This is a genomic window from Kitasatospora sp. NA04385 (genome assembly GCF_013364235.1).
Taxonomy (GTDB): domain Bacteria; phylum Actinomycetota; class Actinomycetes; order Streptomycetales; family Streptomycetaceae; genus Kitasatospora.
In genome coordinates this window covers 1,780,552-1,836,176 of record NZ_CP054919.1, presented here as the reverse complement: position 1 = coordinate 1,836,176, position 55,625 = coordinate 1,780,552, and the positions used below count along the sequence as shown (strand labels likewise).

At 75.0% G+C, this 55,625-nt stretch carries 53 protein-coding genes and 2 pseudogenes (2 of these 55 only partly in view); 23 read left to right on the top strand and 32 right to left on the bottom strand.

Annotated elements, in window-relative coordinates:
- Positions 1-1,980, top strand: partial view of a 3-hydroxyacyl-CoA dehydrogenase NAD-binding domain-containing protein gene (locus HUT16_RS07945; RefSeq protein ID WP_176186813.1) — the 3' portion only. It extends 183 nt beyond the left edge of the window; only the last 1,980 of its 2,163 coding nucleotides appear in the window; the start codon falls outside the window, past its left edge; the stop codon is at positions 1,978-1,980.
- On the opposite strand, the gene HUT16_RS07940 is transcribed toward HUT16_RS07945, so the two are convergent.
- The 6 genes from HUT16_RS07940 to HUT16_RS07915 all read right to left on the bottom strand — a co-directional run bounded on the left by HUT16_RS07940 (position 1,974) and on the right by HUT16_RS07915 (position 7,429).
- Positions 1,974-2,714 (bottom strand): MerR family transcriptional regulator, encoded by a 741-nt coding sequence (locus HUT16_RS07940; protein ID WP_176186811.1) that lies wholly within the window; start codon positions 2,712-2,714, stop codon positions 1,974-1,976. The genes HUT16_RS07945 and HUT16_RS07940 overlap by 7 nt on opposite strands.
- A 169-nt stretch (positions 2,715-2,883) precedes the next feature.
- On the bottom strand, positions 2,884-3,819 hold the full coding sequence (locus HUT16_RS07935; RefSeq protein WP_176186809.1) for a hypothetical protein: 936 nt from the start codon (positions 3,817-3,819) through the stop codon (positions 2,884-2,886).
- Positions 3,820-4,414: 595 nt separating this feature from the next.
- A complete protein-coding gene (locus HUT16_RS07930; protein ID WP_176186807.1) occupies positions 4,415-5,431 on the bottom strand; it encodes an isopenicillin N synthase family oxygenase in 1,017 nt (338 codons plus the stop codon).
- Between the two features lie 242 nt (positions 5,432-5,673).
- Positions 5,674-6,240 carry a DinB family protein gene (locus HUT16_RS07925; RefSeq protein ID WP_176186805.1) on the bottom strand — a complete coding sequence of 189 codons (567 nt, stop codon included), beginning with the start codon at positions 6,238-6,240 and terminating at the stop codon, positions 5,674-5,676.
- A gap of 111 nt (positions 6,241-6,351) precedes the next feature.
- On the bottom strand, positions 6,352-6,783 hold the full coding sequence (locus HUT16_RS07920; RefSeq protein WP_176186803.1) for a VOC family protein: 432 nt from the start codon (positions 6,781-6,783) through the stop codon (positions 6,352-6,354).
- Between the two features lie 127 nt (positions 6,784-6,910).
- The gene (locus HUT16_RS07915; RefSeq protein WP_176186801.1) at positions 6,911-7,429 is read right to left on the bottom strand and encodes an N-acetyltransferase; all 519 of its coding nucleotides are present in this window, start codon (positions 7,427-7,429) and stop codon (positions 6,911-6,913) included.
- 136 nt (positions 7,430-7,565) lie between these two features.
- On the opposite strand from HUT16_RS07915, the gene HUT16_RS07910 reads away from it, so the two are divergent.
- Complete coding sequence (locus HUT16_RS07910; protein WP_176186799.1) at positions 7,566-8,615, top strand: NADP-dependent oxidoreductase; 1,050 nt, start codon at positions 7,566-7,568, stop codon at positions 8,613-8,615.
- A 191-nt stretch (positions 8,616-8,806) separates the two neighbouring features.
- The gene (locus HUT16_RS07905) at positions 8,807-9,172 is read left to right on the top strand and encodes a MerR family transcriptional regulator (RefSeq protein ID WP_176186797.1); all 366 of its coding nucleotides are present in this window, start codon (positions 8,807-8,809) and stop codon (positions 9,170-9,172) included.
- An 84-nt stretch (positions 9,173-9,256) separates the two neighbouring features.
- Here HUT16_RS07905 and HUT16_RS07900 read toward each other — a convergent pair whose 3' ends face one another.
- Both HUT16_RS07900 and HUT16_RS07895 read right to left on the bottom strand, forming a co-directional pair.
- Complete coding sequence (locus HUT16_RS07900) at positions 9,257-10,090, bottom strand: HEAT repeat domain-containing protein (RefSeq protein WP_176186795.1); 834 nt, start codon at positions 10,088-10,090, stop codon at positions 9,257-9,259.
- A 641-nt stretch (positions 10,091-10,731) separates the two neighbouring features.
- A complete protein-coding gene (locus tag HUT16_RS07895; RefSeq protein WP_176186793.1) occupies positions 10,732-13,239 on the bottom strand; it encodes an excinuclease ABC subunit UvrA in 2,508 nt (835 codons plus the stop codon).
- A gap of 136 nt (positions 13,240-13,375) precedes the next feature.
- Here HUT16_RS07895 and HUT16_RS07890 point away from each other — a divergent pair, with 136 nt between their 5' ends.
- Together HUT16_RS07890 and HUT16_RS07885 are read left to right on the top strand one after the other, a co-directional pair.
- Positions 13,376-15,805, top strand: a complete 2,430-nt coding sequence (locus HUT16_RS07890; protein WP_176186791.1) for a hypothetical protein — start codon at positions 13,376-13,378, stop codon at positions 15,803-15,805.
- Entirely contained in the window at positions 15,795-17,237 is a 1,443-nt protein-coding gene (locus tag HUT16_RS07885; protein ID WP_254897697.1) for a hypothetical protein, read from the top strand. The genes HUT16_RS07890 and HUT16_RS07885 overlap by 11 nt, the downstream gene beginning before the upstream one ends.
- A 27-nt stretch (positions 17,238-17,264) precedes the next feature.
- Here the strand turns inward: HUT16_RS07885 and HUT16_RS07880 are convergent, their stop codons facing one another.
- Positions 17,265-17,753 (bottom strand): hypothetical protein, encoded by a 489-nt coding sequence (locus HUT16_RS07880; RefSeq protein ID WP_176186789.1) that lies wholly within the window; start codon positions 17,751-17,753, stop codon positions 17,265-17,267.
- A 231-nt stretch (positions 17,754-17,984) separates the two neighbouring features.
- Complete coding sequence (locus HUT16_RS07875) at positions 17,985-18,416, bottom strand: DUF5959 family protein (protein WP_176186787.1); 432 nt, start codon at positions 18,414-18,416, stop codon at positions 17,985-17,987.
- A gap of 263 nt (positions 18,417-18,679) precedes the next feature.
- Here HUT16_RS07875 and HUT16_RS07870 point away from each other — a divergent pair, with 263 nt between their 5' ends.
- Positions 18,680-19,513, top strand: coding sequence for a hypothetical protein (locus HUT16_RS07870; protein WP_303392071.1), 834 nt, complete (start codon positions 18,680-18,682; stop codon positions 19,511-19,513).
- Between the two features lie 38 nt (positions 19,514-19,551).
- Here the strand turns inward: HUT16_RS07870 and HUT16_RS07865 are convergent, their stop codons facing one another.
- The 3 genes from HUT16_RS07865 to HUT16_RS07855 all read right to left on the bottom strand — a co-directional run bounded on the left by HUT16_RS07865 (position 19,552) and on the right by HUT16_RS07855 (position 20,554).
- Positions 19,552-19,800, bottom strand: coding sequence for a DUF397 domain-containing protein (locus tag HUT16_RS07865; RefSeq protein ID WP_176186783.1), 249 nt, complete (start codon positions 19,798-19,800; stop codon positions 19,552-19,554).
- Complete coding sequence (locus tag HUT16_RS07860; protein WP_303392070.1) at positions 19,797-20,123, bottom strand: DUF5753 domain-containing protein; 327 nt, start codon at positions 20,121-20,123, stop codon at positions 19,797-19,799. Before HUT16_RS07860 ends, HUT16_RS07865 begins: the two co-directional genes overlap by 4 nt.
- 95 nt (positions 20,124-20,218) lie before the next feature.
- Positions 20,219-20,554, bottom strand: coding sequence for an NUDIX hydrolase (locus tag HUT16_RS07855; protein WP_368662675.1), 336 nt, complete (start codon positions 20,552-20,554; stop codon positions 20,219-20,221).
- Positions 20,555-20,706: 152 nt separating this feature from the next.
- Here HUT16_RS07855 and HUT16_RS07850 point away from each other — a divergent pair, with 152 nt between their 5' ends.
- From HUT16_RS07850 to HUT16_RS07840, 3 genes are all read left to right on the top strand, one after another.
- Positions 20,707-21,489 carry a GntR family transcriptional regulator gene (locus HUT16_RS07850; protein ID WP_176186777.1) on the top strand — a complete coding sequence of 261 codons (783 nt, stop codon included), beginning with the start codon at positions 20,707-20,709 and terminating at the stop codon, positions 21,487-21,489.
- Between the two features lie 414 nt (positions 21,490-21,903).
- Entirely contained in the window at positions 21,904-22,218 is a 315-nt protein-coding gene (locus HUT16_RS07845) for a hypothetical protein (protein ID WP_176186775.1), read from the top strand.
- Positions 22,215-22,496 carry a hypothetical protein gene (locus HUT16_RS07840; RefSeq protein ID WP_176186773.1) on the top strand — a complete coding sequence of 94 codons (282 nt, stop codon included), beginning with the start codon at positions 22,215-22,217 and terminating at the stop codon, positions 22,494-22,496. The genes HUT16_RS07845 and HUT16_RS07840 overlap by 4 nt, the downstream gene beginning before the upstream one ends.
- Before the next feature lie 15 nt (positions 22,497-22,511).
- Here the strand turns inward: HUT16_RS07840 and HUT16_RS07835 are convergent, their stop codons facing one another.
- Positions 22,512-24,074: a multicopper oxidase family protein gene (locus HUT16_RS07835; protein ID WP_176186771.1), complete on the bottom strand. Its 1,563-nt coding sequence runs from the start codon at positions 24,072-24,074 to the stop codon at positions 22,512-22,514.
- A gap of 529 nt (positions 24,075-24,603) precedes the next feature.
- On the opposite strand from HUT16_RS07835, the gene HUT16_RS07830 reads away from it, so the two are divergent.
- Together HUT16_RS07830 and HUT16_RS07825 are read left to right on the top strand one after the other, a co-directional pair.
- A complete protein-coding gene (locus HUT16_RS07830; protein ID WP_176186769.1) occupies positions 24,604-25,395 on the top strand; it encodes a hypothetical protein in 792 nt (263 codons plus the stop codon).
- An 88-nt stretch (positions 25,396-25,483) separates the two neighbouring features.
- Positions 25,484-26,125: an NAD(P)-dependent oxidoreductase gene (locus tag HUT16_RS07825; RefSeq protein ID WP_176186767.1), complete on the top strand. Its 642-nt coding sequence runs from the start codon at positions 25,484-25,486 to the stop codon at positions 26,123-26,125.
- 85 nt (positions 26,126-26,210) lie between these two features.
- On the opposite strand, the gene HUT16_RS07820 is transcribed toward HUT16_RS07825, so the two are convergent.
- Complete coding sequence (locus HUT16_RS07820) at positions 26,211-26,993, bottom strand: dioxygenase (protein WP_176186765.1); 783 nt, start codon at positions 26,991-26,993, stop codon at positions 26,211-26,213.
- A 102-nt stretch (positions 26,994-27,095) separates the two neighbouring features.
- Between HUT16_RS07820 and HUT16_RS07815 the strand changes: the two genes are divergently transcribed.
- The gene (locus HUT16_RS07815; protein WP_176186763.1) at positions 27,096-27,560 is read left to right on the top strand and encodes a MarR family winged helix-turn-helix transcriptional regulator; all 465 of its coding nucleotides are present in this window, start codon (positions 27,096-27,098) and stop codon (positions 27,558-27,560) included.
- 12 nt (positions 27,561-27,572) lie between these two features.
- Here the strand turns inward: HUT16_RS07815 and HUT16_RS07810 are convergent, their stop codons facing one another.
- Both HUT16_RS07810 and trxA read right to left on the bottom strand, forming a co-directional pair.
- The gene (locus HUT16_RS07810; protein WP_176186761.1) at positions 27,573-28,676 is read right to left on the bottom strand and encodes an exo-alpha-sialidase; all 1,104 of its coding nucleotides are present in this window, start codon (positions 28,674-28,676) and stop codon (positions 27,573-27,575) included.
- 202 nt (positions 28,677-28,878) lie between these two features.
- Positions 28,879-29,316, bottom strand: coding sequence for a thioredoxin (trxA, locus tag HUT16_RS07805; RefSeq protein ID WP_303392069.1), 438 nt, complete (start codon positions 29,314-29,316; stop codon positions 28,879-28,881).
- 473 nt (positions 29,317-29,789) lie between these two features.
- On the opposite strand from trxA, the gene HUT16_RS07800 reads away from it, so the two are divergent.
- Both HUT16_RS07800 and HUT16_RS07795 read left to right on the top strand, forming a co-directional pair.
- Positions 29,790-29,963 carry a hypothetical protein gene (locus tag HUT16_RS07800; RefSeq protein WP_176186759.1) on the top strand — a complete coding sequence of 58 codons (174 nt, stop codon included), beginning with the start codon at positions 29,790-29,792 and terminating at the stop codon, positions 29,961-29,963.
- 155 nt (positions 29,964-30,118) lie between these two features.
- Positions 30,119-30,406, top strand: coding sequence for a DUF1876 domain-containing protein (locus HUT16_RS07795; protein WP_176186757.1), 288 nt, complete (start codon positions 30,119-30,121; stop codon positions 30,404-30,406).
- Between the two features lie 63 nt (positions 30,407-30,469).
- On the opposite strand, the gene HUT16_RS07790 is transcribed toward HUT16_RS07795, so the two are convergent.
- Complete coding sequence (locus tag HUT16_RS07790; RefSeq protein WP_176186755.1) at positions 30,470-31,675, bottom strand: NAD(P)/FAD-dependent oxidoreductase; 1,206 nt, start codon at positions 31,673-31,675, stop codon at positions 30,470-30,472.
- A 212-nt stretch (positions 31,676-31,887) separates the two neighbouring features.
- Between HUT16_RS07790 and HUT16_RS07785 the strand changes: the two genes are divergently transcribed.
- Positions 31,888-32,673: a VOC family protein gene (locus tag HUT16_RS07785; protein ID WP_176186753.1), complete on the top strand. Its 786-nt coding sequence runs from the start codon at positions 31,888-31,890 to the stop codon at positions 32,671-32,673.
- A gap of 25 nt (positions 32,674-32,698) precedes the next feature.
- On the opposite strand, the gene HUT16_RS07780 is transcribed toward HUT16_RS07785, so the two are convergent.
- Positions 32,699-33,457, bottom strand: coding sequence for a DUF2470 domain-containing protein (locus HUT16_RS07780; protein WP_176186751.1), 759 nt, complete (start codon positions 33,455-33,457; stop codon positions 32,699-32,701).
- Between the two features lie 74 nt (positions 33,458-33,531).
- Positions 33,532-34,158, bottom strand: a complete 627-nt coding sequence (locus HUT16_RS07775; protein WP_176186749.1) for a TetR/AcrR family transcriptional regulator — start codon at positions 34,156-34,158, stop codon at positions 33,532-33,534.
- A gap of 124 nt (positions 34,159-34,282) precedes the next feature.
- Here HUT16_RS07775 and HUT16_RS07770 point away from each other — a divergent pair, with 124 nt between their 5' ends.
- Positions 34,283-35,038 carry an SDR family oxidoreductase gene (locus HUT16_RS07770; protein ID WP_176186747.1) on the top strand — a complete coding sequence of 252 codons (756 nt, stop codon included), beginning with the start codon at positions 34,283-34,285 and terminating at the stop codon, positions 35,036-35,038.
- 142 nt (positions 35,039-35,180) lie between these two features.
- Here HUT16_RS07770 and HUT16_RS07765 read toward each other — a convergent pair whose 3' ends face one another.
- The 3 genes from HUT16_RS07765 to HUT16_RS07755 form a co-directional block, all read right to left on the bottom strand.
- Positions 35,181-36,410 (bottom strand): acyl-CoA dehydrogenase family protein, encoded by a 1,230-nt coding sequence (locus tag HUT16_RS07765; RefSeq protein ID WP_176186745.1) that lies wholly within the window; start codon positions 36,408-36,410, stop codon positions 35,181-35,183.
- A gap of 3 nt (positions 36,411-36,413) precedes the next feature.
- Positions 36,414-37,433, bottom strand: coding sequence for a phosphotransferase family protein (locus HUT16_RS07760; protein WP_176186743.1), 1,020 nt, complete (start codon positions 37,431-37,433; stop codon positions 36,414-36,416).
- Between the two features lie 167 nt (positions 37,434-37,600).
- A complete protein-coding gene (locus tag HUT16_RS07755) occupies positions 37,601-39,052 on the bottom strand; it encodes a catalase (protein WP_176186741.1) in 1,452 nt (483 codons plus the stop codon).
- Between the two features lie 414 nt (positions 39,053-39,466).
- On the opposite strand from HUT16_RS07755, the gene HUT16_RS38020 reads away from it, so the two are divergent.
- Complete coding sequence (locus tag HUT16_RS38020; protein ID WP_254897695.1) at positions 39,467-39,700, top strand: hypothetical protein; 234 nt, start codon at positions 39,467-39,469, stop codon at positions 39,698-39,700.
- A 32-nt stretch (positions 39,701-39,732) separates the two neighbouring features.
- On the opposite strand, the pseudogene HUT16_RS39690 reads toward HUT16_RS38020, so the two are convergent.
- Positions 39,733-40,197: pseudogene (locus HUT16_RS39690) on the bottom strand (hypothetical protein); the annotation flags it as partial.
- 189 nt (positions 40,198-40,386) lie between these two features.
- On the opposite strand from HUT16_RS39690, the gene HUT16_RS07745 reads away from it, so the two are divergent.
- Together HUT16_RS07745 and HUT16_RS07740 are read left to right on the top strand one after the other, a co-directional pair.
- Positions 40,387-41,382 carry an ATP-binding cassette domain-containing protein gene (locus HUT16_RS07745; protein WP_176186737.1) on the top strand — a complete coding sequence of 332 codons (996 nt, stop codon included), beginning with the start codon at positions 40,387-40,389 and terminating at the stop codon, positions 41,380-41,382.
- Positions 41,379-42,182, top strand: a complete 804-nt coding sequence (locus HUT16_RS07740; protein ID WP_176186735.1) for an ABC transporter permease — start codon at positions 41,379-41,381, stop codon at positions 42,180-42,182. Before HUT16_RS07745 ends, HUT16_RS07740 begins: the two co-directional genes overlap by 4 nt.
- A 152-nt stretch (positions 42,183-42,334) precedes the next feature.
- Here the strand turns inward: HUT16_RS07740 and HUT16_RS07735 are convergent, their stop codons facing one another.
- On the bottom strand, positions 42,335-42,934 hold the full coding sequence (locus tag HUT16_RS07735) for a nuclear transport factor 2 family protein (protein ID WP_303392068.1): 600 nt from the start codon (positions 42,932-42,934) through the stop codon (positions 42,335-42,337).
- An 87-nt stretch (positions 42,935-43,021) separates the two neighbouring features.
- Between HUT16_RS07735 and HUT16_RS07730 the strand changes: the two genes are divergently transcribed.
- Positions 43,022-43,900: a LysR substrate-binding domain-containing protein gene (locus tag HUT16_RS07730; protein WP_176186731.1), complete on the top strand. Its 879-nt coding sequence runs from the start codon at positions 43,022-43,024 to the stop codon at positions 43,898-43,900.
- A 19-nt stretch (positions 43,901-43,919) separates the two neighbouring features.
- On the opposite strand, the gene HUT16_RS07725 is transcribed toward HUT16_RS07730, so the two are convergent.
- The 6 genes and pseudogenes from HUT16_RS07725 to HUT16_RS07705 all read right to left on the bottom strand — a co-directional run bounded on the left by HUT16_RS07725 (position 43,920) and on the right by HUT16_RS07705 (position 48,941).
- Complete coding sequence (locus tag HUT16_RS07725) at positions 43,920-44,156, bottom strand: hypothetical protein (RefSeq protein WP_176186729.1); 237 nt, start codon at positions 44,154-44,156, stop codon at positions 43,920-43,922.
- 116 nt (positions 44,157-44,272) lie between these two features.
- Positions 44,273-45,299 (bottom strand): annotated as a pseudogene (locus HUT16_RS07720) (NAD(P)/FAD-dependent oxidoreductase).
- Positions 45,296-45,823 (bottom strand): isoprenylcysteine carboxyl methyltransferase family protein, encoded by a 528-nt coding sequence (locus HUT16_RS07715; protein WP_176186727.1) that lies wholly within the window; start codon positions 45,821-45,823, stop codon positions 45,296-45,298. The pseudogene HUT16_RS07720 and the gene HUT16_RS07715 overlap by 4 nt, the downstream one beginning before the upstream one ends.
- A 6-nt stretch (positions 45,824-45,829) precedes the next feature.
- Positions 45,830-46,942 (bottom strand): type III polyketide synthase, encoded by a 1,113-nt coding sequence (locus tag HUT16_RS07710; RefSeq protein WP_176186725.1) that lies wholly within the window; start codon positions 46,940-46,942, stop codon positions 45,830-45,832.
- Between the two features lie 201 nt (positions 46,943-47,143).
- Positions 47,144-47,266: a hypothetical protein gene (locus HUT16_RS39165; protein WP_303392067.1), complete on the bottom strand. Its 123-nt coding sequence runs from the start codon at positions 47,264-47,266 to the stop codon at positions 47,144-47,146.
- A 25-nt stretch (positions 47,267-47,291) separates the two neighbouring features.
- Entirely contained in the window at positions 47,292-48,941 is a 1,650-nt protein-coding gene (locus HUT16_RS07705) for a serine/threonine-protein kinase (RefSeq protein WP_176186723.1), read from the bottom strand.
- Positions 48,942-49,095: 154 nt separating this feature from the next.
- Here HUT16_RS07705 and HUT16_RS07700 point away from each other — a divergent pair, with 154 nt between their 5' ends.
- Positions 49,096-49,908, top strand: a complete 813-nt coding sequence (locus HUT16_RS07700) for a UbiA family prenyltransferase (protein ID WP_254897694.1) — start codon at positions 49,096-49,098, stop codon at positions 49,906-49,908.
- Positions 49,909-50,434: 526 nt separating this feature from the next.
- Here HUT16_RS07700 and HUT16_RS07695 read toward each other — a convergent pair.
- Entirely contained in the window at positions 50,435-52,003 is a 1,569-nt protein-coding gene (locus HUT16_RS07695) for an alpha-amylase family glycosyl hydrolase (protein WP_176186721.1), read from the bottom strand.
- A gap of 244 nt (positions 52,004-52,247) precedes the next feature.
- On the opposite strand from HUT16_RS07695, the gene HUT16_RS07690 reads away from it, so the two are divergent.
- Together HUT16_RS07690 and HUT16_RS39160 are read left to right on the top strand one after the other, a co-directional pair.
- The gene (locus tag HUT16_RS07690; RefSeq protein WP_176186719.1) at positions 52,248-52,817 is read left to right on the top strand and encodes a hypothetical protein; all 570 of its coding nucleotides are present in this window, start codon (positions 52,248-52,250) and stop codon (positions 52,815-52,817) included.
- 112 nt (positions 52,818-52,929) lie between these two features.
- Positions 52,930-55,625: the 5' portion of a DUF4132 domain-containing protein gene (locus tag HUT16_RS39160; protein WP_303392066.1), read on the top strand. 808 nt of this gene lie beyond the right edge of the window; only the first 2,696 of its 3,504 coding nucleotides appear in the window; it begins with the start codon at positions 52,930-52,932; its stop codon lies beyond the right edge, outside the window.

Here is a 55,625-nt window from a genome sequence, read left to right as displayed (position 1 = left end):
AAGAAGACCTTCTTCGCCGGCGGCGACCTCAAGATGCTCTCCGCCGCCGGACCGGACGACTCGGCGCGGGTGTTCACCGACTCGATGCGGATCAAGCGGGCACTGCGCCGGCTGGAGACGCTCGGCAAGCCGGTGGTCGCCGCGATCAACGGCGCGGCCCTCGGCGGCGGCCTGGAGATCGCGCTCGCCTGCCACCACCGGATCGCCCTGGACGCCCCGGGCAGCAAGATCGGCCTGCCCGAGGTCACCCTCGGCCTGCTGCCCGGCGGTGGCGGCGTGGTGCGCACCGTGCGGATGCTCGGCATCACCGACGCCCTGCTCAAGGTGCTCCTCCAGGGGCGGCAGTACCGCCCGGCGCAGGCCCTGGAGAACGGCCTGGTGCACGAACTCGCCGACAGCGCCGAGGAGATGGCCGCCAAGGCGCGCGCCTTCATCGCCGCCAACCCGGTCAGCCTGCAGCCCTGGGACCACAAGGGGTACCGGATTCCCGGCGGCACGCCCAGCACCCCCGCGCTCGCCGCCAACCTGCCCGCCTTCCCGGCCAACCTGCGCAAGCAGCTGGCCGGGGCGCCCTACCCGGCGCCGCGCAACATCCTGGCGGCGGCCGTGGAGAGCTCCCAGGTCGACGTGGACACCGCGTTCGAGATCGAGGCCAGGTACTTCACCGAACTCGCCTGCGGGCCCACCTCCAAGAACATGATCCGGGCCTTCTTCTTCGACATGCAGGCCGTCAACTCCGGTGTTTCCCGCCCGAGTTCGGTGCCCGAACGGAAGGCCGCGAAGGTCGCCGTGCTGGGCGCGGGCATGATGGGCGCGGGCATCGCGTACTCCTGCGCCAAGGCGGGCCTGGAGGTCCTGCTCAAGGACGTCACCCGGGAGGCCGCCGACCGCGGAAAGGCCTACAGCGCGGGCCTGTTGGACAAGCAGGTGGCGCGCGGCCGGATGACCGAGGACGAGCGCGCCGCGTTCCTGGCCCGGATCACCCCCACCGCCGACCCCGCCGACCTGGCCGGCTGCGACACCGTCATCGAGGCGGTCTTCGAGAACCCCGAGCTCAAGCACAAGGTGTTCCAGGAGATCCAGCACGTGGTCGCCCCCGACGCGCTGCTGTGCTCCAACACCTCCACCCTCCCGATCGGCCTGCTCGCCGAAGGCGTCGACCGGCCCGCCGACTTCATCGGGCTGCACTTCTTCTCGCCCGTCGACAAGATGCCGCTGGTGGAGATCATTCGCGGCCCGGGCACCGGCGACGAGGCGCTCGCCCGGGCCTTCGACCTGGTCCGGCAGATCCGCAAGACCCCGATCGTGGTCAACGACTCCCGCGGCTTCTTCACCTCCCGGGTGATCGGCCAGTTCCTCAACGAGGGCGTCGCCATGATCGGCGAGGGCCTCGACCCGTCCTCCGTCGAACAGGCCGCCGCCCAGGCCGGCTACCCCGCCAAGGTCCTCGCGCTGCTGGACGAGCTCACCCTCACCCTGCCGCGCAAGATCCGCAACGAGACCCGCCGCGCCGTCGAGGAGGCCGGCGGCACCTGGACCGCCCACCCCGGCGAGGACGTCCTGGACCGGATGCTCGACGAGTTCGACCGCCCCGGCCGCAGCGGCGGCGCCGGCTTCTACGAGTACGAGAACGGCCACCGCACCCGCCTCTGGCCCGGCCTGCGCGAGCACTTCGCCCGCCCGGGCGCGGAGATCCCGTTCGAGGACATGAAGGAGCGGATGCTGTTCAGCGAGGCGCTCGACTCCGTCCGCTGCCTCGACGAGAACGTCCTCACCTCGGCCGCCGACGCCAACATCGGCTCCATCCTGGGCATCGGCTTCCCCGCCTGGACCGGCGGCGTCCTCCAGTACGTCAACGGCTACCCCGGCGGCCCGGCCGGGTTCACCGCCCGGGCCCGCGAACTCGCCGCCGCCTACGGCGAACGCTTCACCCCGCCCGCCTCGCTGGTCGCCCTCGCCGAGAGCGGCGGCCGCTACTGATCCTCCGTCCGGCCCGCCCCCTCCTCCGGGTGGGGGCGGGCCAACTCCTCGGCCAGCGACCGCTGGAACGCCGTCACCAGGGCCTGCACCACCATCGGCTGGATCCGGTCGGTCAGCGCGCGCATCCGCTCCAGCTCGGCCGGCTCCGGGTCGCTCTCCCGGTAGGGGCGCCACACCGTGTCCCGGAACAGGCGGTGCAGGTCGCGCGCCGTCGCCCGGCTGTGCAGCCGGACCACCGCCCGGGCCGCGAGCAGCGTCTCCAGCGGGATCGGCACGTCCAACACCCGTACGCCCAGCGGCAGCAGGCCCGGATCGACCTTGAACACCTCCGGGTCCGCCGTGCGGTGCAGGGCGCCCATCGCGGCCAGCGAGTCCAGGTCCGCGTCCGACAGCGGCCGCCCGGCCCGCCGCTCCACCTGCTCCCGGCCCGCCTCCTCGGCCGACTCCGGCGTCCAGGACGCGACCAGCGCCCGGTGGATCGCCAGGTCCAACTCGCCGATGTCCTGCGGGAGCTGCGCCAGGTACCGTTCGATCGCGGCCAGCGTCAGCCCCTGCCGCTGCAACTCCTCGATCAGCTCCAGCCGCCCCAGGTGCTCGGCCCCGTACCACCCCACCCGCCGCGCCCCCAGCTCCGGCGGCGGCAGCAGCCCCTTCGCGCCGTAGAACCGCAGCGTCCGCACCGTCACCCCGGCCCGCCCCGCCAGCTCCTCCACCGTCCACCGCGGCCCGTCCACCACACCCGACCCCTCGTCCCGGCCCCTCGTTCCGGCCCCACTGTGACACCAGCAGTGTCGCACCTGCCCGCCCGGTCCCACCAGGACCGCCCGGCCCCACGGGGCCGGACGGTCGGACGGGGCCGGACGGTCGGACGGGGCCGGACGGTGGCAGCACGGGGCCGGACGGTCAACAGCCCGGCGCGGTCGAGTCGCTGATCCGGTACTGCTCGCGCTTCACGTTCACGGTCTCGCCCGTCCGGACGTCCCACAGCGCGGCCCAGTCCCCGGCGGCCGGGAACACCAGGTACGGGTGCTCCGCCACCGGCGCGGCCCCGTCCCACCCGGCCTCGCCCACCGGACGCAGGCAGACCCGGCGCGGGGCGATGCCGAAGTACGGCGCGGGCTGGCGGCCCGCCCGGGCCTGCTGCCGGGCGGTGCCGGCGGCGTGCGCGGCGGGCGCGATGACCTGCGTCTGGTAGAGCACGACCGCCCCCGCGAAGGCGACCAGCAGCAGCAGCGCCGCCACCGACACCCCGCCCAGCGTCCGGAAGGCGTGCAGGTGGCGGGCGTAGCCGAGCAGCGACACGGCGACCAGCGGGCCCGCCACCACCACCAGGGCCTTGGCGTCGGCGATCACCTGCCAGAGCGCCGGGATCTGGGCGTCCTCCCGGTTCAGGCCGAAGCCGTCCAGGTAGAAGGCGTGCAGCGAGAAGCCGAACCCGGGCAGCCCGACCAGCACGATCGGCAGCAGCGCCGGGACCAGCCAGGCGGCGGTGGCCTGCCAGGTCAGGCCGCGCAGCAGTAGCCGCAGCCCGTTGCCGCACAGCAGCACGCCGACCGCGGCCAGGGCGGTCGGCCACAGCCGGGCCGACGACGCACCGGCCAGCGCGGCCAGTCCGGCGAGGGCCGGTGCCCCGAGGGCTCCGGCGGCGCAGGCGGCCGGGGTGCCGGACGGCGGACCGGCCGTCCAGTGCGGCGTGTGCACGAGCACGGCCGCCAGCAGCGCGCCCGCCGCCGCGACCAGCGGCAGGGCCGCCGCCCAGAGTGCCGGGCCCGCGTGCAGGCTGCCGAGCGCCAGCCCGACCAGCAGGACGGCCACCACCCCGCAGACGAGCAGCGGCACCGCCGTCCGGACCGGCAGGGTGAGGGCGCCGGTGGGCCCGCCCCGTCCAGTTCGGCGCCGACCGGGTGCGGCTCGCCGTCCGCCGGGGCAGCGCGACGCCCGGCAGCGCCCGGACCGCCTCCGCCCCGGCCCGGGCCCGGACGTCGGGGCCCGGCGGCAGGAACAGCTCGCGCCCGGTGTCGAACAGCCGGGTGCGGGCCAGCAGCGGCCGCAGCCGGGCCGGTCCGGGCACCGGGCGCCGCACCAGGTACCGCCCGCGCGGCGGCTCCCGGTGGACGACCGGCTCCTGGAGCCGCAGGTCGGCCTCGGCCGGGCTCCGTCCGACCAGCCGGTCGAGGGTGAGCCGCACCGCGAGGGCCGCCCCGGCGCGCGCCCCGGTGATCCCGGCCTCCACCAGCCAGCGGGCCCGGCGCGGCCCGTCCTCGTCCAGCACCGTGACCACCCAGCCGTGCGCCTCCAGCCCGGAGCGCAGCTTCGCCCGGCCGCCGGGCGTGCCCGTCACCTCCAGGTCGAGCCGGAACCAGTGGTCGTACGCGGTCATGCCCCGTCCCCCCTCCCGTGCCAGGGCGGGGAGCATACCGCCGGTGGTCGCCGGTCAGCCGAGCGGGAGCAGTTCGGGGTGGTGGCGCCTGGTGACCGCAGGGTGGGCCCGGGAGTATCCCTTCAGTTCGTTGGTGCCGAAGTCGGCGTGCAGCGGGTTCGAAGGGTCCTGGGTGATGCCCGGGGCGTGGTGGGCGTGCGGGAAGTCGAGCGGGGCGATGTGCGCGTCGAGGCGGGGGTTGTAGAAGAACGGGACGGAGAAGCGCTCGCGGGCGCCGGGCGGGGAGACCACGCGGTGCGAGGTGGCCTTGAGGTAGCCGTCGGTGGCGACCTCCAGCAGCTCGCCGAGGTTGACCACGAAGGCGCCCTCCAGCGGGGGCACGTCGAGGAAGGTCCGGTCCGGGCGCTCGACCTGGAGGCCGCCGACGCTGTCCTGGAGCAGGAGCGTGATGAACCCGTAGTCCTTGTGGGTGCCGACGCCCTGCGGGGGGCCGTCGGGCGCGCTGCCGGGGTAGCGGACCAGCTTGAGGTGCAGGTGGGGGTGCGGGGCGAAGGCGTCGTCGTAGAAGTCCGGGCGGGCGCCGATCGAGGCGAGCAGCTCGTGCAGCAGGCGGTGGGCGACGGCGTCCAGGCGGTCGATCCAGTGCAGGGCGGCCGGGCGCAGCTCGGGCAGCGCGGGCGGCCACTGGTTGGGCCCCTCCAGCCACCAGTACGCGGGCTCGCCCGGAGCCGGGACGTGCGGGGGCAGTTCGGGCCCGATGTCGAGCTGGTCGCGCCAGTCGCGGCGGCCGCCGGTGCGCTCGTCCCCGGTGCGGGTGTAGCCGCGGAAGTGCGGGGAGTTGAGGTTGCTGACGGCCAGCCGGTCGGCCTCGGGGAGGGCGAAGAAGGCCCGCATCGCGGAGGTCAGGGCGGCGGTCTCGGCGGGCGTGACGCCGTGGCCGGTGAGCTGGAGGAAACCGACCCCGGTCGCGGCCGTCCGCAGCTCGTGGTGCAGGCGGGCCCGGTCGGCGGGGGCGCCGTCGGCGAGCGAGAGGTCGATGACGGGGAGGGAGTCGGGGTGTTGCTGCGTCATGGGGGTGCGTCCGCGGGGGTGGCGACGGGGAACGGGACGGAGCCGGCCGGGGCGGACGGGCGGGCTCGTGGCGCGGGGCGGAGCAGGCCCGTGGCGCGGAGCAGGCCCGCGCGGCGGCGGCCGACGGGGAAGGGCACCCGTTCAAGGCTACGCCCGGCGCACCCCGGACGGCAGCGGGGAACGCCGGGCGGCGGGCAACACCGGGCGGTGGGAAACGTCGGGCGGCGGCGCCGGTGGCCGGATCAGTAGCCGGTGACGCCGTCGATGCGCTCGCGCAGCAGGTCCGCGTGCCCGTTGTGGCGGGCGTACTCGGCGAGCATGTGCACCAGGATCCGGCGCAGCGAGACCGGCTGCCCGGTGGCCTTGTGGACGCCGGTGGCGTCCAGCGAGGGGGTGTCGGCGACGATCCGGCGGGAGATCTCGACCTGGGCGCGCCAGGTGGCGAAGGCCTGGTCGAAGTCCCCGTCGAGGCGCTCGAAGTCCTGGTCGGGGTCGTCGTCCGAGTAGTACAGCACCGGACGGGACTCGTCCCCGGTGAACTGGATCTGCAGCCACCACTGCTCCACCCCGGCCAGGTGCCGGACCAGGCCGTGCAGGGTCAGCCCGGACGGCGGCACCAGGAACTCCGAGAGCCGGCCGGTCGGGACGCCCGCGCACTTCAGCGCGAAGGTCTCGCGGTGGAACTCGAGGTACGACAGCAGGATCTCCCGCTCGTCGCCGACCAGCGGGGGATCGGTCCGACCGACGGCGTCGGACCAGGCGGGGGAGAAGTTCTGCGGAGAGGTGGTGCCGGTGGGTTCTTCGCTCATCGGGCCAGCCTGCCAGCAGGGACCGACATCGGGCCGGTCAACGGGCCGGTCAACGGGCCGGTCACCGTGTGACGGTCAACGGGCCGGTTCACGGGCCGCTTCACGGGCCGGTCACGCGCGGCGCGGCTCGCCGCGGTACGTGCCGAAGGACCACCGGTTCCCCTCCGGGTCGCGGACCGCGAAGTCCCGCGAGCCGTAGTCCGTCTCGTGCAGCCCCGCGGTGACCTCGGCGCCCGCCGCGACGGCCCGCCGGTACAGCCCGTCCGGATCGTCGGTGACCACGTACGCGCCGAAGGTGCCCGGACGCAGCGGCCACGGGTCGTCGGACGCGCCGGGGCCGTCCTCCGCGGGCGCCGAACCCAGCATGACGCCACCGCCCGGCGGCCAGGACAGCTGCGCGTGCTGGACGCGGTCGCCGTCCGCGTACACGGCGGTCGCCTCGAAGCCGAACGCCTCGACCAGGAAGGCGATCAACGCCCGGGCGTCCCGCGCCCGTAGGCTCGGCCACACCTGCGGCGGCGGGGGAACGGCGGCCCCGGTCATCTCGGCTCCATCCTGCGGCGACGGCTCTCGGCGGGCCCACCCTAGGCCGCGCGCCGGGCCGGAGTGCGGTGCCGCGCCGAGAGGTTGACGCCGCGTCAGTTTTCGGTGGCGCGGCGGCGCGGTCCCGTCAGAGCGCGCGCCGGTACACCTGGCGCGAACCGCCCTCCGGGCCCGGGTCGGTGGCCTCGGCGGGGGAGAAGCCCAGGCGCTCGTAGAACACCCGGGCGCCGCTGGCCACCGCGCCGGGGTGGTCCGCGCCGAAGGTCACCACCTCGACCGTCCGCACCCCGGCCGGGCGGCGGGCCAGCGCCTCGGCGACCAGGGCCCGGCCCAGGCCCAGCCCACGGGCCCGGTCGTCCACCACCAGCCAGTGCAGGTGGCACACCGGCGGGTGGTGGCCCACCAGCAGACCGCCCAGCAGGACGCCGCCGCCTCCCGCGTCGTCCGGACTGCTGCCCGGACTGCTGCCCGTACTGCCTGTGCCGTCGAAGGCCACCAGTGTGCTGCCGCAGGCGAGTTGCTCCGCGACGGCGGTGTGGAAACCGGGGTCGTCGACCATCGGCCCGAACCAGTGCTCGACCTGCCCGGCCAGCCGCACCAGCCCGGCAGCGTCCCCCGGCACCCCGGTGCGCACCCGTACGTCCATCTCCCGCTCCGTTCCCGTCGTCCGGCCGCGTCACTTGACCCTGACCCGCGGGTCAGGGGCTAGCGTTCCGGAACTTCCCGCCCGGCGCCGCCGTTCGAGCCGCGCCCGGCACCCCCCCGAGGACCGAGGAGCCGTCATGAGTCTGCCCGGAACAGTCCGCGAGGTCCGACTCGCCCGCCGCCCGCAGGGCCGTCCGGTCGCCGCCGACCTGACCGTGGCCGAGGTGCCCGCACCGGAGCCCGCCGAGGGCCGGGTACTGCTGCGCAACCGGTGGTTCCTGCTCTACCCGGGCCTGGCCACCCTGCTCGGCGACACCCCGCCCGGCACGCCGATCCCGTCGGTCGAGCCCGGCGACACCCTGTTCGGACCCGCCGTCGGGGAGGTGCTGCACGCCCCGGCGGACAGCGGGCTGCGCCCCGGCGACCTGGTCTCCCACTTCCAGGGCTGGCGGGAGTACGCGGTCGCCGATCCGGCCGAACTGACCCCGCTGGAAGAGAAGTTGACCGACCCGGCCGCCCAGCTCTCGCCCGGCGCGATCGGTTACGGCGCGCTGACCCGCACCGCACCCGTCGCACCCGGCGACACCGTCCTGATCACCGGCGCCGCCGGAGCCGTCGGCACGATGGCCGGCCAGATCGCCAGACTGCTCGGCGCGCGCACCGTCCTGGGCACCACCGGCTCCCCGGCCAAGGCCGAGCGGCTGCGCGAACTCGGCTACGACGCCGTCCTGGTGGACGAACGGACGGCCGACGGCACTGCGGGCGGCCCGGGTCGCGCCGAACGGTTCGCCCGGCAGCTCGCCGAGGCCGCCCCCGACGGCATCGACGTGCTGCTCGACACCGTCGGCGGACACCAGGCCGAGGCCGCCCTCGCCGCCGCCCGCCCCGGCGCCCGCGTCGCCCTGGTCGGCGTGCTCTCCGAGCAGTTCGGCGACGTCCCGGGGGCCGCCACCCCGCTGCGCCTGGACGCCTTCCAGGTCATCGTCAAGGGCGTGCGGCTGGCCGGGTACTCGAACGCCGGGTACGCGGAGGCGGTCGCCGAGTGGCTGCCGCGCTTCGGGGACTGGCTGCGCTCCGGCGAGATCACCTTCCCGCACGTCAAGGTGGCCGGGCTGGAACGAGCCCCGCAGGCGTTCCAGGAACTGATCGAGGGTCGGCACTTCGGCGCGGTCCTGGTCGAGCTGTAGCGGGCGGAGCCGTCACGCGTGGAGTCGGTACAGGCGGAGCCGTCGCGGGTGGAACCCCAACGGGCAGAACCCCAACGGGCAGAACCCCAACGGGCGGAGCCGTAACGGGCAACCCCGGCCCGGACCGGGGAATGCCCGTCCCGCCCCGGTGGTTCGACCGAGCACCGGCCAGCGGGGAGGACGTGACGGACATGCGGATCGGGGACGCGGCGGCCGCCGCCGGAGCCACGCCCAGGGCACTGCGCCTGTACGAGCAGCGCGGCCTGATGCCGCCCCCCGTCCGCACGTCCAGCGGCCAGCGGGTCTACGACGGCACCGACGTGGCCCGGATTCGGGTGATCCGCGAACTGCTCTCCCTCGGCCTCACCATCGAGGACCTGCGCGGCCACGCCGAGTCCTTCGACCTGCTGGTCGCCGACCCGGCCCGCCGCTGCCGGGGCGGCAGCGGCGGCCCCGTCGTCCGGCGCCGACTGGCCGCGCTGGACGCCGAGATCGCTCGGCTCACCCGACTCCGCGCGGCCCTGGCCGGTGCGGCCAGGGGCGCCACCGAGGGCTGAGGCCCGGCCCGGCTCGGCCCTGTCTTGCCCTGTCTTGCCCTGCGGAGAGACGGCGCGCGGGGACGGGGACGGAAGGCGGAGGTGTCAGCCCGCGTGGTGCCGGGCCAGCAGTACGGCCTCGCGGCGCAGCGCCTCGTCGTCGGCGCGGTCGGCCGCGGCGAGCAACTCGCCGGGGAAGGCGCCCTGCAGGTCGGGGCGGTGCGCCAGCAGCCCGTAGGTGGACCAGAGCAGGTGTTCGCGGGTCAGCGGACCGGGGCGGTGCGGGGTGTACCAGACGTTCTCGAAGAGAGGGCGCAGCGCCGGATCGGTGAGCAGGATCAGCAGCCGGTCGAGGTGACGCACCGGCAGGTCGGCGTCGAACGCGGCGGACGCGTGCACGGCGGCGACGTACAGCGCCGGGTGCTCCTCGGTGAGCGTCTCGGCGAGGACGGCGCGGGCGCCGGTGGTGCCGGTGGCGGCCAGGGCGCGCAGCAGAGACAGCCGGACGGACGGTTCGCTCTCGGTGCGCCACAGGCCGAGCAGCGTGGCCGGGTCCGGGGCCAGCGGGAGCGCGGCGCGGCGGACCGCCGGGTCCGGGTCGGCCAGCAGCGGCAGGGCGCCGGAGCGGTACCGCTCGGGCAGGTCGGCGGCGGTGTGCAGCAGACGCGCCAGCAGGACGGTCAGCGGGACGCGGGTGGCGCCCATCCCCGGGTCGGTCGCGAGTTCGAGCAGGAACGGCAGCGCCACGTGGGCGGCGGACGGCGCGGGCCGACCGGGCTCGGGAACCAGACAGTGCAGCAGTTCGCAGTCCTCGGCGGAGGCGTCCGGACCGGCCAGGGCCAGCCGGCGCAGCACCCTGGGCACCATCGTCGCCGGGCTCGACCAGTGCGCGGTCTCCAGCCCCTCCCACAGCGCGGCGTCCAGCTCCGTCAGTGGCATTTCCGTGGTCATGTGCTCCCCCGTACTCCGTAGTGCCCAGTGAAGTCGTACCCCGTGAAGATCGGCTGTCATTCTCGGCCGGGACCGCCGCGCTGTCGTGTGGATTTCCAGCCGTGGGCGAAAACTTTGCCGAGGTGATGCGGAGGAGTGATGGAGCGTCACGGAAGGGATCGGCGCCGTCGCCGACCGTCGCCGCTCGACTGCTTCGGGCGCAGGTCACGGCGACGGTCGGTGACGGGTCGTCAGTGATGGGTCATCGGTGATGGTGCACCGATGTTGGGTCATCCGTGTCGGCACATCGATGGCGTAGCACCTATGACGCAGCACCAATGGCGCAGCACCAATGACGCGGCATCGATGAGGTGACACCCGTGCCGTGACGTCGATGTCGCGACACTCGTGCTGCGACACCCATGTCGCGGCATCGATGATGCGACATCGGTGAGGCGGCACGGATGTCACGACACCCATGCCGCGACATCCGTGTCACAACACCTGTGTCGTGACACCAATGCCGTGACACCAATGCCGTGACACCAATGCCGTGACACCAACGCCGTGACACCAACGCCACGACACAGGTGTCACGGCACAGATGTCACGACACCGACACTGACACCGACACCGACACCGACGCGGCGTCAGGCCCCCACGTACTCCGCCAGGTGCCGCCCGGTCAGCGTGGTGCGGTCCGCGACCAGCGCGGCGGGCGTGCCCTCGAAGACGATCCGTCCGCCGTCGTGGCCCGCGCCCGGGCCGAGGTCGATGATCCAGTCGGCGTGCGCCATCACCGCCTGGTGGTGCTCGACCACGATCACCGAGGTGCCGGAGTCGACCAGCCGGTCCAGCAGGCCGAGCAGTTGCTCGACGTCGGCCAGGTGCAGTCCGGCGGTCGGTTCGTCCAGTACGTACACCCCGCCCTTCTCGGCCATCCGGGCGGCCAGCTTGAGGCGTTGGCGCTCGCCGCCGGAGAGCGTGGTGAGCGGCTGGCCCAGCGTCAGGTAGCCGAGGCCGACGTCGGAGAGCCGCTTCAGGACGGTGTGCGCGGCGGGCGTGCGGGCCTCGCCCGTGGCGAAGAACTCCTTCGCCGCGTCGACCGACATCGCCAGCACCTCGGCGATGTCCCGCCCGCCGAGCCGGTACTCCAGCACCGCGGCCTGGAAGCGCTTGCCCTCGCACTCCTCGCAGACCGTCGCGACCCCGGCCATCATCCCCAGGTCGGTGTAGACCACGCCCGCGCCGTTGCAGGTCGGGCAGGCACCCTCCGAGTTGGCGCTGAACAGGGCCGGCTTCACCCCGTTCGCCTTCGCGAAGGCCTTGCGGATCGGCTCCAGCAGGCCCGAGTACGTCGCCGGGTTGGAGCGCCGAGAGCCCCGGATCGGGCTCTGGTCGATCGCCACCACACCCCCTGCCGCCACATTCCCCGCCACCCCGCCCGCCCCCGCCGCGCCGCCCGCCCCCGCCGCGCCGCCCGCCCTCGCTACCCCTGCCACCCCGCCCGCCCCCGCCACCCCGCCCGCCAGTGCCGCGCCGCTCACCAGCGAACCGTGCACCAGCGAGCTCTTCCCGGAGCCCGCCACGCCCGTCACCACCGTCAGCACGCCCAGCGGCACGTCCACGTCGACCTTCCGCAGGTTGTGCGTGTCGGCCCCGCGGACCTCCAGCACCCCGGTGGGCGTGCGCACCTCCGGCTTGAGCGAGGCCCGGTCGTCGAAGTGCCGGCCGGTGACGGTGCCGCTGGCCCGCAGCCCGTCCACGCTGCCCTCGAAGCACACCTCGCCGCCCGCCGAACCGGCCCCCGGCCCCAGGTCGACCACGTGGTCGGCGATCGCGATGGTCTCCGGCTTGTGCTCCACCACCAGCACCGTGTTGCCCTTGTCGCGCAGTTCCCGCAGCAGCCCGTTCATCCGCTGGATGTCGTGCGGGTGCAGCCCGGTGGTCGGTTCGTCGAAGACGTACGTGACGTCGGTCAGCGAGGAGCCCAGGTGCCGGATCATCTTCACCCGCTGCGCCTCGCCGCCCGACAGCGTCCCGGCCGGGCGGTCCAGCGAGAGGTAGCCCAGGCCGATCCGGGTGAACGAGTCCAGCAGTCGGCCCAGCGACTCCAGCAGCGGGCCCACCGACGGCGCGTCCAACTCCCGTACCCAGTCGGCGAGGTCGCTGATCTGCAGGGCGCAGGCGTCGGCGATCGAGACGCCCCCGATCTTCGAGGACCGGGCGCCCGCGCTCAGCCGGGTGCCCTCGCACTCCGGGCAGGTGGTGAAGGCCACCGCCCGGTCCACGAACTCGCGGATGTGCGGCTGGAGGGCGGCCCGGTCCTTGGCGAGCATCGACTTCTGGACCCGCAGCACCAGGCCCTCGTAGGTCATGTTGATGCCGGCGATCTTCATCCGGACCGGCTCCCGGTACAGGAAGTCGTGCCGCTCCTGCTCGCTGTACGCGTCGATCGCCTTGTCCGGGTCGACCAGGCCGGACTCGGTGTACAGCCGGTAGTTCCAGCCCCCCGACCGGTAGCCGGGGATGGTCAGCGCGCCCTCGTTCAGCGACTTCGAGCCGTCGTACAGCTGCCCCAGGTCGATGTCCGAGACGCTGCCCCGCCCCTCGCAGCGCGGACACATCCCGCCGGCCCGCCCGAACGTCCGCTTCTCGGTCGTCGTCCCCTCGCCGCGCTCCACCGTGATCGCCCCCGCGCCGTGCACCGTCGGCACGTTGAAGGAGAACGCGGGCGGCGGGCCGACGTACGGGTCGCCGAGCCGGCTGAACAGGATCCGCAGCATCGCGTTGGCGTCCGTCGCGGTGCCCACCGTCGAGCGCGGGTCCGCGCCCATCCGCTGTTGGTCGACGACGATCGCGGTGGTCAGGCCGTCCAGCACGTCCACCTCGGGGCGGTTGAGCGAGGGCATGAAGCCCTGCACGAAGGCGCTGTACGTCTCGTTGATCAGCCGCTGGGACTCCGCCGCGACCGTCCCGAACACCAGCGAGCTCTTGCCGGAGCCCGACACCCCGGTGAACACCGTCAGCCTGCGCTTGGGCAGTTCCACGCTGACGTCCTTGAGGTTGTTCACCCGGGCCCCGTGCACCCGGATCAGGTCGTGGCTGTCCGCCGGGTGCCGCTCGTCCCCGCCGCCCGTCCCTGCCGCGCCGCTCATCGTCCTCGTCCCTCCGTCCGGCGGCCCCCGTGGCGACGCCGCCGCCCCGATCCAACCACCCGGAACCGTCACCGGCCGGTTCTCGTCCCCATCAAGCGCGGGTAAAGTGACCGGCCGAACCACCCGGGAGGCACCCATGCGGACACATCGGCGGATACCGGACCGGGAACGGTCGACGGCGCGGACGGCCCCGGGCGTCCCGGTGGCCGCCGCCGTGCTCGCCGCCCTGGCCCTGCTCGGCACCGCCGCCACGGCCTCCGCCGCCTCCGCCGCCGACCCCGGCACCACGCCCGGTGCCTCCGCGACCGCCACCAGCACGGCCACCGCGCCCACCGGTACCGCCACCGCCCCGACCGGTACCGCCACCGCCCCGACCGGAACCGCTGCCGCACCGACCGGTACCGCCGCTGCACCGACCGGGACCACCGCCGGTACCGCCACCGCACCGGCCGTTTCCGGACAGTTGCCCGCCGAGGCCCCCCAGTCCGAGCGGCTGGCCGCCGAGCTGCGCAAGGACCCGGTCTACGTCTCCGCCGACCTGCCGCGCCAGGTGCCCCGTTCGCTCGCCCCCGAGTTCGCCGCCGTCGCGAAGCGCACCGGCGTGCCCACCTACGTCCTGGTGCTGCCCGACGCGGACCGGACGCTGCTCGCCCAGGTGCACGACCGCCTCGGCGCCGACGGCCTGTACGTGCTGGTCGAGAAGTACGGCGGCGTCACCGTCGCCGCGTTCGGCGTCGACCTCCCCGCCGAGGACGCGGCCCGGATCGCCAACCACAAGGTCTCCTACGACGCCGGTCCGCTCGCCCGGTTCACCGCCTTCGCCGACAAGGTCGTCCAGGACAAGGACCGGGTCGCCGCCGAGGTCCTGGAGATGAACCGGAACCACGACGACGACTTCCCCCGGACGTACATCTCCTCCACCGACCGGCAGAACCAGAACCTGCTGCTCGGCCTGGCCGTGGTGCTCCTCCCCGGCCTGCTGCTCGCCCTCGGCCTGCGCCTCTCCCGCCGCCGCGACACCTTCGCCCCCGCCCCCTCCGGCCGCACCGCCGTCCCCGGCCGCACCGCTCGGCCGGGCGGACGGACCGCCGTCACCCTGAGCAAGTCCGGCCCGAAGCCCCAGCTCAAGAAGGGCCCAGCAGGAGCGAAGGACACGAAGGCGAAGGGCGCGAAGACGGCGGGCGCGAAGGCCGCCGGACCGCTGCGCCGCAGCGTGCTGGCGGTGACCCTGCTCGCCGTGGTGGCCTCCGTGCTCGGCGTGGTGCTCGCCGCGCCCAAGGTCTTCCCGCAGACCATCGACGATCCCGACCTCACCGTCACCCGGGCCGATCTGGACGCCCGCGCCACCGAGGCCGCCGCCGCGCTCACCGCCGACGGCATCTACCAGGACGCCTCCGCCCCCAACCCGCTCACCGCCGAGCAGTTGGCGGCCGTCCGGCAACGGGTCTCCGGCCTCGCCGCCAAGACCCCGGTCTACCTGCTGTTCACCTCCTCCAACAGCGACGACGAGAGCGCCGACAACGGCGACATCCTGCTCGCCGAGGTCCGTCGGCACACCGGCCGGGACGGCGTGTACGTGCAGGTCGACCCCGTCCGCGGGTACCTCGAACTCGCCGAGTACGCCCCCGCCGGGACGGACGTCGAGAGCCGGTTCCGGAAGGCCGACCTGCGCTACCCCGACCGCGAGAGCGGCTCCGACGACACCCGCATCCCGGACCGGCTGAACCGGGTCCTGGACGCGGTGGCCGCCGCCGAGCCCACCGGCGAGGAGGGCGACAGCGCCGACGGCCGCACCCTGCCCGAACTGCGCAGCAACAAGCTGCCGCCGCTGTTCAGCAACGACTTCGGCGGCGGCATCGTGCTCGGCGCCATGCTGCTCGGCCTCCTGCTGCTGCTCGCCTGGGCCGCCATCGCCGTCACCCGGGCGGTGATCCGCTCCCGGCACGCCCGGGCGGCCGGTCCGACCCCGCCGCAGCACGCCGTCACCGGCCCCCGCCGCACCGCCGCCCGGCCCACCGCCCGCCAACTGCGCTCCTGGGCCGCCGAGGACACCCGCGCCCTCACCGTCCGGCTCGCCGCCGTCGACCAGGACGCCCCCGGCCGGGCCCGCGCCTGGGACTGCCTGGACGCCGCCGAACTCCTGCTCGGCGGGAACGGCGGCCGCGACGCCGACCCGTCCGACCTGGCCGCCGCCACCGCCCTAGCCCGGGCCGGCTTCGACGCCCTCCAGGGCCGCACCGAGCGGCAGTTGTGCCGCACCAACCCGCTGCACGGCTCCGCCACCGGAGGCAAGGTCCCGGCCTGGTTCGACGCCGTCGACCTCAGCCCCAGGACCGCCCGGCTCTGCCCCGACTGCCTGCGGTCCCTCCAGAGCAGCGGCGCCGTCCGCACCCCCGCCGACCGGGCCGCCCGCCGCGCCACGGTCGACGGGCTGCTGCTGCGCCTGCCCGACGCGGACGGCCGCACCACCGACGTCTGGGAGGAGGCCGGACAGGTCCTGCCGGCCGCACTCGAAGGCCTCGACGCACTCATCCTCAGGGCCAGGGAGTCCGCCAGTGTCCAGTGACCGAACCGCCGTGCCGAACCGCCGCCCGCCGACGGGCCGACCGACGGGCCGACCGACGGCCCCGCTGCCGTCGTCACTGCCGTCATCGCTGCCGTCGTCGCCGCGGGTACCGCTGCCCGGCCCGCTGTCCGGCCCGCTGTCCGGCCTGCTGGCCGCCCTGCTGCTGGCCTGCGCCGTCCTGCTCGGCACCGGCGCCCCGGCCCGGGCCGCCGATGCCACCCCCGCCACCACGGCGACCGGCGAGAGCATCGCGGCCGCGCTCGGCACCAGCCCGGTGTACGTCGACCCGGCCTTCGCCGCCGCCGTCACCCCCGCCCAGCAGCAGCAGATCAGCGAGCAGATCGCCGCGACCGGACTGCCCATCAAGGTGGTGCTGGTGCCGCTGCAGAAGGGCGACGCCTTCAACGGCGAGGCCAAGTCGATGGCCGCGGTGGTGCAGGAACGGCTCGGCCGGTCCCCGCTGATCATGATCACCAGCGACGACTACGGCAGCTGGCTCAACGGCTTCGAGTGGCCCGCCGACAACGCCCACCAGGCCCGCGACGCGGCCAACGCCGTCGCCCTGATCAAGGAGCTCAAGGACGCCGGACTGGCCGCCAAGGTCGGCCGGGCGATCGAGCTGATCAGCACCGGCAAGGGCACCGAGGTCTACAAGGCCGAGGCCGACCGGGTCGACCGCGAGTACTCGGCCCGCCCGCAGCACCAGGAGTCCGCCGCCGACTCCCCGTCGTCCTCCTCCTCGTCCACCGGCCCGTTCGCCGTCGCCGCGGTGCTGGTGCTCGTCCTGGTGGTCGGCGCCGCCCTGGTGGTCCGCAGCCGCCGCCGCCCCCGGCACACCGCCTTCACCTTCCCCGACGCCGTGTTCGCCGCCGACCGGGCCGCCGACGAGGCCGGGCTGCGCCGCCAGGCCGCCGACGAGGTGCTCGCCCTCGGTGCCGCCCTGGAGGGCGCCGACGGCGCCACCACCCCCGGCCTCGGCCGCGCCCTGGACGCCTACGACGCGGCCGGCCGGGTCCTCGACGGCGCCACCGGCATCCCCGACCTGGCCGGCGTGCTCGCCCTCGCCGCCGAGGGCCGGGCCGCGCTCGACACCGGGACCCGGCTGCCGCTCTGCTTCTTCGACCCCCGGCACGGCACCGCCGCCCGCCGCACCACCTGGCGCCCGCTCGGCCGCCGCGAACGCGTCGACGTCGCCGTCTGCGAGGACTGCGGCCAGGCGCTCAAGGCCCGCCGCTCCCCGCAGGTCCTCGCCGTCCGCGACCAGGGCCGCACCGTCCCGTACTTCGAAGTCCCCGCCGAACGCAGCCTGTGGGCCGCCACCGGCTACGGTTCGCTGCTCTCCGGCCCGGACGACACCCTCGCCGCCCGGGTCGGCTCCGGCGAGTTCAGCCGCGCCGCGACCCGGCGGCAGACCACCGACCACCGGGACTGACCCCCGGCCCCGGCCCGGGGGAGCGGCTCACGCGTGCGGCGGCCACGGCCACTCGGCCGCCGCCACGCCCGCCCCTGCCCCGATCCCCGCCGCCCCCGCCTCCAGCTTCGGCACGGTCTCGGCCGCCAGCCCCCGTTCCGCCAGCAGCCCGCACAGCCAGTCGGCCTCCGCGGGCGTCCCGGGCAGGCCCGCACCGGCCAGCAGCGCCGCCAGGGCGCTCGCGTGTGCCGGCGTCACCGGCCAGGCCCCGCGCACCACCCGCAGCACCGCGCCCCGCCCGGCCGCCGGGTCCACCAGCCGCACCCGCACCGGCCCGTACCGCTCCAGCACCGGCCCGCGCACCCACTCCGGCGCCTCCCCGTAGCCGAAGCCCAGGCAGCCGCCGCCGTTGCACGCCGGGCACCAGGACTCGCCGTCCCAGCCCAACCGCCCGTCCCGGACGAACTGCCCCACGCCCCACCGCAACACCGCCCCGCACCCGCACGGCACTTCGACCTCCGCGCCCCAGCTGCGCACCCCGGCTCCCTTCCGTCCGTACCGGTATCTTCGCGGGCAGCACACCCGGCACCGACGGAGGGGCACCGACGGACCTGGCCGCCCGCGTCCTGGGCTACCGACCCGCTCACCGCCCGATCGGTCACCGACTGCGTGCTGTTCGCGCTCTCCCAGCCCCGGGACTGCTTCATCCGCACCTTCCAGTTCGAGCAGCTCTGACCCCACCCGTCCCGACCGGACGCCGCCGACGGGTCAGGGACAGACCGCCCCGCCCCCGCCGGGCCAGGCCCGCCGGACCTGCTCCAGCCGCTCCCGGTGTTCGTCGGTCCAGCCCGCTCGCGGCCGGATCCACAGCACCACGCTCAACCGCTCGGGGTCCTGGACGGTGACGATCAGGTAGCCGTCCTCGTACGGCTGGAGGGCCAGGCTCACCCCGCGGTCCCCGAGTTCGAAGCCCTTGCCGAGGTCGAGCCCGTCGAGCCCCCACCGCCAGGCGTCGAGGTCCCCCGGGCCGAGGAACAGCTCCAACCGGGCATCGACGAAGTCGGCGTGCACCAGGACGTCGGCCCGCAGCACGCGCTCCCCGTCCCCGTCCGCCCCGCCGGGCCCGGTGACGCGCACGACGCAGCGCCCGCCGTCCACGTCCTCCAGGCGGAACAGGTCCACCCCGTCCGGTCCGCTCACCGCACCCCTCCGCTCTCCCGTCCAACTCCGCCCCGCAGCCTCCCGCACCGGCACGGATCCCGCACCGCCTTTCCGCCACCCCGACGACGCTTCGCCCCCCGGCCGCAGTCAGCCCAGACGAGCGAGGGCCGCCCGGGCCTGCCGGACGTTCTCGGGGAGGTGCGCGGGCATGGAGCCGGCCTTCGTCAGATTCCGTACAGGTGGTGCGGGACGGCGCGCCCCCAGACCGTTTCGAACGCCGTGGCGCCGAGCAGACGGCCGAGTTGGGCCGCCATGGTTTCGCTCTCGGGGGCCGGGTCGTTCGCGGGGTTGCTGTCCTCGCCGTCGGTCTGGGGGCCGGGGCGGTGTCCACGATCGAGGTCGATCCCCGGGTCGCCGACGCGGCCCGGTCCGCACTGCACGCCGCCGGTTACGCACCCGAAGTCATGTGCGGGGACGGCTCGTTCGGGTGGTCGGCCGCCGCTCCGTACGACCGGCTGCTGTCCACCGTGCCCGTACGGGACATCCCGCCCGCCTGGCCGGACCAGACCCGCCCCGGCGGGGTGATCGTCAGCCCGGTCTCCCCCCTGCTGGGCGGCGGGGCGATCGTCCGCCTCACGGTCGGGGACAACGGGACGGCGAGTGGCAGGTTCACCCGCTCGGCGGCGTTCATGATGCTGCGCCGGCAGCGCTACGCCGCCGCCCCGGTGGACGACTACCTGCCGGGCGAGTGGCCGGGCGACGCCGAGCAGTCCTGGACGGAACCGGACCCCGAGACCGTCGGGGCCGACTGGCCGGCGCTGTTCGCCTGCGCCCTCGCCCTGCCGGACGTGTACTACCGCCGCAACGACTACGGTCCGGGCCGGACGTGGTGGCTGTTCGACACGGCCGTCACGTCCTGGGCCACGGTGGACTCCGTACCGGGGCAGCCCCGCTTCGAGGTCCACCAGTCCGGTCCCCGGCAGCTCTGGGACGAGATGGCGACCGCCCACCACCGGTGGACGGCCGCCGGACGCCCCGGATACGACCGCTACGGGCTGACGGTGACCCCCACCGGACAGACGGCCTGGCTGGACGACCCGGACACCCCGGTGTCCGGCCGAGACGCGGCCGGGTAGGACGTACCGCGTTCCTGCTGCCGCGTGCTGGCGTCCGGTCAGATGGCGCCGAACTCGCCTGCGGCGACTGCGGTGGCGAAAGCGTTCCAGGCGGCGACGGGGACAACGAGGGGGGTGCCGGTGGGGTTCTTGCTGTCGCGGATGGCGACGACGCCGTGCGAGGCGGCGTAGGTCTCGGCGATCTCGACGCAGTCGCCCTGGCCCTGTGCGTCGGAGTAGCTGGACTTCCTCCACCCGACGAGGCTCGGCTCCAGATCGATGAGGGACGGGCGGGGAGCGGTGCTCATGTTCGGAGATCCTCCAGTTCGCTGCGGAGCCACGACAACGACTCCGCCGGTGACAGGGCTGCCGCCTGGAGGAGATCGTAGGCCAGCGTGGCAGCCTGCACTTCAGCTGGGGACTCGATGAGTTGGCCCGTGCCGTAGCCCTCCGCGTAGACGGCGCGCGGAGCATCCAGGAAGTCGAGCAGGGTTATTGAACTCGGCATTCCATGCGCGCCAGCCGAGAAGGGGAGCACCTGTACGACGGAATGAGGGCCCTCCGCAAGGTGCAGCACATGAGCGATCTGCCGGGCCATGACCGGCGGCCCGCCGACCTGCCGTCGAAGCACAGAAGCGTCTGGCGTGCTGCTCAGATGGACCAGACACGCTCGATAGCTCCAGGCGGACGGCGGACCGCTCGCACCGCCCCAGCGGTCCTCGGCGGTCAGCCCGCTGTCTCGGGCCCGGTGAGCCACCGCCGCCCGTCGTGGTTGCGGATGCTCGGGGCCGCGTCGTCGCGGAGCGCGTCCAGGAGGCGGACGGCGTACACCTCGGCCATGCGCTCGGAGACTTCGGCCGGGGTCAGCCAGGCGATCGCGGTGGACTCGTCCGAGAGCCGCTCGCTGCCCTCTTCGAGGTGGCACCGGAAGACCAGGGCGACGATGCCGCGTGAGACGTTCTTGTAGACGCCGGTGAGCCGTTCGACGCCGACCTTCAGCCCGGTCTCCTCGTGGACCTCGCGGCGTACGCCGTCCTCGACGGTCTCCGTCAGCTCCAGCACCCCGCCGGGCGGCCCCCAACTCGGCAAATCACCGGAGCCCGACCGTTCTCTCACGCCACCGCGCCCACAACGGAGGTGGAACGGAGCGGCGTTGACTACGGCTTCGGGACGCTGTTACTCATGTACAGGAGAATAGGAGCCCTGAAGGAACCATGGCGAGCAGCGAGCCGACGGTGTCGGCGAAGGCGAAGAAGTACCTCCAGATCGCGGACGACCTGGCGGCGGAGATCAAGGCAGGCATCCTCGCCCCGGGTGCTCCGGTGCCGAGCGAGGCCGAGTTGATGCAGCGCTACGGGGTCGCGTCGGGCACCGTGCGCAACGCCATCGCCGAACTGCGGACGGCGCAGTTGATCGAGACGTATCACGGTCGGGGCTCGTTCGTCCGTTACCGTCCCCCGGTGCAGCACAGGTCGTCGGACCGCTTCCGGCGGGCCCACCGGAAGGCGGGCAAGGCGGCTTACCTGGCCGAGACCGAGGCGTCCGGCGGGACCCTCTCGGTCACGGTGCTGTTCATCGGGCCGATCGAAGCGCCGGCCGACATCGCCGAACGGCTCCAGATCCCGGCTGGTACCCGGGTCCTCGCGCGTCGGCGCCGGTACTTCAGGAACGGTGTGCCCACCGAGGAGGCCACCTCGTACCTCCCGTGGGACGTGGTGAAGGACATCCCGGAGATGTTCGCCGAGAACCCGGGCGGTGGCGGCATCTACCAGCGCCTTGAGGAGTGCGGGTTCACGCTCGCGAAGTACGAGGAGACCGTCCGGGCCCGGCTGGCGACCAAGGCCGAGGCAGTCGCGCTGGCCCTGAGCCCGGGGGCGGCGGTGATCCACCTGGTGCGGGAAGCCATCACCACCACCGGCCGCGTGGTGGAGGTCTGCGACACCCTCATGGCAGCCGACCACTTCGTCCTCACCTACCAGGCTGCCGTCATCGACTGACGGCAAGTCAAGTCTGATGGCCCGTCGCGGGTTTCTCCTCGCGGCGGGTTTACTTATGTAGAGGAGTAGGGCACTCTTCTATTCGTAACTCCTCTACATAAGTGCAGGAGATTATCTCGTGCAGGGGTGCGCGACGCGCCTCCGCACGGCACTTTCCGCACCGCCACCCGCGAGGTCCATCGCCATGTCTGATCACCAACCCCCTTGCCAAACAGCCAGGTTGACGATCCGGGTCTACCGGGTGCGGTCCGACGGGGTCAGGGCGGAAGTCTCCTCCTGCGTTTCGGACGAGGAGGAGGTTCTGCCGCTGGTCTCGGCGCTGACCTGGCCGCCCTGTGGGTGCCCGCGTTGTGCCGCGGCCGTGGGCGCGGCTTGAAGACGTTTCGGTACATCGAAGACGAAGAAGGGGTGCACGTGCTCTACACCGGACAGCCGTTGGTGGCCGTCGACGTTCTGCAGCGTTTCCTGCGTGGTGGGTTCGCCGATTCCGAGCGGGCGGCGGATTCCTTGGAGCGGGCCTTCCGGGTGGCTCGGCTCGATCCGCCGCCGGGGCTTTCGCCGGTCTACCGTGACGATGTTCCGCCGGAGGCGGCCGGTCTCGCGTTGGGGTGTGCGGGGCTGCCGTGGGCGCAGCGTCTGGCCGAGGCGCTGGTCGAACTCGCGTTGCTGCGGGGAGAGTTCCCGGTGGTCGTGCGGGGGTCTGCGGCCGAGCTGGGGGTGGTCTCGTGAGTGACGCGGCGTGGCAGCGGGCCTGGGAGATCGCCGAGCGGCTCGCGGCGGCCGGCGGTGCGGAGGCCAAGGTGACGGCCGTTCCCGCCGGTTACCGGGTGGAGCTGGTGATCACCCGCCCGCACGGCGGCGACGACCACCGGGCCGTTCTGGAGGCCCTCGCCCTCGGTGACCGCTGGGGGCACCGCTATTCGCCGCCCTCCCGCAACAACGGCACCGCCCACGAGGTCGTCTGGAGCGAAGTCCACCACAACCTACAAGGAAAGAAAGGGAGTTGACGGAGGCGGGCCCGCTCAGGGCAGCACGTACCGCACGTTCTGCATCATGCCGAGGTCCTCGTGGTGCAGTTGGTGGCAGTGCGCGATGGCGTCGCCGGTGAAGTCCTCGTAGCGGACCAGGAAGGTCACCGACTCGCCGGGCGCGCCACCGGCCAGGCCGACGGTGTCGTGCCAGACCGGCGGGTCCAGCCGGACGCCGTTGCGGTGGGTCACCAGGAACGGGTTGGTGTGCAGGTGGAAGGGGTGGTTGAAACCGGGGGAGGTCTCGCCGGTGCGCACCGTCCAGCGTTCCGTGCGGCCCAGCGGCAGGACGTGGTTGACGTAGCCGGGGTCGTACAGGCCGTACGCCGGGTCGCGGCGCAGGTCGCCGCCCGGGTCGGCGGGCGGGGTGGGGTGGGTGCCGAGCACCCGGAAGGCGTCGGGGAAGGGCTGCGGGAAGACGCCCGGGTCGACGTGGAAGAGCACCTCCCGGTCCGGGCCGGTGACCTCCCGTTCGTCGAGGAACGGCCGGCCCGGCGGCAGGGCCGTCGGCAGGCCCATCGGCGGGACAACCGGCTCGCCCGCGACCTCGACGGTCAGCAGCGGCTCCGGCACCCGCGCCGCACGCAGCTCGTACCGCCCGGGCGCCCCGCCCCGGACCAGTACGTCCACCCGGTTGCCCATCACCAGCTCGACCGTTCGCGCGGGTACGGGGGCGGGCAGCGTCACCCCGTCCTGGGCGATCCGGTGCATCGTCAACGTGCCTCCGGGGCCAGTGAGTTGGAGTTGCAGTGCGGTGAACGCGGTCGCCCCCACCAGCCGCCACCGCTGTACCTCGCCCGGTCGCAGCGCCAGCACCGGGTTGACCGCGCCGTTGACGGTGAACACGGACGGCACCCCGGCCATCCAGGCCCCCGAGGTGAACGGCGGCACCCGGCCGCCGCGCAGCTTCAGCTCGTTGACGCACACCACCACGTCCGCGGCGGCCCGCACCTCCGGCACCTCGTCCACGTCCCCCTCGACCACGATCACCCCGGCCATGCCCCCGGCCAACTGCTCGGCGGTGGAGCCGTGCAGGTGCGGGTGGTACCAGTACGTCCCGGCCGGGTGGTCGGCGGGGACGTGCACCACCGAGCCGTAGCGCGGCTCCGGGTCGCCGTCCGCGGCGCGCGGCGCGAACTCCCGCAGCACGTTGTCGGCGTGCCCGGCGGGGGAGACGTGCATCCCGTGGGTGTGCAGGTTGAAGCTGTTGGGACGGTGCGGCATCCGGGCGCCGTGCCCGCCCCCCGCGGGGTTCGGCGGCAGCCCGTTGACGTGCGTCAGCAGCAGGGTGTCCCCGGCCCGCACCCGCAGCGTCGGCCCCGGGAAGGCCCCGTTGTAGGCGCGGACGACGGCCTTCCCGTACCCCGGGACGTCGACCTCGGCGAACCGGACGTCCAGCACCTGCTCCAGCACCGAGGGCACCCGCCCCGGCACCGGCCGCCGCCCCGCCACCACCGGCTGCGGGAAGCCGCCCGGCCCCGCGGCCGCCCCCGCCGCCACCGCCCGTCCCGCTCCCGTCCCCGTCCCCGCCCCCGCCACCGACACGAGACCGGCCACGGCGGCCGTCCTGAGCACCGATCGCCGACTGATCCCGACACTGTCTCCCATAACCGCGCAATATATGACAATCCATCTGTTCGTCGGATGCGCCGCACCGCGCGGGGAGGCGGGAGGGGGGAAGGCGGAGTGTGCGGCGATCCCGCCGCGCCGACCGGTGGCAGACCGGTGGCCGACTGGTGGCCGATCGGTGACCGCCGACGCCCCGCACGCTTTTGACGCGGACACCGGAATTTCCGGTCGTGCGTCCCCGACTCCGGATATCCGGCGCCGCCGAACCGGTTTCTCGGCCCGGTTATCGCCCCGTATGTCGCACACGTCCCATGCCTGTGCCATCTGCCCCAACCGGAATTCCGAAGGGTTTCTGGCGTCAATTCGGCTGACTGGTAAGGTCCCTGTCGACAAGCCAGATCGGGGGGGACGGCTTCTTGCCCGCTGCACCCATGTCTCCGAACCACTTTGGAATGGGCGTCACCGCACGGGCAGGCCGGCAACGGTTCCGCGGAGAGCGTCCGAGAATCGGCGCACCATGCGTACCAGGACCATGAAACTGACCGTCGCCGCTGTTGCCGCGGCCGCCGCTCTCGCGCTGACGGCCTGCGACCCGGAGGGCGAGGACCCGTCCGGCGAGGCGGCGGGTGCGAGCGGCGGCGCGGCGGCCTCCGCCCCGGCCGCGGGCGGCACCGGCTCCACCTCGACGGGCGGTACGACCGGTGGTGCGACCGGCGGCACCAAGGGCGGGGCGACCTCCTCGGCGGCCGCGACGGGCGGTTCCACGAGCGGCGGCTCCACGGCGGGCGGTTCCACGGCCGGTGGTTCCACGGCGGGCGGCTCGGCGGGCGGCGGCAAGGTGACGCAGGCCGCCCAGGCGGTGAAGATCGGCCAGCCGGCCACGGTCGACTTCGCCGACAGGCAGGCGAACATCACCACCAAGCTCCAGATCACCGTCACCGGGGTCGAGATCGGCTCGATCAAGGACTTCCAGGACGCCAAGGCCCCGACCGCCAACGCCGAGGGCCACACCCTGGTCTACGTCAGCTACACCATCAAGAACCTGGGCGACGCCAGCCTCTCCTTCACCGCACCGGACTCGGCGTTCGTGGTGGCCGACGCCACCGGCCGCAACGGCGTCTTCCTGACCCCGACCGGTTCGACGCCGGTGGCCAAGTGCGTCCCCGCGAAGGTCCAGGGCGTCAAGAAGGGCATGGAGACCAAGGGCTGCACCATCATCGGGCTCGCGGGCACCGGCAACACGCCCGCCCAGGTCGGCTACACCGAGATGGCCGACAAGCTCAAGCTCCAGGCGTCCTGGACGAAGTGACGCCCGGTGCCGTTCCCGCGTCGCGACCCGTGCACATGGTCTGATGAAACGTCAGGGTCGCGGGCGCGGAGAGCGAGGCTGGTCGGGCATGCAGATCGCGGTCATCGGGGCGAACGGCGCGATCGGCCGGTGTGTGGTGACCGAGGCGCTGGCCCGGGGGCACCGGGTGACGGCGGTGGTGCGGCGGCCGGAGGAGTACCAGGGGCTGGCGATCAGCGTGGAGCGCGGGGACGTGCTGGACCCGGCGGACGTGGAGCGGGTCGCGGCGGGGCGGCAGGCGCTGGTCAGCGCGGTCGGCGGCGGGGACGGCCCGGGCCGGGGCCGGCTGGTGGAGCCCGCCGCGCACGCGCTGGTCGCGGGGCTGCGGCGGCTCGCGGACGCGGCGCCGCGCCTGCTGGTGGTCGGCAGCGCGGGCAGCCTGACCACCGCGTCGGGCGCACCGCTGTGGGACGACCCGGCGGTGACGCCCCGCCAGTTCGAGCTGATGCGCGCGCACGGCCGGGCCCTGGACTACCTGCGTACGGTGCGCGACCTCGACTGGACGGTGCTCAGCCCGCCGCGGAACCTGCTCCCGGGCGAGCGCACCGGCGCCTACCGCTCCGGCACCGACGACCTGGTGACGACCCCGGACGGCCGGTCCGCCCTCTCGCTGCCGGACCTCGCGGTCGCCGTGGTCGACGAACTCGAACACCCCGCCCACCACGGCGAACGCTTCACCTGCGCCTACTGAACCCCGCCCGGGCCGGACTCCTGCAGCGGCGCGCCCTTGGGGCACCAGGTCGCGCGCTTCACCGGGCGCCGTGCCGGGCGAGGGGTCAGCCGAGCTGGACGGAGCGCTTGGCCAGGCCCATCCAGAAGCCGTCGATGACGCTGCGCTGCTCGCCGAGGTCGGCCTCGCCCGCGCCGAGGGTGACGAAGAGCGGGGCGAAGTGCTCGGTGCGGGGGTGGGCGAGGCGGCCGGCGGGGGCCTTGTGCTCGAAGTCGAGCAGGGCGTCGAGGTCGCGGGCCTCCAGGGCGCGGCGGCCCCAGTCGTCGAACTCGGCCATCACCGAGGTGACCCGGCCGTCGGGGGAGAGGGCGCGCAGGTTGTGGGTGAAGAAGCCGGAGCCGACGATCAGGACGCCCTCGTCGCGCAGCGGGGCGAGCTTGCGGCCGATCTCCATCAGCTCGCGCGGGTCGAGGGTGGGCAGCGAGACCTGGAGGACGGGGACGTCCGCGTCCGGGTACATCTCGACCAGCGGGACGTACGCGCCGTGGTCCAGCCCGCGGTCCGGCACGTCCTGGACGGGGGTGCCGGGGGCACTGAGCAGCTTGCGGACCGAGGCGGCGAGCTCGGGCGCGCCGGGGGCGGCGTACTGCACCCGGTAGTAGTGCTCGGGGAAGCCCCAGAAGTCGTACACCAGCGGGAGGGGGCGGACCGCGCCGATCGCCAGCGGGGCCTCCTCCCAGTGCGCGGAGACCATCAGGATCGCCTTGGGGCGGGGCAGCTCGGCGGACCAGGCGGCGAGCTGGCCGGGCCAGACGGGGTCGTCGGCGAGCGGGGGCGCGCCGTGCGAGAGGTAGAGGGCGGGCATGCGCTCGGTGGTGGGGGTGCTCATGGGTCCGTCCTCCGGTAGCCGACCTGTAGTTCAAATTTGAACCTTACGGCTTCGAAGGTACACCTGAGTTCGAATTTGAACAACCGGAGTAGACTGCGGGGCATGGACGATCCCCGCTGGCTCGACGAGACCGAGATGGCCGCCTGGCGCGGGTTCGTCGCGGCCACCAACCTGGTCGCCCGCCGCCTGGAGCGCCAGCTCAAGGAGGACGCGGGGCTCTCCCACACCCAGTACGAGATCCTGGTCCAGCTCTCCGCCGCCCCCGGCGGCTCGCTGCGGATGACCGACCTGGCCGACCGCCTGATCACCTCCAAGAGCGGCCTCACCTACCAGGTCACCCAGCTGGAGAAGGCCGGCCTGGTCGCCCGCCGCTCCTGCCCGAGCGACGTGCGCGGCGTCTTCGCCGAGATCACCGACCAGGGCTGGACGGCGCTGCGGGCCGCCGCCCCCGGCCACGTCGCCGCCGTCCGCGAGGCCCTGATCGACGTCCTCACCCCGGCCCAGCTGGCCGCCCTCGCCGAGAGCCTCGGCACCGTCAGCGACCGCCTGCGCGCCGCCGACTCCTGACCCCGGCGCCGGTCAGAGGGCCGCCGCCCGTACGCACAGCACGTCCGGCAGGTGGGAGGCGAGCAGCGACCAGTGGTCGCCGCCGTCGGGGGAGCCGTAGACCTCGCCGTTGCGGTTGCCGAAGTAGACGCCCGCCGGGTCGCCGTCGTCGGTGCACAGCGCGTCGCGCAGGACCACGCCGTAGTGCGCCTCGGCGGGCAGGCCGGTGTCCAGCGGCTGCCAGGTCTCGCCCGCGTCGGTGGTGCGGAAGACCCGGCAGCGGCGGTCGACGGGCAGCCGGGCGTAGTCGGCGTCCAGCGGGAACAGGTACGCGGTGCCGGGGGTGCGCGGGTGCGCGGCGACGCCGAAGCCGAAGTCGGCGGGCAGGTCGCCGGCGATCGACTTCCACGTCCGCCCCGCGTCGTCGCTGCGGTACACGCCGCCGTGGTTCTGCAGGTACAGCCGGTCCGGGTCGCCCGCGTCCCGGGCGATCTTGTGCACGCACTGGCCGAACTCGGGGAACCGGTCGGGCAGGAAGTCGGCCCGCACGCCCAGGTTGGACGGCCGCCAGCTCAGGCCGCCGTCGGCGGTGCGGTAGGCGCCGCCGGAGGAGACCGCGACCAGCAGCGCGTCCGGGTTCCGCGGGTCGGTGAGGACGGTGTGCATGCCCTGGCCGCCGAACCCGGCGCCCCAGTGCTCGCGCTGCGGGTGGTCCCACAGCCCGTCGACCAGGGCGAAGCTCTCGCCGCCGTCGGCGGAGCGGAACAGCGCGGCCGGTTCGGTGCCCGCGTACACCACGCCCGGGGCCTCGTCGCCGGCCGGCTGCAACTGCCACACCCGCTCCAGCGAGGCGCCGGTCCGCTCGGGGAACTTCACCGCCGGTCGCGCGGGCTCCTGCCAGCTCGCGCCCAGGTCGTCCGACCACCACACCGAGGGGCCCCAGTGGCTGCTGTCCGCTCCGACCAGCAGCCGGGTGCGGCCGCCGCGACGGTCGACGCCCACCGCGTAGACCGCGTTCATCGGGAAGTGCGGGCCGCTGAACTCCCACGTCCCGCGGTCCGAACCGCGGCCCAGGAACAGGCCCTTCTGCGTGCCGACGGCCAGCAGGAAACCCCGGGCATCCCGTGCATCGTTCATCGTCGAACCCATCCGGAGACTCGGTCGTAACGCGGTCTCGCAGCAGTGTGCTCCACGCCACCGACACTCGCACGGCAGCACGCCGCGGCCGGACCGGCGCGGTGCGGGCAGGCGCGGCACGGCACGGCACGAAAAAGGCGGGGCGCCCGGAGGAGTGTTCCTCCGGGCGCCCCGCCCCCGGGCCCCGCCGTGCGGGCCCGGGTCAGTTCTGGGCGGACTTCTGGGCGGCCACGCCGGCGTGGACCTCTGCCATGTCCAGCTTCCGGGCCTGACCGATCAAGTCCTCCAGGGCGGCTTCGGGGAGCGCGCCGGGCTGGGCGAAGACCAGGACGCCCTCGCGGATGATCGCGAGGGTCGGAATCGACCGGATGTCGAACGCCGCGGCGAGCTCCTGCTGGGCCTCGGTGTCGACCTTGGCGAAGGTGATGTCCTCGTGCTTGTCGGACGCCCGCTCGAAGACCGGCGCGAACTGGCGGCAGGGGCCGCACCACGCCGCCCAGAAGTCGATCAGGACGAACGCCTTGCCGTCCTCGCCCTGGACCACCTCGTCGAAGTTGTCCTTGGTCAATTCCACCGTGCTCATCATCGCCACCTGCCTCTCGCGCCTCCGGCCCCGCCGTTCGGGCCCTTCGCCCGGCACAACCCCGCCACCTGCGGAACTATTCCGGCGGCGACGGCGGTGAACACCCGGGACCAGCCGTACGTACCCCCGGACGAACCGGTCGAACCAGGTCGGACCGCCCGGCGGCCACCGCCCCACCCCGCTCGCCGGTCGGGACGGCGGCGCGTCCCCTCGGCGGCGGTCAGCAACTCGCCCCGGACGGCCGGTCGTTGCACCGCCGACCCCCCGCACCGCGCCCGGCGGAACGGGCAGGAGGTGCGGCGCGGGCGCCCGCGCCGCACCCCCGTCACGGTTATCGACACGAGCCGCCCCGGACTTGAGAGCCCGCACCGGCCCCGCGCCCCCCGCCCGCCGGGTCCGATCCCCGTCCACATCCCCGTCCACGTCCACGCCGCCGACCACGCCGCCGACCGGTCCGGCGCGGCACACTGGGAGTGAGGAGGCCACGCGGGCCCGGGAATCGCCCGCCGCGGGGCGCGTGGACGGCGGCCATGAACCAGATCCCCCTGCTCTGCCCGCGCTGCGGCCGACCGCAGCGGATCGTCCACGGCGAGGGCCCCCACCGGCCGGTGCGGGTGGTGCACACCGAGACCGGTCGCGAATCCTGCGAGGAGCCGGCCGAACCCGACGGCGGCGCCGCCGGGGAGGCCCCGGCCGACGTCTGACGCACCGGCCTCCGCCGCTGCCGAAGGCCCGCACCCGGCCCGTACCCGACCCGCGCCCGCCCATCGCCCCGTGCCCGCCTGGCCGTTGCGGCCCGGGCGTCGCACCCTGGAAGGACCGGTCCGAACACCCTGCACGCACCCGGGAGGTGGCGGCCATGATGAGGACGCTGGTCGGATGGCACGTCGAGATGGAGTTCCAGGAGGACGGCGACCACACCAGGGCCGCCGCGCTGGTCCGCCTCTCCGACGGCACGGAACTGCGCGGCCACGGCAGCTCCACCAGGCACCAGGCCGACAGCCCGCAGCTGCGGGTCGGCGAGGAGGTCGCCGGGGCCCGCGCCCTCAACGACCTCGCCATGCAACTGCTCACCAAGGCCCACGACGAGGTCGCCCGGCCCACCGGCGACCCGATGGCCCCGCTGATGTGGCGCGACGTGACCTGACCGCACCCCGGGACCGATCACGCGCCCCGGGGCCGATCACGCGCCCCGGGGCTGATCGTCGGATCAGAGTTCGTCCAGCGGCACCGCCGGGTCGGCCAGCCGGTCCGGGTCCACCGCTCGCCCGGAGCGGACCAGTTCGCGGATCGGGTCGGTGACGTCCCAGACGTTGACGTTCATGCCCGCCAGCACCTTCCCGCCGGACAGCCAGAACGCGATGAACTCCCGCCCGGCGACGTCGCCCCGGAACACCACCCGGTCGTAGCCGCCGGGCTCCGCGTACCCGGTGTACTCCATGCCCAGGTCGTACTGGTCGGTGAAGAAGTACGGGACGCGGTCGTACACCGCGGCCTTGCCGAGCATCGAGGCGGCCGCCACGGCCGGCTGGTTGAGCGCGTTCGCCCAGTGCTCGACCCGGATCGGCTTGCCGAACAGCGGGTGGAAGGCGTTCGCCACGTCGCCCGCCGCGAACACGTCGGGGTGCGAGGTGGCCAGGTGCTGGTCGGTGCGCACCCCGTTGTCGACGGTCAGGCCCGCGTTCTCGGCCAGCGCCGTGTTCGGGCTGATGCCCACGCCGACCAGCAGCACGTCCGCCGGGACGGTGCCGCCGTCGCCCAGCCGCACCCCGTCCGCCCGCAGCTCCGCCACCTCGACGCCGAGACGCAGGTCGACGCCGTGCGCCCGGTGCAGGTCCGCGAAGACCTGCGCGGCCTCCCGGCCCAGCACCCGCAGCAGCGGCAGCTCGGCCGACTCCAGCACCGTCACCTCCGCGCCGGCGGTCCGGGCCGCGGCTGCCGCCTCCAGGCCGATCCAGCCCGCGCCGACCACCACCACCCGGGCCCCGGGACGGAACGCGGCCCGCAGCCCCTCGCTGTCGCCGACCCGCCGCAGCGTCCGCACGAAGTCCCCGTCGCCGCCCGGCACCGGCAGCGTGCGCGGCGCCGAACCGGTGGCCAGCAGCAGCTTCGAGAACGGCAGCCGCTCCCCGCCCTCCAGCGTCACGGTGTGCCCCGCCGGGTCGATCGCGCTGACCGCCGTGCCCAGCCGCAGCACCACCTCGTGCTGCTCGTACCAGTCGGCCGGGTGGACGTAGATCTTCTCCTTCTCCTCCTTGCCGAGCAGGTACCCCTTCGACAGCGGCGGCCGCTCGTACGGGCGCTCCGCCTCGTCGCCGACCAGGGTGACCGGCCCCCGGTAGCCCTCCGCGCGCAGCGCCTCGGCGGCCTTCGCCCCGGCCAGGCTCGCCCCGACGATCACGATCCCGGTGTCCATGCCCACGTCCTTCCCACAGCGGTGTTCCCCGGTAGCCCTCCTGCCCGACCATGGCACCCGTACGCGTCCGACCGGGGGACCCGCGCCGGTCGGACGCGTACGGCCCGGCCGGGATTCGCCCGCGAGGCGGACCGCGCTCCGGCGGGGCCGTCCGCCTAGGCTGGGGCGGGTCCGGCCGTCCGGCCGGCGGAGCGTCGAAGGGAGCCCGCGGGATGGTGGAGCGAACGGCCACGGTGCGCTGCGTGCCCGCGGTGCCGTGCTGGGTCGGCCTGACGGCGCGCGACCTGTCGGTCGCGCGCGACTTCTACGGGCCGCTGCTCGGTTGGGAGTTCGTCCCCGGCCCGGACCGCTGGGGGCCCTACCTGCGCGCGGTCGTCGACGGCGTCGAGGTGGCCGGCCTGAGCGTGCTCAGCACCGACTGGGAACGCCCGGTCGCCTGGACCACCTACTTCGGCATCGAGAGCGCCGACCGGGCCGCCGACGGCGTCCGCGAACGCGGCGGCACCCTCGCGGTCGGCCCGCTCTCCTTCGACGCGGGCCGGGTCGCCCTGGCCGCCGACCCGTTCGGCGCGACCTTCGGCATCTGGGAGGGCGAACCCGCCGACCCCCGCCCCGGCGACGCCCCCTGGATCGCCCGCCCCGGCGCCCCCGCCTGGATCGAACTGCGCACCGCCGACCCGTTCGCCGCCGCGCTCTTCTACGGCGAGGTGTTCCGCTGGGACGACCGCGACCCGGCACTGTTCGAGGTCCGCTTCGAGCACGAGCGCGTCGTCCTGCGCTCCGAGCACCACAGCGTCGCCGCCCTGCGCGCCGCCCGGGACCTCGCCCCGCACTGGGAGGTCTTCTTCGCCGTCCCCGACACCGACGCCGCCGCCCGCCATGCCACCACCCTCGGCGGCCGGGTGCTGGACGGCCCCGCCGACTCCCCCTACGGCCGCGTCGCCCGCCTGGCCGACGCGGAGGGCGGCCACTTCTCGATCCTCGGCCCCGCGGTCTGACCGGAGGGCCCCGGCCGGGGCCCGCTCAGTGCCCCACCGGGAGGAACAGCCGGTGCATCGCCTCCGGGAGCTCGTCGGGGTGGGTGACCGGGCGGTGGAAGTCGAAGCGGGCGTCCAGGGTGCCGTCGCCGAGGAGCAGGCGGACGCGCAGGCCGCGGCGGTCGAGGGCGATCGGGCGGACCTCGTGCAGGTGGTCGGCGGTGGGGCGGTGGTGCTCCAGGGCGTTCGCGCCGAGCAGCAGGAGCTGGTCGGCGTGCGCGGCGGCCAGGTGCTGGAGCAGGCAGGCCTCCTCCGCGGCGACGGGGTCGGGCGCGGCGGCGGCCACCTCGTCCGGGTCGATGCAGCACTCGGAGCCCCACAGGTCGTCCAGCGCCAGGTGATCGAGCTCCAGCCGGAGCAGCACGCCGGTCCGGTCCGCGTGGCCGTGGCCGTGGCGGGGGAACAGCGCGGCGGCGCTCTCGCCGGGGGAGCGGGAGAGCAGGCCCTGGGCCTGGAGCCGGCCGCGGACGCGGTGCGGGACGGCGACGGGGGCGACGTCCACGCAGTCGAGTTCGGCGGTGAGCGGGCCGCGGGCGAGCGCGGTGATCCGGTGCAGCGCCGACTCGCGGCCGACCAGCACCGCCACCGAGCCGTCCGGCCGCAGCGCGCAGGCGACCTGCGGGGGCAGGCCGGGACGGGCGGTGAGGTCGGCGCCGCGGACGTCGAGGACCGCCGAGGAGGCGAACTCCAGCAGGGTGCGGGCGCGTTCGGCGGCGGACGGGCGGCGGGCGGGCTGGGGCAGCACGTGGAGCCTCCTTCACGATTAGGTAAGGCTAACCTAATCAAGAAGGGGGTCGGAGGTCCAGTACCGGGGGGCGCTCAGTCGCCGATCCGCTCGGCCGGCGCGCCCAGCATCCGCAGCACCAGCTGCCCGTACCGCCGTCCCAGCTCCTCGGGGGACTCGCTGCTGCGCTCGCTGTACCAGCGCGAGACGTCGATGCCGAGCGAGGTGACCGCGCGGGCCGCGGTGCGCTGGTCGGGGACGCGGAACAGCCCGGCCGCCACCCCGTCCGCGAGGATCCGCAGCACCGTCTCCTCGATCCGGATCCGCAGCTCGGCGACGGCCGCGAAGTCCTCCGCGGGCAGCGCGTGCAGCTCGTGGTTGACGATCCGGCCGACGGTGTGGCCGCGGGCGTGCCAGACGGTGAAGGACTCGGTCAGCGCGCGCATCCGCTCCACCGGGTCCGCCCCGGTGCGCTCGGCCCGCTCCACCAGCTCCAGGGTGGCCCGGTGGCCGGTGCGGGAGATCTCGGCGAGCAGCGCCGCCTTCGACGGGTAGTGGATGTACAGCGCGGCGGGGCTCATCCCGGCGGCGGTGGCGATGTCCCGGGTGGTGGTGGCGTGGTAGCCGCGGCGGGCGAAGGAGTCCACGGCGGCCAGCAGCAGCCGCCGGGCGGCCTCGGTGCTCTCCCCGGGCCAGAGCGCGGCGGTCGCTGGGTCGGTCATGGGCTCATCCTCCCAGACGGCTCCGGCCCGGCCCGGCGGGTCGGGCTGTTGACAGTGTGGCCCGCCGCCAAGATGCTGAGCAAGCGCTTAGTCACATCGGTTTCGAGAGGTGCGGGGTACGAGGATGGCTGTGTCGTTCGAGGGCAAGGTGGCCGTGGTCACCGGTGCGAGCCGGGGCATCGGGTTCGGCATCGCCCGGGAGCTGGTCCGGCGCGGGGCGAAGGTCTGCCTCACCGCGCGCACCGAGGAGACCCTGACCGAGGCCGCGAAGGCGCTCGGCGGGCCCGGGCAGGCGATCGCCGTCGCCGGGAAGTCCGACGACGCCGCGCACCAGGAGGAGACCGTCGCCCGCGTGCTGGAGTCCTTCGGCCGGCTCGACCTGCTGGTCAACAACACCGGCATCAACCCGGTCTACGGCCCGGTGCTGCACACCGACCCGGCCGCCGCCGCGAAGATCCTCGCCGTCAACGTGCTCGCCCCGCTGGCCTGGACCCGCCGCGCCCACGCCGCCTGGATGGCCGAGCACGGCGGTGCCGTCGTCAACGTCGCCTCCATCGCGGGCATCCGCTCCTCCCTCGGGATCGGCATGTACGGCGTCTCCAAGGCCGCGCTGATCCGCCTCACGATGGAGCTCGCCGCCGAACTCGGCCCCGACGTCCGGGTCAACGCGGTGGCCCCCGCCGTGGTCAAGACCAAGTTCGCCGCGGCCCTCTACGAGGGCCGCGAGGAGGAGGTCGCCAGCGCCTACCCCCTGGGCCGCCTGGGCCTGCCCGAGGACGTGGCCGGAGCCGTCGCCTTCCTGCTCTCCGAGGACGCCGCCTGGATCACCGGCCAGACCCTGGTGGTGGACGGCGGAGTGACCCTCGGCGGCGGCCTGTAAGAACGGCGAAATCAGGGGCTCGGGGAACGGCGAGCCCGTGGCTGCTGCCGGTGCACTGCCGCCCAGCGCATCGGCTTCGGGTTCGGTCAAAGACACGCAGCATCGACCCGCCGTTCCCCGAGCCCCTGGTTGGTCCCCCTTGTCAGCGGTACTTCCTCAGCTCGCGGCGGGCGAGCGAGCGCTTGTGCACCTCGTCGGGCCCGTCGGCCAGTCGCAGGGTGCGGTTGCCGGCCCAGAGTTGGGCGAGCGGGGTGTCCTGGCTGACGCCGGCCGCGCCGTGGGCCTGGACGGCCTTGTCGAGGATCCACTCGACGGTCGACGGGACGACGATCTTGATGGCCTGGATCTCGGTGTGCGCGCCGCGGTTGCCGACGGTGTCCATCAGCCAGGCGGTCTTCAGCACCAGCAGCCGGGCCTGCTCGATCCGGACCCTGGCCTCGGCGATCCAGTCCTGGACGACGCCCTGGTCGGCGAGCGGGCGGCCGAACGCCACCCGGGAGCCGACCCGGCGGCAGGTCAGCTCCAGGGCGCGTTCGGCGATGCCGAGGGCCCGCATGCAGTGGTGGATGCGGCCGGGGCCGAGGCGGGCCTGGGCGATGGCGAAGCCGCCGCCCTCCTCGCCGATCAGGTTGGCGACGGGCACCCGGACGTCCTCGAAGAGGATCTCGGCGTGCCCGCCGTGGTCGTCGTCGGGGTAGCCGAACACCCGCATGCCGCGCAGCACCCGGACGCCCGGGGCGTCGCGCGGGACGAGGACCATCGACTGCTGGCGGCGGGCCTCGGCACCGGGGTCGGTCCTGCCCATCACGATGAGCACCTTGCAGTCCGGGTTCATCGCCCCGGTGATGTACCACTTGCGGCCGTTGACCACGTACTCGTCGCCGTCGCGCTCGATCCGGGTGGTGATGTTGGTGGCGTCGGAGGAGGCCACCTCCGGTTCGGTCATCGCGAAGGCGGAGCGGATCTCGCCGTCGAGCAGCGGTCGCAGCCAGCGCTCGCGCTGCTCCGGGGAGCCGAACTGGGCGAGCAGTTCCATGTTCCCGGTGTCCGGGGCCGCGCAGTTGAGCGCGGGCGGGGCCAACAGGACGGAACGGCCGGTGAGTTCGGCCAGCGGCGCGTACTGGAGGTTGGTCAGCCCGGCGCCGGGTCCGCCGGGCAGGCCGTGCTGGTCCGTGAAGAAGAGGTTCCACAGGCCGCGGGCCTTCGCGGCGGCCCGCAGGTCGCCGATCACCGGTGGGACCGACCACGGCTCGCGCCCCGGGTCGGCGAGCTGGGCGGCCAGCACCGGTTCGGCGGGGTGGACGAACTCGTCCATGAAGGAGCCGAGTTCGCCGAGCAGCTCGGTCGTCCTGGCGTCGTACCCGAAATCCATGTCTCAGCCCTCCAGCGATTCGAGCCCGAACTCCACGAACAGCGGGACCAGTTCGCCGACCCGGTCGAAGCCCGCGCCGACCGTGCCGCCCCGGGTGTAGCGGAAGTGGATGCCCTCCAGGACGACCGCCAGCTTGAACGAGGCGAAGGCGACGTACCAGCCGAGCCCGGAGACGTCCCGGCCGGAGGCGTCCGCGTAGCGCCGGACCAGTTCGGCGGTGGACGGGAAGCCGGGCGCGAGGGCCGCGCCGGGGAGCGATCCGTCGAAGCGGCGGGCGAGTTCGGTGTACATCACCAGCAGGCCCAGGTCGGTGAGCGGGTCGCCGACGGTGGACATCTCCCAGTCCAGCACGGCCGCGATCCGGTCCTCGGCGTCCACCAGGACGTTGTCCAGCCGGTAGTCGCCGTGCACCAGCGCGGGGGAAGGGGAGGCGGGCAGGGCGTCGGCGAGGCGGCGGTGCAGCTCGTCCGCGCCCGGCACCTCGCGGCTCCGCGAGGCGTCCAACTGCTTCCCCCAGCGCCGCAGTTGGCGCTCCAGGAAGCCCTCGGGGCGGCCGAAGCCGGCCAGGCCGATCCCGTCCGGGTCCAGCGCGTGCAGGGCGACCAGGGTCTCCACCAGGCGCACCCCGAGGGCGTGCACCCGCGGTTCGCCGAGCGCGGCCAGCGCCTTCGCGTCCCGGTGGGCGGTGCCGGGGACGTGCTCCATCAGGTAGAACGGCGCGCCGATCACCCCGGTGTCCTCCACCAGCAGCACCGGGCGGGGCACCGGCACCGCCGTCCCGGCCAGCGCGCCCAGCACCCGGTACTCGCGGCCCATGTCGTGCGCGGTGGCCAGCACGTGCCCCAGCGGCGGGCGGCGCAGCACCCAGCGGGAGGCGCCGTCCTCGACCAGGTACGTCAGGTTGGACCGCCCGCCCTCGAACAGCCGGGCGGTGAGCGGCCCCGCGAGCGGCACCGGCAGGGCGGCGTCCAGGTGGGCGCGCAGCCTCTCCAGGTCGATTCCGGGCGGAGCGGCGGTGGTCATCGGGGGCACCTCGCAGAGGGTCGGAACGTGCTGACTAAGCGCTTGCTCAGGATCGGCCCGGCGGCGGCGCTTGTCAACGAGCGGCAGCGGGGCGGACGTGCGGGCGCCCGCCCGGAACGGCGTCCCGGACGGGCGGCGGTGGCGGTGGCAGGGGCGAGGGCGCGGGGTCAGCGGGCCACGGCGGCGGCCACCCGGTCACCGAGGGTCCGGTCCACGTTGCGCCAGTACTGCAGGGCCCGCTCCAGCACCGGCGCCGACACCCCGTCCTGCAGGTGCCCGGCGATGTTGGCCACCAGCCGGTCGCGCGCCGCGTCGTCCAGCACCTCCCGCACCAGCGTCCCGGCCTGCCCCCAGTCGTCGTCCTCCCGGTGCAGCGGGTACGCCTCGCGCACCATCCTCCCCGCCACGTCCCAGCCGATCTCCCCGCCCCACAGCGACGGGTCGGCGGCCGGCCCGCCGTACGAGTTCGGCGCGTACGGCCGCGCGGTGCGGGCCGCGTCGAACCGCATCGGCCCGTCCTTGCTGTACGAGTGCACCGGCACGTGCGCCCGGTTCGGCGGCAGCTGCGCGTAGTTCGGGCCGATCCGGTACCGGTGGGTGTCCGGGTAGGAGAAGATCCGGCCCAGCAGCATCTTGTCCGGCGACACCCCGATGCCCGGCACCAGGTTGGACGGCTCGAACGCGGCCTGCTCGATGTGGACGAAGTGGTCCTCCGGGTTGCGGTTCAGGGTGAACCGGCCCACCTCGATCAGCGGGTAGTCGCCGTGCGGCCACACCTTGGTCAGGTCGAACGGGTTGAACCGGTAGTCCCACGCCTCGTCGAACGGCATCACCTGCACGTGCAGCGTCCAGGACGGGTGCTCGCCGCGCTCGATCGCCTCGAACAGGTCGCGCCGGTGGTAGTCGCCGTCCGCGCCCGCCAGCCGGTCCGCCTCCGCCTGGGGGAGGAACTCGTTGCCCTGGTCGGTCCGGAAGTGGTACTTCACCCAGAACCGCTCCCCGGCCGCGTTCACCCACTGGTAGGTGTGCGAGGAGAAGCCGTCCATGTGCCGCCAGGACTTCGGGATGCCGCGGTCGCCCATCAGCCAGGTCACCTGGTGCGCCGACTCCGGGGAGAGCGTCCAGAAGTCCCACTGCATGTCGTGGTCGCGCAGCCCGTTGTCCGGGCGGCGCTTCTGCGAGCGGATGAAGTCCTGGAACTTGAGCGGGTCGCGGACGAAGAACACCGGCGTGTTGTTGCCGACCAGGTCGTAGTTCCCCTGCTCGGTGTAGAACTTCAGCGCGAAGCCGCGCGGGTCGCGCCAGGTGTCCGGCGAGCCCATCTCGCCCGCCACGGTGGAGAACCGGGCCAGCATGTCGCACCGCTTGCCGGGCTGGAACAGGTCCGCCCTGGTGAACCGGCTGACGTCCTGCGTCACCTCGAACGAGCCGTACGCGCCGCTGCCCTTGGCGTGCACCACCCGCTCCGGCACCCGCTCCCGGTTGAACTGGGCCATCTTCTCGATCAGGTAGTGGTCGTGCAGCAGGACCGGGCCGACCGGGCCCGCGGTCAGCGAGTGCTCGTCGCTCTCGACCGGGACGCCGGTGTTGTTCGTGGTGAAGGGCACGTGCTGGGACATCGGGGGAATCCTCCTCGGGCGCCCGGGCCGGGACGCCGTAGCCGCGCGGCGGCGGGGGTCGTCCACCGCGACTGCACTCCACTCGAACACCGGCCCGGGCCGCCCACAACCGCAGCGCCCCCGCCCGCCGGACCCTCAGGACCCCGGCGCGGCGCACCCGTTCGGGAACCACGGCGCCGCCGACCGGCACGGCACCCCCGCCGCGCGGAACAGCGCCCCGCGGGGGCGGCGCCCGGCCGCCTCAGCCCCCCGAGGAACCGTCGCCGCCCGCGGCCCGTCGGCCGGGCCCGCCCGCCGGAGCCTGGGCCGGCGCCTGCGCGGGCGGCACCTCGACCGGCACCTCGACCGGGGCGCCTGGGCGGGGGCCTGGTCGCCTGCTCGGGTGNCTGGACGGCCGGCGGGGGCGTCTGCGGGGTGGGGTCCTGGGCCGCCGGGGCCTGCGCGGTGGCCTGGGCGCCCGGCTCCGCCGGGTCCGCCGGTGCCGCTGATGCCGCCGGGTCGGCCGGAGTCGACGCGCCCGCCGAGGCGCTCGCCGAAGCACCCGCCGAGGCGCTCGCCGAGGCGCCCGCGCTCGGCACCCCGCCGCCCGCGCCGCGCAGCGTCGCGATGTCGACGCCCACCGGGTCGCCCAGCGAGGTCACCGCGTAGAAGGTGCCGTGCGGGTCCGCCACCGTGTGCCCGGTGGCCTCGCCGGGCCCGCGGTCGCCCGTGTACCGGTACAGCGGGTGGCCCTTGTACAGCACCTGCGCCGTCCCGTCCGGCAGCGCCGCCGCGCCCAGCAGCCCGTCGTCCACGCCCGGCCCGGCCAGCGGGAACCCCGGCGTGGTGACCGGCGGCCAGGACTTCGCGCACTCGTCCAGGCAGCTCGCGTGCACCGAGGTGTCCGCGCCGTACAGGTACAGGGTGCGGCCCTGCGCGTCCACCAGGACCGGGCCCAGGCTGCCCACGCCGGCCAGCCCCACCCGGGTGCCCGCCGAGGACGCGAACGTGGACACGGACGGGGAGGAACTCGCGGACGGCGCCGCCGCGGACGGGGAGCCCGCGGCGGGCGGGGCGTTCAGGTCCGCGGACGCCGAGCAGGCCGTGGCGGACAGGGCGGACAGCGACAGCACCGCGGCGGCGGCGGCACGACGGGTACGGGGCATCGGGGCTCCAGGGGACGGCGCGGCACTGGACACCATCCACTCCCGCCGCCCGCCGCCCGGCCACTCCAGAGCCGGGCCGCTCCGCACCAGGGGGGACCAGGTTGCCCCGGAAGGCCCACCCGGCAGCGGCGGACGGACACTGGAGGAGTACCGCTCGCAGGGGCACCGCTCGCCCGAGGGGGCACGCCCATGACGCCCACCACACCCGCGGCCACCGGGCCGACCGATCCCGCCGACCCCCGACCCGCGATCCGGGTCCGGGGCCTCGGCAAGCGCTTCAAGGACCTCGTCGCCCTGGACGGCGTCGACTTCACCGTCCCGCCCGGCACCGTGTTCGGCCTGCTCGGGCCGAACGGCGCCGGGAAGACCACCACCATCCGCATCCTCACCACCATCATCCGGCCCACCGCCGGCCGCGCCGAGGTGCTCGGCACCGACGTCGCCGCCCACCCCGCCGCCGTCCGCCGCCTGATCGGGCTCGCCGGGCAGTACGCCGCCGTCGACCCCAACCTGACCGCCCGCGAGAACCTCCGGCTGATCGGCCGCCTCACCCAGCTGCCCCGCCACCGCCGCGACCCGCGCGCCGCCGACCTGCTCGCCCGCTTCGACCTCACGGCCGCCGCCGACCGCCCGGTGCGCACCTACTCCGGCGGCATGCGCCGCCGCCTCGACGTCGCCGCCGCGCTCGTCCCCGAACCGCCCGTGCTGTTCCTCGACGAGCCCACCACCGGCCTCGACCCGCAGAGCCGCACCGCCCTGTGGGAGCTGATCCGCGAACTCGTCGCCGAGGGCACCACCGTCCTGCTCACCACCCAGTACCTGGAGGAGGCCGACCGGCTCGCCCAGCGCGTCGCCGTCCTCGCCGAGGGCCGGGTGGTCGCCGACGACAGTCCGCGCGCGCTCAAGGCCCGCCTCGGCACCACCGTCCTCGAACTCGGCATGGGCGAGGACCCGCGCGCCGTCCGCGCCGAGACCCTGCTCGCCGACCGGCTGCCGCAGCGCCCCGAACGCGACGGCGCGGTGCTGCGCCTGCCCAGCCCCGACGGCTCGCTGCTGCTGATGGACGTCCTGCACGCGCTGGAGGCCGAACGGCTCACCCCGCGCACCATCGCCGTCCGCGAGTCCAGCCTCGACGACGTCTACCTCGCCCTCACCGGCCACCGCACCGAGAGCCCACGGCCATGACCACCACCACCCTGCGACCGCCCCCGGCCGACCGCCTGCTCGCCCCCGTCCGGGACGGGCTGGCCGTCGCCGGGCGCAACCTGATCGCGCTGCGCCGGGTGCCCCGCTTGCTGATCTTCTCCACGGTGCAGCCGATCGTCTTCGTGCTGATGTTCCGCTACGTGTTCGGCGGGGTGGTCGGCGCGGTCCTGCACGGCGTCTCGTACGTCGACTACCTGATGCCCGGCGTGTTCGTGCAGGTCGTCGTGTTCGGCGCGGTCAACACCGCGATCGGCCTGGCCGGCGACCTGCAGACCGGGCTGATGGAGCGCTTCCGCTCGCTGCCGATGGCCCGCTCCGCGGTGCTCTCCGGGCGGACCACCGCCGACCTGGCCCGGAACGTGTTCGTGGTCGCGCTGATGACCGGCGTCGGCTTCCTGGTCGGCTTCCGCATCCACAACGGCGTCCTGGCGTTCCTGGCCGGCGCGCTGCTGGTGCTGGCCTTCGGGTTCGCGATGTCCTGGGTGTTCGCCGTGGTCGGCCTCGCCGTCGGCGACCCCGAGACCGCGACCGCCGCCGCGTTCCCCGTCCTCGCGCCGCTGGTCTTCGCGTCCTCCGCGTTCGTCCCCACCGCGACCATGCCCGGCTGGCTGCAGGTCTTCGCCAACCACCAGCCCGTCACCATCACCGCGGGCGCCGTCCGCACCCTGATGATCGGCGGGCCGCTCGGCACCCAGGTCTGGCAGGCGCTCGCCTGGGACGTCGGCATCGTCGCCGTCTTCGCCCCGCTCGGCGTCTGGCTCTACCGCCGGGCGGTCTGACAGGAAGGCGCGGGCTCCGGCGGTGCCGACGAACGGGTAGAGGAGCTCGTCGTCGGTCCGGCCGTGGACGGGGGTGCCGACGTGACCCAACTCCTGCACCGCGCGGCGGAGTTCGTCCGGGGCGTGCGCGGTGGCGCGTGGCGGGCGGGCCGTCAGCCGTCCGTCCGCTCGTGCAGCCAGGCGGACGCGGACTCCTTGAGGTCGCGTTCCAGCTCGCTGCCCCTGGTCGCGAAGACCCGGCCCACCGGGTAGCCGGTGGCCTCCAGCAGGTAGGCGAGGGCCGCGTACTCCCGCGGGTGCCGGTCGACCGCCCGCGGGTCGACGTCGACGGGGCCGGCCGGGAAGGTGAACGAGGCGAAGTCGTAGACGCTCTTGCGGTCGCTGATCCGCCACACCCCGTCCCGCTTCTCCAGGCGGTCGACGAACCGGTTGTGGCCCTCGCAGCCGAGCCGGAGGTCGGTGTTCTCGCCGATGATGACGGCGTTGGTCTCGCTGACGGCGCGGGTGCCGTCCGCGGAGAAGGTCACCACGGGCGCGGTGATCAGGTGCTTGGTGCGGAAGGCGGAGGCCCCCATCCGGGCGGACGCGTCGACGAACTCGTGCGCGGGCCCCTCGAACCAGGTGATCTCGATCCGGCTGTCCGGGTGGAAGAGGCCCTTCAGCCGCTCCCAGTCGCCCAGGTCGCGGTGGATCCACCCGGTCATGAGGTCGGCGATGTCCTGTCGGTCCTGAAGTGTCGTATTCGTCGTCACCCGTCCAGTGTTCGCCCCGGTGAACGATGGGTCCAACCGAAAGATACGATCCGACGATCGGCCGGAACGATCGACGGGAGGCGGTCCGTGGAACTGCGGCACCTGCGCTACTTCGTCGCGGTCGCCGACGAACGGCACTTCGGCCGGGCCGCCGCCCGGCTGAACGTCACCCAGTCCACCCTCAGCGCCCAGGTGCAGGCCCTGGAGCGCGAGGTGGGCGGGCGGCTGTTCACCAGGACCAGCCGGAGCGTCGAACTGACCGAGGCCGGCGAACTGCTGCTCCCCGCGGCCCGCCGCACCCTGGCGCAGGCCGACCGGGCCCTGCGGGCCGCCCGGCAGTCCGTGCGCGGCGAGACCGGGACGGTGCGGATCGGCTTCTCCGGCGTCGCCGTCCTCCAGGGCGTCCTCCCCGAGGACCTGCACGACTTCCGCCTGGCCCACCCCCGGGTCGGACTCGCCCTGACCGAGCTGCCGCCCGCCGCCCAGGTGCAGGCGGTGCGCGACGGCACGCTCGACCTCGGCTACTGCCCCGACCTCGCCCTCGGCGACGCCGACGGCCTGCGGGTCACCCGCCGCGCGCCCACCCCGCTCTCCGTCGCGCTGCGCGCCGACCACGAACTGGCCTCCGCCGCCACGGTGACCGCCGCCGCGCTGGCCACCCACGACCTCATCGTCTTCGCCGGCCGCGAGGAGGACGAGACCGTCCTGTCCCGGATCCGGCCCGCCGCCGAGAAGGACCGCGCCCGGGTCCGCGTGGTCGGCAGCACCCTCGGCGTCCTCGCCCTCGCCTCGGCCGGCGCGGGCGTGGCCCTCGTCCCCGCCGCCACCGAACGGATCACCCTGCCCGGCCTCGTCTACCGCCCCCTGCACGGAACCGCACCGGGGCCGGACCTCCTGGTCATCGGGCGCCCCGACGAGACCTCCGGAGCGGTCCGGGCCTACCTCCGCGCCCTCCCCGCCCCCTGACCCGCCCCCACCGACCGCCCTACGCCACCGTCCGCCCCCACACCGTCCGGTCGCCGCCCCGCCAGGCCACCAGGTCAGGGTCGTCCAGGTCGGGCTCGGCGACGCCCGCGTGCCGGATCAGCTCCACTACGTCCTCGGGCCCGGTCGCCCGCCCCACCGTCCGCCCGTAGATCTCCACCCGCCGGTACGGCCGCTCCCCGCGGGTCGGCGGGCGGACCACGACCGGCGGGTGGAATATGTCTCCGGACTCGCTCATGCCTCCAGTGTCCCGCGCCCCGCGCGCAACGGCCCCTCGGCGTCACCCTGTGCATCCGGGTCGACGCCGAGGGTGGTTCCCCGCGCCCGCCGCCCGGCCCGTCGGCCCGGTCCGGGTCAGCGGGCCAGCAGGTTGACGGCGGTGCGGAAGAGCGGCGGGAGGGCCGCGGCGAGCGGGACGATGCGCGGGCCCAGCCAGGGCTGGTGGCGGGCGGCCAGCAGGGCGGCGGTCAGCAGCCGGTAGGGGCGGGTGGCGCGGTGCCAGGCCCGCTCGTAGGCGGCGGGCCGACCGGCGGCCAGGCAGTGGACGGCCGCCTCGGCGGAGGCCAGGGCCAGCGCGACGCCCTCGCCGGTCAGCGCGTCCAGGTACCCGGCCGCGTCGCCGACCAGCAGCACCCGGCCGCGGACCGGGCGCCCGCCCGCTGCCGCAGCGGGCCCGCGCCCGCACCGGACCGGCCGGCGCGCCGCCCAGGCGCTCCGCCAGGGCCGGGAAGGCGGCGAGCTGCCGGTCGAACGGCAGGCGCGCGGTGCCCAGCACGGCGACCCCGACCGTCCCGTCCGCGACCGGCGTCACGTACGCCTCGGCGTGCCGCGACCAGTGCACCTCGACCAGGTCGCTCCACGGCCGCACCGCGAAGTGCCGCCGCTGCCCGTACCTGGCCGGGTGCCGCCCGGCGGCCGGGAGGTGCAGGCCGAGGGCGCGGCGGACGGGGGAGTGCAGGCCGTCCGCCGCGATCAGGTGGCGGGCGGTCAGCCCGCCGACGCTGACCGCCTGCTGGGTGAGGCGCAGCCCGTCGGCCCGGGTGGTGAGGCGGTGGACGCCGAGCTGCTCGGCCCGGGCGGCGAGCGCGGCGTGCAGGGCGGTGCGGCGCACGCCCAGGCCGTGGCCGGTGCGGAACCGGGCCTCGGCGGTGCGGGCGCCGTCCGCCGACAGGTAGCGGATGCCCGCGAACGGGCGGCCCTCGACCTCGACGCCCAGGCGCTCCAGGGCCCGCACCGCGCCCGGCATCAGACCTTCGCCGCAGGCCTTGTCGATCGGCGTGGCGCGCGGCTCCAGCACGGTGGCGGACAGGCCCGCCCGGGCGGCGTGGATCGCGGCGGCCAGCCCCGCCGGGCCGCCGCCGACCACCAGCAGGTCGATCACGCCGCGGCCCGGCAGCGGATCAGCGCGGCGTCCTCGCAGCGCAGCCGGGCGGCCAGCAGCCAGGCGTTCAGCGCGGTGAAGCAGAACGCGGTCACCCAGGCGGTGTGCACCAGCGGCAGCGCGAAGCCCTCCACCACCACCGCCAGGTAGTTGGGGTGCCGCAGCCACCGGTACGGCCCGCCGCTCACCAGCGGCAGGCCCGGCACCACGATCACCCGAGTGTTCCAGCGCGGCCCCAGCGTCCGGATGCACCACCAGCGCAGCCCCTGCGCGCCCAGGGCCAGCGCCAGCATCGGCCAGCCCAGCGCGGGCACGAACGGCCGTGCCGCGTAGTGGACTTCGAGCAGGCAGCCGGCCAGCAGCGCGGTGTGCAGCAGCACCATCGCCGGGTAGTGCCCGCGCCCGTACTCGACCCCGCCCCGGGCCAGGCTCCAGGCGGCGTTGCGGCGGGCGACCAGCAGCTCGGCCAGCCGCTCCACGGCGACCAGCGCGATCAGGACGGTGTAGGCAGTTTCGCTGTTCATCGGCAACTACCAGCGCAGGAGGACGAGTTCGGAGGCGAAGCCGGGCCCGAGCGCCAGCATCAGCCCGTACGAGCCGGGTGGCGGAGGGGAGTCGGCCGCGAGCACGTCCCGCAGGATGTGCAGCACGGACGCCGAGGAGAGATTGCCGCAGCGCGCCAGCGAGGCCCGGCTCGGGGCCAACGCGGCTGCCGACAGGCCGAGTTCGGACTGCAACGCGTCCAACACCCGTGGCCCGCCCGGGTGGCAGATCCAGGCCGTCACGTCGCCCGGCTTCAGGTCGTGCGCGGCCAGGAAGGAGGACACCTCCTCGCCCACGAACAGGCTTACCAGCTCCGGGAGTTCGGCGCCCAGCAGGATGCGGAAGCCGGAGTCGCCGACCTCCCAGCCGAGCAGCCGCTCGGTGCCCGGGTACAGCCGGCTGCGGGTCGCCACCACCTCGGGGCCCGCGCAGTCGACCGCGTCGCCCACCGCGACCAGCGCGCCCGCGCCGTCCCCGAATAGGGCGGTGGCCAGCAGGTTCGCCGCCGAGGTGTCGGCGCGTTGCAGCGTCAGCGAACACAGCTCGGTGGCCAGCAGCAGCGCCGCCCCGTCCGGACGGCCCGCCAGCAGCCCGTCCACCGCCGCCACCCCCGCCGCCCCGCCCGCGCAGCCCAGCCCGAACAGCGGCAGCCGCCGGACGTCCGCGCGCAGGCCCAGCCGGGGCGCCAGCCGGGCCTCCAGGGAGGGCGCGGCGACACCCGTGACGGTCGTCGAGACCACGAAGTCGACCCGCTCGGAGGGGAGTCCGGCCTCGCGCAGCGCACCCGTGGCGGCCCGCTCGGCGAGTTCCGCCGCGGCCACCAGCCAGGCGTCGTTGGCCCGGCCGAAGCCCTCCAGCTCCGGGTACCGCTCCACCGGGAACGCCAGGTGCCGGAACTCCACGCCCGCACCCGCCGCGAACCGCTCCGCGAGGGCCCGCGTCCGCCCGCCCCCGCCTTCGCTCCCGCCTTCGTTCCCGCCCTCGCTCCCGGCCCCGGGCCCGTTCCCGTCCGGGCGCAGCGCCGCCACCGCCCCGGCCAACTCCCGCTGCCCGTAGCGGTGGGCCGGGAGCACTCCGTGCACAGCCGCGATCCGAGTCACCGGCCCAGGATAGGGAAAACTCCGCCTGAACCGGGCAATTCGCCCGGCCGGGCGCGTCCCCGGCGATGACACCCCGTCAGGGGATCGGGTCCGTCCGGACCGGCTTCCCGTCCGCGTGGACGGGCAGGGCCGGTGGGACGGGTGGGACGGGTGCTTGCCGGTGTCCGCACCCCGGGCACCGGCAGCGGCGGCCGTGCGCCGTCAGTCGTGCGCCGCCAGTGCCGCGGCGAACCAGGTGACCGGCTTGGTGTCGGTGCGGGCGTTGGCCCAGGCGGCGAGGCGGACGGCGAAGTACGCGGCGGCCGTGGTGGGCGGGTCGGTCATGCGGCCAGTCGTAGCAGAGGACCGGTCACCGGCGCAGGGTGCTCCAGCCGCGGGTGATCTCCGCGCGGACGTCCTCCTGCGGGGCGTCGGTGAGCAGGGCCAGCAGGGCCGCGCCGTCGGTCGGGCGGTCGGACGGGTCCGGGGTGAGGGCGCGGGTGACGACGGCGGCCAGCGCCGGGTCCAGGGCGCGGACGGCGGCCAGCGCGGACGGCTCGGGGCCGGTGTCGACGATGCGGCGGATCACCCCGCCGGTGCTGGTCGCCGCGAACGGGCTGGAGCCGTGCGCCGCGCACACCACGCAGCAGGCCCAGGCCCAGACGTCCGCGGCGGTGCCGACCGGCTCGTCGCCGAACTGCTCGGGCGCCATGTAGGTGAGCGTGCCGGGGCCGGCGCCGGTCGCGGTCAGCCGGGTGCCGTCGACCAGCGCGGCGATGCCGAAGTCCAGCAGCCGCGGCCCGGCCGAGGTGAGCATGACGTTGGCGGGCTTGAGGTCCCGGTGGACCAGCCCGAGCCGGTGCACCCCCGAGAGCGCCACGGCCAGCGCCAGCGCGAGCGCCCGCAGCGCCTCCGGCGCGCGCAGCGGGCCGAGTTCGCGCAGGTGGGCGTCGAGCGGCCGCCCGTCCAGCAGCTCCATCGCCAGGAACGGGCGGCCCGCGTCCACCCCGGTATCCAGCACCCGGGCGGTGTAGGCGCCCGGCACCATCGCCAGCACCTCCGCCTCCCGCCGGAACCGGCGTAGCAGGTCGGGGTCGTCCAGCAGGTCCAGGTTGATCGTCTTCAGCGCGACCTGGGTCGCCGCGCCCTCCCGCTGCGCCAGGTACACGGTGCCCATCCCGCCCGCGCCGATCCGTCCCAGCAGCCGGTACCCGCCGATGCCGCGCGGCTCGTGCCCGTGCAGCGGCTGGTGCGGCACCCGGACGGCGGCGGGCCCGGGGGGCGCGGGCGGGGGAACGGGTGTGGCGGACGCGGGCGCGGTGGCCGGTGCGGTGGGCGCGGTGGCCGGTGCGGTCGGTGCGGTGGCCGGTGCGGTGGGTGCGGCGGCGGGCACCGGCTCGGGGCGCGGCGGGAACACGATGACCGCGGCCGGCCCGGTCAGTGCGGGCAGCCGGCGGGCGGAGACCAGCGCGACCGCCTGGAACGCCACCCCGGCCAGCACCACGCCCACCGGCAGCACGGCCACCCCGAGCACGGCCAGCAGCCAGAACCGGACCAGGCCCCCGCGGCGGAGCCGCCCGTCCTCGGCCACCGCCGCCGGCATCCCGACGGTCAGCAGCCGGCGCCGGGCCAGGTGGCCCAGGAGCAGCCACAGGGCCAGCGCCGGTGCGGCCACCAGCCACAGTTCGAGCTGCGCGGCGCCGTTGCGCAGATGCATCTCCCGCTGGAGGCCGGACAGGTCGGCGAACGCCGCCGGCATCCGCAGCCCGAGGCCGATGCCGGGTATCTCCGTGAGCAGTGCCACCAGCAGCGCCCCGAACACCGCGCAGGCGGCCAGCTCCGCCACCACCGCCCCCGGCAGCGGCCCGGCCGTACCCGCACCCGTACCCGCGACCATGGCCGACGACCGTGCCCGGAAGGCGCCCTGGGCCCTGCGGAGCAGCGGCAGCGAGAGCAGCCGGACCACCAGCGCGAGCAGCAGGACGAACGGCACGGAGACGTCGAAGGGGTGGAACGCCACGTTCGGGTCCTCCGGGCGGATCGGCGGCAGGGCAACCAGAGCGTAGCGGCGGCACTCCGGAAAGCACCCCGAACCACCGATCCCACCAAGGATCTTGACCATTCGTTCATGTCCCGGCCGGTGATCCGCCCGGACACCCCCTAGCCTGTCCGGTGTGAGCAGCGCAGCGGTGGAGCACCCGGCCCGGATCGGCGCCCTGCTGCGGGCCTGCCACCCCGAACCCGCCGCCGCCGTCACCGCGCTCGCCGCCGCGATGGCCGCCGGCGCCGGACGCGGCGTGCTCGGCGCCGTCCTCACCACCGGTGCGGTCGCCGCCGGACAGCTCTCGATCGGCTGGAGCAACGACCTGATCGACCGGCGCCGGGACGCGGACGCCGGACGGACCGACAAGCCGCTTGCCGCAGCCGAACTGACGGTGCGTCGGATCACCGCTGCCACCCGCTGGGCGGTCGCCTGCTGCGTCCTGCTCTCGGCGGCCTGCGGCGTCGCGGCGGCGACGGCCCACCTCACGGCGGTGGCCGCCGGCTGGGCGTACAACCTGCGGCTCAAGGCCACCGTCTGGTCCTGGCTGCCGTACGCGGTGGCGTTCGCCCTGCTGCCCGCCTTCGTGACGCTCGCCCTGCCCGGACGACCCTGGCCCGCCCCGGACGTCCTCGGCGCGGGCGCGCTGCTCGGTACCGCCGCGCACTTCGCCAACGTCCTGCCCGACCTGGCCGCGGACCGCGCGGCCGGCATCCGCGGCCTGCCCCAGCGCCTCGGCCGCCGGGCCTCGGCCGCCGTCGCCGTCCTCGCCGCCACCGCGGCCGCCCTCCTGCTCGCCCCCGGCTGGCCGGTGCTCGCCGTCACCGCCCCGGCCGCCCTCGCCGTCCTCCTCGCCCCGCCGCGCAGCCGCGTCCCCTTCCTGGGGGTCATCGCGGCGGCGGCGGTCGCCCTCGCGGTGCTGCTCGCGGGCGGCGGCCTGCGGTAGGCGACATCAGGGACTCGGGCGAGAACGGCGGGAGGCGACATCAGGGGCTCGGGCGAGAACGGCGGGAGGCGACATCAGGGGCTCGGGCGAGAACGGCGGGAGGCGACATCAGGGGCTCGGGGAACGGCGAGCCCGTGGCTGCTGACGGTGCACTGCCGTGGCGCGCAGCTGCTTCGGGTTCTTGTCACTACACGCAGCAGCACGAACCTCCGATGGGCTCCGGCCGTCAGCAGCACGGCCCCGCCGTTCCCCGGGCCCCTGACGGGGCCACTGCGCAGCACGGCCCCGCCGTTCCCCGGGCCCCTGACGGGGCCACTGCGCAGCACGGCCCCGCCGTTCCCCGGGCCCCTGACGGGGCCACTGCGCAGCACGGCCCCGCCGTTCCCCGGGCCCCTGACGGGGCCACTGCGCAGCACGGACCCGCCGTTCCCCGGGCCCCTGACGGGGCCACTGCGCAGCACGGACCCGCCGTTCCCCGGGCCCCTGACGGGGCCACTGCGCAGCACGGACCCGCCGTTCCCCGGGTTCAGCGGGTGAACACGGCGTACGAGAAGCCCTCCGCGCGCAGCACCGAGTGGGTCAGCGACACGCCCCGCCCGAACAGCAGCCGCCCCGGCAGTTCGCGCTCCACCGGCAGGCAGGCGGGCGTCCGGCGCGGGTTGACCACCACCAGGTGGCGCTCGCCCCGCAGGTACGCCAACGGGTAGCCGGTGTGCAGCAGTTCGACCGGCGCGTGCGCCCCCAGGCCCGGGTGCGCGCGCCGCAGCGCGATCAGCTCGCGCACCTGGTGCAGCAGCGAGTCGGGGTCGGCGCGCTGGGAGGCGACGTCCGGACGGTCCGGGGACGGGTCCAGCGGCAGGTAGAAGCTCTCGGCGGGCGCGGAGGAGAACCCGGCGTCCGCCGTGGCGTCCCACTGCATCGGGGTGCGCGACCCGGCCCGGTTGTAGTGCGGGCCCAGCACGCTGCCCTCGGTGTCCGGCAGGCCCGGCACGAATCGCATGCCGATCTCGTCGCCGTAGTAGATCGCCGGGACGGTCGGCCAGGTCAGCTGGAAGGCGAACGCCGCCGCCAACTGCTCGCGGGTGCGCGGGCCGCAGGCCAGTCGGGAGAAGTCGTGGTTCGCGGTCGGCAGCGAGGCGAAGCCGTGCCCGGCGGTGGCCTTCGCGGCGCGCTCCCACTCGGCCAGGAACGGGCGCATCGAACCGCGCCCCTCCGGGTCGAAGTAGCAGGGCTCCGCGGGCCACTCCTCGTGGACCGTGCCCGCGCCGTTGTTCCACAGCGAGCGCAGCGCCGCGCCCTCGGTCGGGCCGCCGAACTGCAGGAAGAAGTCGCCGTGGAAGCCCATCGGCACCGAGCGGGCCGGGTCGCCCCACTCGGCCAGGATCACGTTGTCGGGGTGGTGCGCGTCCATCCAGGCCCGGGTCTCGCGCCACAGCCTCCCGGTCTCCACGAACCCGGGGTCGTCCTTGACCAGCGAGGACGCCATGTCCACCCGGAAGCCCGAGACGCCCAGCGCGAACCAGTGCGCCATGATCTCGCGCAGCGCCGCCCGGTTGGCCCGCGGCCCCTCGGCGTCCACCGGCTGCCGCCACGGCTCGGCCGGGTCGGTGCGGGCGTAGCCGAAGTTCAGCGCGGGCTGGAAGTCGAAGAAGTTCGGCCTGTACCAGCCCGGGCGGCTGCCCGGCGAGGCCACGTACCCGGGCGCCGGGCGGTCCGCCCACACGTAGCGGTGGTCGTCCGGGTCGGCGGCCGAGCGGACGAACCACGGGTGCCGGTCCGAGGTGTGGCCCGCGACGAGGTCCAGCAGCACCCGGATGCCGCCGCGGCGGGCCTCCTCGGTGAACTTCGCCAGGTCCTCCGCCGTCCCGTACCGGGGCGCGGTGGTCAGGAAGTCCGCCACGTCGTAGCCGGCGTCGCCGAACGGGGAGGCGAAGCACGGGTTCAGCCACACCGCGTCCACCCCCAGCCAGCGCAGGTACTCCAGCCGCTCCGTCAGCCCCGCGAAGTCGCCGGTCCCGTCCCCGTTCCCGTCCGCGAAGCTCTGCGGATAGATCTGGTACAGCACCGCGTCGCTCGCCCACTCCGTACCCACCACGGCCCCTCTCGCCTCGAACCGGCCCGCACCGCGACCGCACCGCGACCGCACCGCGACCGCACACCGGTGTTCCCCCAAGCCATGCCCCGCCCCGGCCCCGGGGAACCAACCGGCCCGGTGCGCGGCCGTCCCGGGCGGCCTGGCATCATCGCCGGGTCGTGGAGTTCGGGCGCAGGTGGGAGTGGTGGCGATGGGGTGGCGGTGGCCGGGCCGGAAGCGGCGCGAGCGGCAGGACGCGGGCCCGATGCCCGGAGCGTCAGGGGCGCCCGGCAGGCTGTCCGACGCGGAGCTGGTCGCCCTGCTGGCCGACGTGGAGCGCGGGGACGACGTCGCGATGGGCAACCTGGCGGCGGAGCTCCACCTGCGCGGCGAGCAGGCCGGGGCGATGCACCTGTGGGAGCGCTCCTGGGCGGCCGGGAACGCGGTGTCCGGGTTCAACCTCGGCATGCAGTACGAGACGGCGGGGGACGGCAACCGGGCCCAGGTGATCTGGGAGCAGGTGGCCGCCCTCGGCGACCCCGACGCCATGCTGGGCCTGGTCAAGCAGGGCCTGGAACGCGGCGACCCGGCCACGGTGGACCGCTGGGCGCCGGAGATCCTGGCCCAGGGCGAAGCCTTCCCGATCACCGCGCTGGGCGTCGCCTTCCGCGACAACGGCGATCTCGACCGGGCCGTGCACGCCTTCCGGCGCGCCGAGGAACTGGGCGACGCCTACGCCATGGAGTACCGGGCCCGCCTGCTCACCGCCCAGGGCCGCACCGCCGAGGCCGAAGCCCTGCTGGCGAAGGCCGCGACCGCGCAGCGGATGCTCTGACCCCCGGGCGTCCCCGCGGAACGCCCGCCGGTCCGGGGTGTCCGGACCGCTCGCTAGGGTGCCGCCAGGTGGTCGGCCGTTCGTGGTCGGTCGGCTCGGTCTGGAGGGGCGAGTGCAGCGCTGGGAGCTGGTCGGCGGCGGGTCCGCGAAGTTCTGTGAGGCCGGGGTCGACGGCGCCGAGCTGCGGCTCCAGGCCGAGGAGTTCCCCGACGCCGGCGTGCCCGCCGCTGCGCCCGCAGCGGCCGACGCGTCCGTCCCGCCCGCCGGGTTCCCGGACGAGGACGCGTTCGTGCTGCCCGAGGCGTGGCGCGAGCACGTGCTGCCGCGCCGCCGGGGCGGGGTGCCGGTGCCGCTGCCCGCCTGGTGGCCGGTGGTGGACGTGGCGGCGGTGGTCGAGGCGGAGGACCTCCACATGACCCGGCCGCACCGGGCGATCGAGCAGGTGCTGACCGCCCCGGGGTCCGACCCCGGCGTGGTGGCCGCCGTCCGGGCGTACCGGGCCGGGGCGCCGGACCCGGTGGGGCTGGTGACGGTCACCGCGATGGTCCGGGAGCGGGAGGTCGCCGACTGGGAGGAGCGGGCGTTCGCGGGCTGGACGGCGCGCTTCGGCCTGAGCTTCGCGGTGCGGGCCGCCCTGGCGTCCCTGGAGGTGGACACCTCCCACCTGCAGGCGCCCTACGGGCAGCGGGCCAGGGTGACCGTCCGCGACCTGGACTCCCCGTACGCTCCCCACACGGAGCCCGACCTCCGGGTGCTGGCGGCCGCCCGCCTGGCGCTGGCCGCCGCGCCGGAGGCCGAGTACGCGTCCGTGGTAGCGGAGTTGGCCGAACTGAGGGACACCCCGGTGCGCCGGGCGGCCACCGCGTTCCTGCTGCCGGAGCGGGTGGAGTGGGTGGAGGAGTGCCTGGCCGAGCTGTCCGGGCACGCACGCGCGACGACCGGCCTGCTGCGCGAACTGCTGCTGCCCGCGGTCGGCAGCGCCGATCAGGCCCGGCGGCTCGACGCGGCGACGCGCGGGCCGTGGCTGCACTGGACGCCCCGGTTGGTGGCCACCCTCGCCGACGGGGTGGGGCCGGCCGCGGTGCCGCTGGTGGCGGAGGTGCTGGGGCACTACGGGAGCGAAGGCGACCGGGTGCGCGAGTACGCCGAGTACGTGGCGGAGTTCCCGACCGACGCGGCGATGGCCGAGCTGGTCGACCGGATCGCCTCGAAGACCGTCCGGCCGGTGCTGCTGGCGATGGTGGAGCGCTTCCCGGTGCGGGCGGTGCGGGTCCTCTCGGCGGCGGCGCGGCGCGGCGGCTCCGATGCGGGGATGGTCCGGCACCTGCTCAACCGGCAGGTGGCGGTGCTGCGTTCGCGGCTGCCGGAGATCCTGCCGACCCTGGACGAGGAGAGCGCCGCCTACGTGCGGGGCCTGGAGGGAGCGCGGGAACCCCTGCCGGAGGCCGCGCCGGAGCGGCTGCCCGCGCTGCTGGTCGACCCGCCGTGGACGCACCGGCGCACCGTCCGCAAGCCGCGGGTGCTGACCGGCGTACCGGCCGACCAGGAGACTCAACTGCTCTGGCAGGAGGGCGAGTCGGCGGCATTCGCGGCCACCCCCTACCGCTCCTGGGACTACTCGGTGGACATCGACTGGGCGGAGAAGGTGCGGAGGGCCGAGGAGAACGCCTGGACCGGCCAGTGCTGCCGGCTGCTGGCGATCGCTCCGGTGGAACTGATGGCGCCGTACCTGGAGTCCTGGGACCCGAGCGAGATGGCGTCCTGCGGTGAGCAACTGGCGCCGGTGCTGGCCAGGTTCGGCACGGCCGCGCTGCGGCTGGTGCTCGGCGCGGCCGTGGCCTCTCCGTCCCAGGTCGCACCCGTGCTGCTGCCGGTGCGGGGCGCGGTCGCCGCGGGCGTCATGGCGGACGCCCTGTTGCGGCTCAAGTCCGTTCAGCCGGTGGCCCGTTCGTGGTTCGAACGGCACGGCGTGGCGGGGGCGCTGCTGCTGGTTCCGGCGGCGGTCGGCAAGGCCGGGAAGGCCCGGCAGGCCGCGGAGCACGCGCTGCGGCTGGTGGCCCTCCGGCAGGGGGCGGAGGTGCTGACGGCGGCGGTGGCGGAGCGGTACGGCGAGCCGGTCGCGGCGGTGGTCGCGGACGCGTTGGACTCCGACCCGTTGGCGGCCGCGCTGCCCCTGAAGCTCCCCGAACTCCCCTCCTGGCTGCGGCCGGAGGTGCTGCCGCAGGTGCAACTGGCCGACGGGGGCGGGACGTTGCCGCAGCAGGCGGTACGCAACCTGCTGACCGTGCTGCAGTTGGGGAAGCTGCGCGACCCGTACCCGGGCCTGGCGCTGATCGCACCCGAGCTGCGGACCGACACGGTGCGGGCGTTCTGCTGGGCGCTGCTGGCGGAGTGGCGGCAGGCCGGAATGCCGGGGGCGGACAGCTGGACGCTGTACGCGCTCGGCGAGTTCGGCGACGACGGCACCGCCCGGCAACTGGCACCGCTGCTGTGCGAGTGGCCGGGCCAGAACGCCCACCAGCGCGCGGTGGAGGGCCTGGACGTGCTGGCCGCGATCGGCACCGACGCCGCCCTGATGCAGCTGCAGGGCATCGCCCAACGGGTGAAGTTCAAGGCGCTCAAGGCCCGCGCCCAGGAGAAGATCGCCGAGATCGCCGAATCGCTCGACCTGACGGGCGAACAGCTCGGCGACCGCCTGGTGCCGGACCTCGGCCTGGACCCGGACGGCACCACGGTGATCGACTACGGCCCGCGGACGTTCACCGTCGGCTTCGACCAGGAACTGCGCCCGTACGTGCGGGACGCCGA

Excerpts from the sequence above, each read along its gene's own strand:
- HUT16_RS07825 (WP_176186767.1), top strand. The coding sequence starts at position 25,484 with ATGCAGATCGCGGTCATCGGGGCGAACGGCGCGATCGGCCGGTGTGTG.
- HUT16_RS07830 (WP_176186769.1), top strand. The coding sequence starts at position 24,604 with ATGCGTACCAGGACCATGAAACTGACCGTCGCCGCTGTTGCCGCGGCC.
- HUT16_RS07920 (WP_176186803.1), bottom strand. The coding sequence starts at position 6,783 with ATGACCGGGGCCGCCGTTCCCCCGCCGCCGCAGGTGTGGCCGAGCCTA.
- HUT16_RS07795 (WP_176186757.1), top strand. The coding sequence starts at position 30,119 with ATGATGAGGACGCTGGTCGGATGGCACGTCGAGATGGAGTTCCAGGAG.
- HUT16_RS07810 (WP_176186761.1), bottom strand. The coding sequence starts at position 28,676 with ATGAACGATGCACGGGATGCCCGGGGTTTCCTGCTGGCCGTCGGCACG.
- HUT16_RS07775 (WP_176186749.1), bottom strand. The coding sequence starts at position 34,158 with ATGACCGACCCAGCGACCGCCGCGCTCTGGCCCGGGGAGAGCACCGAG.
- HUT16_RS07760 (WP_176186743.1), bottom strand. The coding sequence starts at position 37,433 with ATGACCACCGCCGCTCCGCCCGGAATCGACCTGGAGAGGCTGCGCGCC.
- HUT16_RS07745 (WP_176186737.1), top strand. The coding sequence starts at position 40,387 with ATGACGCCCACCACACCCGCGGCCACCGGGCCGACCGATCCCGCCGAC.
- HUT16_RS07910 (WP_176186799.1), top strand. The coding sequence starts at position 7,566 with ATGAGTCTGCCCGGAACAGTCCGCGAGGTCCGACTCGCCCGCCGCCCG.
- HUT16_RS07765 (WP_176186745.1), bottom strand. The coding sequence starts at position 36,410 with ATGGATTTCGGGTACGACGCCAGGACGACCGAGCTGCTCGGCGAACTC.
- HUT16_RS39165 (WP_303392067.1), bottom strand. The coding sequence starts at position 47,266 with ATGACCGACCCGCCCACCACGGCCGCCGCGTACTTCGCCGTCCGCCTC.
- HUT16_RS07925 (WP_176186805.1), bottom strand. The coding sequence starts at position 6,240 with ATGAGCGAAGAACCCACCGGCACCACCTCTCCGCAGAACTTCTCCCCC.
- HUT16_RS07905 (WP_176186797.1), top strand. The coding sequence starts at position 8,807 with ATGCGGATCGGGGACGCGGCGGCCGCCGCCGGAGCCACGCCCAGGGCA.
- HUT16_RS07800 (WP_176186759.1), top strand. The coding sequence starts at position 29,790 with ATGAACCAGATCCCCCTGCTCTGCCCGCGCTGCGGCCGACCGCAGCGG.
- HUT16_RS07715 (WP_176186727.1), bottom strand. The coding sequence starts at position 45,823 with ATGAACAGCGAAACTGCCTACACCGTCCTGATCGCGCTGGTCGCCGTG.
- HUT16_RS07890 (WP_176186791.1), top strand. The coding sequence starts at position 13,376 with ATGCGGACACATCGGCGGATACCGGACCGGGAACGGTCGACGGCGCGG.
- HUT16_RS07790 (WP_176186755.1), bottom strand. The coding sequence starts at position 31,675 with ATGGACACCGGGATCGTGATCGTCGGGGCGAGCCTGGCCGGGGCGAAG.
- HUT16_RS07820 (WP_176186765.1), bottom strand. The coding sequence starts at position 26,993 with ATGAGCACCCCCACCACCGAGCGCATGCCCGCCCTCTACCTCTCGCAC.
- HUT16_RS07740 (WP_176186735.1), top strand. The coding sequence starts at position 41,379 with ATGACCACCACCACCCTGCGACCGCCCCCGGCCGACCGCCTGCTCGCC.
- HUT16_RS07755 (WP_176186741.1), bottom strand. The coding sequence starts at position 39,052 with ATGTCCCAGCACGTGCCCTTCACCACGAACAACACCGGCGTCCCGGTC.
- HUT16_RS07915 (WP_176186801.1), bottom strand. The coding sequence starts at position 7,429 with ATGGACGTACGGGTGCGCACCGGGGTGCCGGGGGACGCTGCCGGGCTG.
- HUT16_RS07770 (WP_176186747.1), top strand. The coding sequence starts at position 34,283 with ATGGCTGTGTCGTTCGAGGGCAAGGTGGCCGTGGTCACCGGTGCGAGC.
- HUT16_RS07900 (WP_176186795.1), bottom strand. The coding sequence starts at position 10,090 with ATGCCACTGACGGAGCTGGACGCCGCGCTGTGGGAGGGGCTGGAGACC.
- HUT16_RS07815 (WP_176186763.1), top strand. The coding sequence starts at position 27,096 with ATGGACGATCCCCGCTGGCTCGACGAGACCGAGATGGCCGCCTGGCGC.
- HUT16_RS07785 (WP_176186753.1), top strand. The coding sequence starts at position 31,888 with ATGGTGGAGCGAACGGCCACGGTGCGCTGCGTGCCCGCGGTGCCGTGC.
- HUT16_RS07725 (WP_176186729.1), bottom strand. The coding sequence starts at position 44,156 with ATGAGCGAGTCCGGAGACATATTCCACCCGCCGGTCGTGGTCCGCCCG.
- HUT16_RS07930 (WP_176186807.1), bottom strand. The coding sequence starts at position 5,431 with ATGACGCAGCAACACCCCGACTCCCTCCCCGTCATCGACCTCTCGCTC.
- HUT16_RS07850 (WP_176186777.1), top strand. The coding sequence starts at position 20,707 with ATGGCGAGCAGCGAGCCGACGGTGTCGGCGAAGGCGAAGAAGTACCTC.
- HUT16_RS07895 (WP_176186793.1), bottom strand. The coding sequence starts at position 13,239 with ATGAGCGGCGCGGCAGGGACGGGCGGCGGGGACGAGCGGCACCCGGCG.
- HUT16_RS07865 (WP_176186783.1), bottom strand. The coding sequence starts at position 19,800 with ATGAGCACCGCTCCCCGCCCGTCCCTCATCGATCTGGAGCCGAGCCTC.
- HUT16_RS07690 (WP_176186719.1), top strand. The coding sequence starts at position 52,248 with ATGCCCGGAGCGTCAGGGGCGCCCGGCAGGCTGTCCGACGCGGAGCTG.